The organism is Ruegeria spongiae (assembly GCF_023502395.1).
Lineage (GTDB): Bacteria > Pseudomonadota > Alphaproteobacteria > Rhodobacterales > Rhodobacteraceae > Ruegeria_C > Ruegeria_C spongiae.
The window spans coordinates 1-56593 of sequence record NZ_JAMFMB010000026.1; the positions used below are offsets into that span (position 1 = coordinate 1).

The window sequence follows — 56593 nt, forward strand, 5'->3', positions numbered from 1 at the left end:
ATACCTATGGACAGAAGCATAAGCTGCGCCTGGCCGGGCCCGAACAGATCAGATCAGATCAGATCAAGGACAAGCTGACCGATGATGTGGCGGTATTGATACTGGCCGCGGTTGATTTCTGCACCGGAGTCGCCATGACATGAAGGCGCTGACCAGAAGGGAGTGTGAGATTGGCAGCAACCACTTGAAACATCTCAAAATCCTTGAGAGCAATCATCATCGGCATCGTTGGCTGCGGCACGGGTTTCGCGGCGGGCTGCACCTATTGATATCCAAATCGGGCTCGCGGCGCCCCCGCCTTCATCTGTGTCGCTCCGCGCCAAGCTAAGGCTGCACTGCCCCGGCTTACAGCTTGCCAGCCCGCGCGACCCGGCGCAGCGCGGCAGCCATGTGTGGTCTGGTTTTCCCGAGGGCTATGCCGTCATACGGGCCTTGATCGCGCAAGGGAGCGGGACGAATACAAGGTCCGGCAGTTGGTCACCTGGTTGACCTGGCAATCCCCGCGCCAAACACGGCGGCGAGCATTTTTACCGATCGGCAATAATCATCGTAAGACCCGGCGGTCGCTTTGGCCCCTTTCAGCGACGATGTGATAAGGGCCGCCATTTCTTCGGTACTGCCCGGCAAGGTCACGGCGCCGGCCTTCACATGATGTGCCAGCCAGTCGGCATAGATTTTGCGCAGCCGCGCCTCACCGTCATGTACCAATTTCGAAGACGATGATGTCCCCGCCTCCATCAACTCCATCCCGTGGGCAGAGCTGAGCATCGGCCGCACCACGATCTCGCCCTGCGCGAGAATTGCCGCCTCCAGCACCTCGGGCACGGGGCCGTCCCGGGTCAGCGCGGCGGCCAGCGCGGCGCTGCACTTGTCATAGCAATGCCGCACAAGCGTCTGGAAAATATCGTCTTTGTTCCGATAATGCAGATACAAGGCTGCCCGCGACATGCCCGCCCCGCGCGCGATGTCATCCATCGAGGTCTTGCGAAAGCCATAGGTCGCAAAAGCGGTCCACGCCGCGTCCAGAATGGCCTTCTGCTTGGGGTCGAGATCGAGATCCTTCATGACTCCAGTCTGTGACTGTTTGTGTCGATATTGTCAATTGACAACATGACAAATTTCGCTATTTCTGTCACTATCCAGACGCTGCGGAGAGACGCGCCATGCCAACATCCCTGACGATTAACGGAACTGCCCATAATATCGACCTGCCTGACGAGGTGCCCCTGCTCTGGGTGCTGCGCGACGAGGTCGGCCTGACCGGCACAAAGTTCGGCTGCGGCGTGGCCGCGTGCGGGGCCTGCACCGTGCAAATTGATGGCGAGGCGGTCCGATCCTGTCAGGTCGCTCTGTCGGATGTCTGGGGCGAGGTCACAACGATTGAGGGGCTCGGCGCGCCCGAGGCTATGGCCAAGATCCAGCAGGCCTGGGTTGACCATCAGGTCGCGCAATGCGGCTATTGCCAGTCCGGCCAGATCATGCAGGCCGCTGCCCTGCTGGCCGAAAACCCCAGCCCATCGGATGCCGAGATTGACGAGGCGATGCAGGGCAACCTGTGCCGCTGCGGCACCTACCCCCGTATCCGCGCCGCGATCCATTCCGCCGCCGGCAAGCTGAAGGAGGCGTAAACAATGGCATCCGTTGGAAAAATCCTGCGTCGCACCTTCCTGATCGGCTCGGCCGCTGTTGTCGGCGGTGTAGCGTTTGGCGCCTACTATGTGTCCCGCCCGGCGCCCAACCCGCTGCAACCGCAAGAGGGTGAGGCCGCGCTGAACCCCTTTGTGCTGATTGATCAGCAGGGCATCACGCTGTTCGCGCCCCGCGCCGAGATGGGCCAGGGCGTCATGACCACCTGGGCCGCGCTGATCGCCGAAGAACTGGACGTGGAACTGGAGCAGGTCCGCGTCCTTCACGGGCCCGCTGCCGCCGCCTATTACAACAGCGCTTTGTTGGGAGAAGGGCTGCCCAACAAGGGGTATGACATTTCTGATTTCCAACACAATCTGGGTGAAGCGCTGGGGGTGTTCGGGAAGGTGCTGAACCTGCAGATTACCGGCGGATCGACCTCGATGCGGGATGGGTTCGAGCGGATGCGCGAAGCGGGCGCAACCGCCCGCGAGACCCTGAAGCAGGCCGCAGCGAACCGACTCAGCATCGCCCGCGATCAGCTGAGAACTGAAAACGGCGCGGTCATCGCCCCGGATGGCACCCGCATTCCCTACACGGACCTCGCCGTTGCGGCGGGCCAGATCGACCCGCCCGAGGTTGCGCTGCGTGACCCAAGCGACTGGCGCCTTCTGGGCAAGAGCCTGCCGCGCGTCGATATGGTGGGCAAAGCCACCGGCACCGCCGAGTACGGCATTGATGTGCGACCCGAAGGGTCGAAATTCGCCAGCGTCCGCACCAACCCCAAGCTGGGCGGCGAGATGAAGAGCTTTGACGCCAGTGACGCCGAATCTATGCCCGGCGTCGAGAAGATCGTTGATCTTGGCGATGGCGTCGCGGTGGTCGCCTCCAACACCTGGCTGGCCATGCAGGCCGTCGAGGCCATCAATGTAGATTGGGGCGACGCGCCCTACCCGCCAGAAACTGACGGTTTGTTCGACGCGATCGGCGCAGCATTTGAGGGCAAGGCAAACTCGACCATGCGCGACGATGGTGATGTGGGAACCATGCCCGAGGGTGCCACCGAGGTCACGGCGGAATACCGGCTGCCCTATCTGGCCCACGCGACCATGGAGCCGATGAACGCCACCGCCATTTTCACCGGCAAAACGCTGGAACTCTGGACCGGCAATCAGGCCCCCACAGTCATCCGCTCCAAGGTTGCCAAGGTGGCCAATCTCGACCCCGAGATGGTCACGGTCCATACCCCATATATGGGTGGCGGCTTTGGTCGGCGGCTGGAATATGATTATGCGGTCATCGCAACCAAAGTGGCCATGGCCCTGCCCAATGTGCCGGTGCAGGTCACATGGTCGCGTGAAGAGGACATGCGCCACGATTTCTACCGCCCCGGTGCCATGGCCCGGATGCGGGGCGCGGTCAAAGACGGCAAGGCGCTCTTGCTGGACGGCCAGATCAGCGCGCAATCCGTTCTCTATCAGGCGATGACGCGGATGGGTGCCCCGGCTGGCGGGCCCGACAAGATCCTGGTTGAGGGCGCGTTCAACCAACCCTATGCGATCCCCAACTACCGCATCCGTGGCTATATTGCCGATCTTGCGGTGCCGGTGGGCTCCTGGCGCTCGGTCGGCAACAGCTTTAACGGCTTCTTCCATGACACCTTCCTGGACGAAATGGCCCATGCCGCCGGGCGTGACCCGCTGGAGTTTCGGCTGGAACTGATGAAATCCGAACACGCGCCTTCCGCAGGGTGCCTTGAGGCGGTGCGCGAGATGTCGGGCTGGACCGGCAAGACCCCCGATGGTGTCGGTCGCGGTGTCGGATTCACTTACAGCTTCGGCACGCCGGTGGCTCAGGTGATCGAAGTGGTGGACGAGGATGGCACCATCCGCATCTCCAAGGCCTGGATCGCCTGCGATATGGGGCTGGCGCTGGATCCCGGTACGGTCGAGGCGCAGATGGTCGGCGGCATGATCTATGGCCTGTCGGCCGCCTGTTTCGGCGAGGTCACCTTCGCCGACGGCGAGGTCGAGCAATATAACTTTCCCGACTATGACGCGATCCGTATCCATAATGTGCCGGAGACCGAGGTGCGTATCCTCGAAACCAACCGCCATATGGGTGGCGCCGGTGAGCCGGGCACGCCCCCCTCCATGCCCGCGCTTGGCAACGCGCTGTTTGATCTGACCGGCCAGCGGGCGCGCAGCCTGCCGCTGTCCCACAGCTTCGATCTGCTGGTCTGAGCGTACTCTCCCGCACCGCCGGTCCCCCGGCGGTGCGGCCACATGCAAAAGCGGCATGTGCCCTTCCCCTTCCCGACCCCATTCGCTATTGCAGGCCTGACCCGTATTTGTTGACGCAGGACGCACCCCATGGCGATGGACAAGACATTCAACGCGGCCGAGGCCGAGGCCCGCATCTACGAGGCCTGGGAACAGGCTGGAGCCTTCAAGGCAGGCGCGAACAGATCGCGCGACGAAAGCTTTACCATCATGATCCCGCCGCCCAACGTGACGGGCGCGCTGCATGTGGGTCATGCCTTCAACAACACGTTGCAGGATATCCTGATCCGCTGGCACCGCATGCGCGGGTTTGACACGCTCTGGCAACCCGGTCAGGACCACGCGGGCATCGCCACGCAGATGCAGGTCGAAAAGATGCTGGCCAACACCCAGCAACCCGGACGGCGTGAACTGGGGCGCGAGAAGTTCCTGGAGAAAGTCTGGGAATGGAAAGGCGAATATGGCGGTACGATCATCGAGCAGCTCAAGCGTCTGGGATCGTCCTGCGACTGGTCGCGCAACGCCTTTACCATGGCCGGTGCGGCAGGTGATCCGCGCACGGGGCACGAAAATTCTGCGAATTTCCATGATGCGGTGATCAAGGTCTTTGTCGAGATGCACAACAAAGGCCTGATCTATCGCGGCAAGCGGCTGGTCAACTGGGACCCGCATTTCGAGACCGCGATCTCGGACCTCGAAGTCGAGAATATCGAAACGCCGGGCCATATGTGGCACTTCAAATACCCGCTGGCCGGTGGCGAGACCTATACCTATGTCGAAATGGACGAGGATGGGAACACCGTGCTCGAGGAAGAGCGCGACTATATCTCGATCGCCACCACCCGCCCCGAAACCATGCTGGGTGACGGCGCGGTGGCGGTGCACCCCTCGGATGAGCGTTACGCGCCAATCGTTGGAAAACTCTGCGAAATCCCGGTTGGCCCGAAAGAGCATCGCCGCCAGATCCCGATCATCACCGACGATTACCCCGATCCCGATTTCGGCTCGGGCGCGGTGAAGATCACCGGCGCCCATGACTTCAACGACAACATGGTGGCCAAACGCGGTGGCATCCCGATGTACCGCCTGATGGACACGCGTGGCGCAATGCGGGCGGATGGCGCGCCCTATGCCGAAGCCGCGGGCAAAGCGCAGGAGTATGCGCGTGGGCGCGACTTCACCGAGAACGAGATCGACGCGGTCAATCTGGTGCCCGACCACCTGCGCGGGCTCGACCGGTTCGAGGCGCGCGCCAAGGTCGTTGAAGAAATCACCGCCGACGGTCTGGCCGTCATGACCCGCGCCGACAACCCGGTTCTGGGCACGAAGCTGGGCGAAGAGGACGATCCGGCGGCTCTGGTGCCGCTGGTCGAGAGCAAACCGATCATGCAGCCCTTTGGCGACCGCTCGAAGGTGGTCATTGAGCCGATGTTCACCGACCAGTGGTTCGTCGACGCCGAAAAGGTCGTCACCCCGGCGCTGGACGCAGTCAAGGGCGGCACGGTCAAGATCATCCCCGAGTCGGGCGAGAAGACCTATTACCACTGGCTGGAAAACATCGAGCCCTGGTGCATCTCGCGCCAACTGTGGTGGGGGCATCAGATTCCGGTTTGGTATGGCCTTGATCTGTCGGCTGAAGACTTCAAGGGCGACGAGAATGAAGGCGCGCTTGATCTGGTCGAACTGGGTCGCCTGCTGAACGAAGGCGGGATGCTGCACCGTGGCAACGTCATGGAATGCGCCGCGAGCCTCGAGGCTGTCACCGAGAAATTCTTCGATGACAACGCCAACATTCCCAGCCCGCTGAGCCATGCCACCGTTGTAGAAGTTGCCGACAAGCATGAGGCCATCCATCAGTTTGCGGAAAGCCTCGCGCAATATGCGGTCGAGCAGGACCCGACCAAGCTGGTCTACCCGGTCTGGCGCGACCCCGACGTCCTCGACACCTGGTTCTCGTCCGGCCTCTGGCCGATCGGCACGCTGGGCTGGCCCGAGCAGTCCGAGGAGCTAAAGCGCTATTTCCCGACCGATGTGCTGATCACTGGCTTCGACATCCTGTTCTTCTGGGTCGCCCGGATGATGATGATGCAACTGGCCGTGGTCGATCAGATCCCGTTCCACACCGTCTACCTGCACCAGCTCGTCCGCGACGAGAAGGGCAAGAAGATGTCCAAGACCACCGGCAATGTCATCGACCCGCTGGAAATCGTGGACGAGTTCGGTGCCGATGCGCTGCGGTTCACCAATGCCTCGATGGCGGCGATTGGCGGCGTGCTGAAGCTGTCCCGCGAACGCATCACCGGCTATCGCAATTTCGGCACCAAGCTGTGGAATGCCGTGCGTTTTGCCGAGATGAATGAGGTCTTCACCGACGCCGTGCCGCAAGCCGCCGTCGCCGATCTGAAACCCAAAGCCGCCGTGAACCGCTGGATCATTGGCGAGACCGCCCGCGTGCGGGCTGAGGTCGACGCGGCGCTGGAAAGCTATCGTTTCAACGATGCGGCAAACGGGCTTTATGCCTTTGTCTGGGGCAAGGTCTGCGACTGGTATGTGGAACTCTCCAAGCCGCTTTTGCAGGGCGACGACGCCGATGCTCGGTCTGAGACCCGCACCACCATGCGCTGGGTGCTGGATCAGTGCATGATCCTGCTGCACCCGATCATGCCCTTCGTTACCGAGGAACTTTGGGGCCTGACAGGCGACCGCGCGAAGATGATCGTTCATGCAGACTGGCCCACTTACGGCACCGAACTGGTCGATGCTGAGGCGGATCGCGAGATGAACTGGGTGATTTCACTGATCGAAAACACCCGCTCGGCGCGCCAGCAGATGCGGGTTCCGGCGGGCCTTTATGTGCCGATGCTGGTGACCGGGATCGACGCAGATGGGCAGGCCGCCTGGGACCGCAACGAGGCGCTGATCAAGCGTCTGGCGCGGATCGACAGCCTGACCAGGGCGGGTGAGCTGCCCAAGGGCACCATCTCGATCGCTGCGCCCGGTGCAAGCTTTGGCCTGCCGCTGGCGGATATCATTGATATCGGTGCCGAAAAGGAACGGCTGGAGAAAGCCAAGGGCAAACTGGCCAAGGAGTTGGGCGGTCTGCGCGGGCGCCTGAACAACCCGAAATTCGTGGCCTCGGCCCCCGAAGAGGTTGTCGCGGAAGCCAAAGCCAATCTGGCGGCCCGCGAAGAGGAAGAGGCAAAGTTGAACGAAGCACTGGCGCGTCTGGCCGAAATCGCCTGACCTGCCCGTCTGATGCCTGCCCCCCGCCGCGCTCGCGCCCGGCGGGGGTTTGTTTTAGGATAGGGTCATGACACGGACCACCCGAAACCTCGCGGAACGCCAGATTCTCAAGGCAAAAGCCGAAGGACAGCTTGACGGGCTGCAAGGCGAAGGCCAGCCCCTGCCCGACCGCTCGGGAGAATCTCTGAGCGACCCGGCACTGGCTGTGGGTCACAGGATCATGGCGCAGGCGGGTGTATTGCCGGAAGAATTCACGCTGAAGAAAGAACTGGACGCGGCGCGAGCGGACTATGCCCGGCTTACCGATCCCGAGGCGCGCAAAACGGCGATGGCGCGGATCGCGAATCTTGAGATGCGCTACAACATGGCCCGCGACGCCCGCCGCAGTTTCATGCGCTAGCGCCCGGCAAAGGCGCGCCCGGACACCGAGATTGCGTTATTTGACGGGTCCTTGGCATTGGCGAACCCATAGCCATCGGCCTCGTGGATTGGGCCGAATTCCAGCCCTCTGTCGCGGGCTTTGGCGCAGAACGCAGCCACATCGGGCGCATCGAAGACCAGCTTTACCGTAACCTGCCCCTCGCGTGTGGCTTTGCCCGCCGGATGCAGCATCAGGTGAACGCCCGGGCCAGGTGGAACCAGCTCGACGATCCGGTCGCCCTTTTGCCGCCGGGCGCGATAGCCAAAATGCGTCTCGTAAAACGCCACCATCTCGTCCATGCGCTTTGTGTAAAGCACAAGACGGGACAGTGGCGGTTGCATGGTAGCCCTATTTGAACGCGGGCTTGCGGCCTTGCATGTTGGCGGCAACGACCTCCATCTGGTCCGGTTTGCCGATCAGCGCCAACTGCTCGGCGGTTTCGGCCAACAGCGCATCGGCACGCTCGGCCCGTTCCGACAGATCAATCAGCCGCTTGGCCGCCCGAATGGCCGAGGGCGATTTGCTGGCGATCTCTTCGGCCAGCGCACGGGCGGCGGCGAGCGGGTCGTCGTGAATTTCGGTCACCAGCCCCCACTCAGCGCCGCGCTCGGCCGAGACCGGACGGGCGGTATAGATCATCTGCCGCAGCGCATCCGACCGCATCAGATGCGGCAACAGGACCATGCCGCCCATGTCGGGAACCAGGCCCCATTTCATTTCCATGATCGCCAGCTTGGTGCCCGGCGCGGCAATGCGGATGTCGGCACCCAGCGCCAGTTGCAGGCCACCGCCAAAGACCGCGCCTTTCAGCGCGGCAATCACCGGCACCGGCACACGCCGCCAGGCCAGCGCCACCTCCTGCGGCTCGTTGGCATCGCCAAAGTCGCGGGCGTTGAGCCAGGATTCGACATTGCCTCCGCCCATTGCGGCAAAAATGGACATATCGAGCCCGGCGCAGAAATTGTCGCCCTCGCCCGAGAGCACCACGGCGCGCGCGTCCGAGGCGGCAACCTCCTGCCCGGCGGCAACAATGGCCTTGATCATCTCGCTGTCCAGCGCATTGCCCTTGTCGCCGCGGGTCAGCGTTACATGTGCCACGTGGTTTTCATATTCGATGGATACGCGTGCCATTTTGTTCCTCCGGTTCAATTTGGGATAGTTATGCGCCGCCGCGGCAATTGGGTCCATTCTAACGCTGCGGCAGGGCCGAGACAGGCATCCGCGCGAACCAGGGCGAGCTTAGTGTCATGACGTAGAACATATCGCCCACCTGCCTGGCACTTGTGGTGACCCCCAGCCGCCCTTCGGGATCCTGAAGGTTGCGCAGGATCGTACCGTCGCCGTCGAACTGGATCACCATGCCCCGGTGGATCGGCGCCGGGCGCACCCAGGGGCCAAGCCGCCAGATCACCTTGCGCAAGAATGGGTAGGGCATCAGCTTTTCCGACGGCACGCGGGGGCTGGCAAAGGCCAGCCAATAGCTGCCATCGCCCTGCGCCTTGAGATTGTCGGGATAGCCCGGCAGATTGTCCAGAAACACCTCTTGCTGCCCGGCTTTGTCCCCTTTGAGCCAAAGCCGGTGCACCCGTGCGCGCCCGGTTTCGGCGATCAGCAGGAAATCCTCGTCCGGCGACAGGGCTACGCCATTGGTATGGACAAGCCCTTCGGCGATCTTCTCGACTGTTCCATCAGGATCGCGACGGGCGACATAGCCGGTATCGGACTGCTCCCAGATCGCCATCACCGATGCGAGTTTGGTACCGCCCATCGTCTCGGGATCGAACCGGTCGGTTGAGATTGAGAAATAGACCGTCCCGTCACGCGCCACATCGAGGTTGTTGGCATAGATCACCGGCGCGCCGTCAATATCGGAGACCAGCGTTTCCAATGTGCCGGGACCGGACCAGCGGGTCAGCCCGCGAAAGCTGTCAGCGATATAAAGCGCCCCATCGGGCCCCACCTTCAGGCCCAGAGGCCGACCGCCCAGCGTGTCGACCCGTTCTGGCGCAGCACCGTCGATCCGGAACAGATCGCCTGACAGGCTGGTGGTATAGACATGGCCCTGAGGGCTGACCGCGATATCCTCGGGGCCCAGCTCTCCGTCCGGCAGCAAGACCTTTTCGGCCTTGTCCAACGCGGAGTTGAGCGCAAACTCACCGGTGAATTCGGGCGGTTCGGGCAGTTCACTGACCACCGGGTTCAGCGGGATCGGCCAGAACAGCAGATAAGCGGCGGCAATCGCAACCAGCAGCAACAACACACGCATTCCGATTTCACCTCTGGCTTTGTTCCCGTTGTTCAAGTCTTGGGGCAAGCCCCGTGCCGACGCAAGGCTTGTTCCGGCCCCGTTGATCCGCTTATCTGCCGCCATGACCTATCCGCGCTACACCCCGCTTGCTCGTTCGCTGCCCGCCACCGTCCCGTTTGTGGGCCCCGAAACGCAGGAACGCGCGCGCAGCGCAGCATTTGCGGCGCGGATCGGCGCCAATGAGAACGTGTTCGGCCCCTCGCCAAAGGCGGTTTCAGCACTTCGGGACAGCGCCGCCGCCCTGTGGATGTATGGCGACCCGGAGAATCACGACCTGCGCCACGCGCTGGCCACCCATCACGGAGTGGCCCCCGAAAACATTGCGATCGGCGAAGGCATCGACAGCCTGCTGGGGTATCTGGTGCGTCTGATGGTCGGGTCCGGTGATGCGGTGGTGACATCCGATGGGGCCTATCCCACCTTCAACTACCATGTGACGGGATTTGGGGGTGTGCTGCACAAGGTGCCCTATCGCGACGACCATGAAGACCCCGAGGCGCTGTTTCGCAAGGCTGCCGAGACCGATGCCAAACTGGTCTATCTGGCCAATCCCGACAATCCGATGGGCAGCTGGCATTCCGGCGCGCAGATCGTTGCGGCGATGGAGCATCTGCCCGAGGGCACGCTGTTGGTGCTGGACGAGGCCTATGTCGAATGCGCTCCGGAAGGCACCGCGATGCCGATTGCGGCGGATGATCCGCGGGTGATCCGCATGCGGACCTTCTCCAAGGCGCACGGGTTGGCAGGCGCGCGCGTCGGTTATGCGATCGGTGCGCCAGAGCTGATCGCGGCTTTCAACAAGGTGCGCAATCACTTTGGCATGAACCGCTCGGCCCAGATCGCGGCCCTTGCCGCGCTGGAGGATCAGGACTGGCTGGCCAATGTCACCGCGCTGATTGCGGCCGCGCGCACCCGGATCGAGGGGATTGCACGCCAGAACGGGCTGTCGCCGCTGCCCTCGGCCGCCAATTTCGTGGCCATCGATTGCGGGCGAGACGCCGATTTCGCAAAGCGTGTGCTGGACAACCTGATCACGCTTGGCATTTTCGTCCGCATGCCGTTTTCGGCACCGCAAAACCGCTGCATCCGCATCAGCTGCGGAACAGAGGCTGATCTGGACGCTTTCGCCGCCGCCCTGCCCCGGGCATTGGACCGGGCCGCCAGGGGCTGATATCGTAAGCCATCCCGCACCTATCGAAACGGACGCTCAGGACCGGCATGGACGATCACAGGATACCGCGCGCACCGGATTAAACGCTGGCCGCCCTGATCATGGCCGGGGTCAACCTGACATGGGTTTTCATCGTGATCTGGGCGCTTTACGGCTTGATTCCGGTGCTGGCTTTGGCGGCCCTGCTCAACCACGCCATTTCGCGCCTGCGGGACCGAAGCGGCACCCAGCCCGGTCGCATGTGACATTGCGGTGACGTGTTCACCCAATGCCCGGCCCTTGGTCCGAGCCGTAGCCCCAACAGCTTGCAACGCGCCCACCACCTGCTTAAATGGACGCGTCATGACCAATCATACGTCATCCCTCTTCCCCCTCCCACACAAGGCCACGTCATGAGCAAACCGATATATACTGCCCGCGAACTCCTGGCGTGGGTCTGGACGGATTATCTGCGACGGTATCGCTGGGTCCTGGTGGTGGCGTCGTTCTTCATGTTCCTCGAAGGCAGTATGGTCGGCGCGCTCAGCTACATGATGCAGCCGATGTTCGACAACGTCTTCGTTCAGGGCAACGAAGATGCGCTGGTCTGGGTCAGCGTGGTGTTCTTCATCATCTTCACCACGCGCGGGCTTGCCGGTGTCGCCCAGAAGATCCTGCTGGCGCGGGTGTCCCAGAACATGGCCGCGAACCTGCGTATCGACATGCTGGCACAGATGGTCCGACAGGACACATCCTTTCACCAGGTCCATCCCCCCGGATACCTGATCCAGCGGGTCCAAACCGATGTCGGCTCGGTCAATTCGGTCTGGCAAATGATCATCACCGGCATGGGCAAGAACCTGATTTCACTTGTCGTGTTGCTGGGTGTTGCACTGAATGTGGATGTGGTCTGGACCTTGATCATGCTGGTGGGCATTCCGCTGACATTCCTGCCGATCGGCGCAGCGCAGCGCTATGTCCGGAAACAGGCCTCAAAAGTCCGCGACCTTGGCGCATCGCTTGCCGTAAGGCTGGACGAGACTTTTCACGGGATCACTCCGGTAAAACTGAACAGCCTGGAAGAGTATCAGGTGGGCCGCTTCGCCGCCGGCAACAAGAAATTCGTACGCGCTGGCATCAAGTCGACGATGGGCACCGCCTCTATCACCGCGCTGATAGATGTCATGGCCGGTGTCGGCTTCATGGGCGTGCTGCTCTATGGCGGCGCCGAGATCATCAGCGGAGACAAGACCGTCGGCCAGTTCATGAGCTTTTTTACCGCCATCGGTCTGGCCTTCGATCCCGCGCGGCGCATCGCGGCGATGAGCGGCAAGTGGCAGGCCGCCGCTGCAGCGCTTGAACGGGTCAAGGAACTGATGGATACGCCGGTCAAGCTGCTACCACCCGCCAATCCGAAACCCGCGCCCAAGGGCCGCCCCGGTGTGGATCTGAACAACGTCTCGCTCAGCTATGGTGACGCGCAGGTCCTTCGAGACCTGTCGTTTGTGGCCGAGTCCGGCAAGACCACCGCGCTGGTGGGCGCGTCGGGTGCCGGGAAATCGACCGTCTTCAATGTGTTGACCCGGCTTGTTGATCCCTCGCAAGGCTCGGTGACCGTCGGCGGCGTGCCTGTCAACGAGTTGAGCTTCCCCGATCTGCGCGGTCTTTTTGCTGTGGTGACGCAGGATGCGCTGCTGTTCGACGAGTCGGTGCGCGAGAACATCCTGCTGGGCCGGACCGATGTGTCCGACGACGATCTGCAGGAGGTTCTGAAGGCGGCCCATGTGGCGGATTTCATTCCCAAACTGACCAACGGTCTGGATACGCAGGTTGGTCCGCGCGGCTCGGCCCTGTCGGGCGGTCAGCGTCAGCGGGTGGTGATCGCGCGCGCGCTGCTGCGCGACACCCCGATCCTGCTTCTGGACGAAGCGACCAGCGCGCTGGACGCGCAGTCGGAGAAAGTTGTGCAAGCGGCGCTGGATAGCCTGTCAGGCGGGCGGACAACCATCGTGATCGCACACCGGCTGTCCACAATTCGCAACGCCGACAAGATCGTTGTGATGGATCGCGGTCGCGTGGTCGATCACGGCAGCCATGACGAGTTGCTGGCGCGTGGTGGCATCTATGCCGATCTCTACCGGCTGCAGTTCCAGGATGGGTTGACGGTCGTGGATCAGGCGGGCGTCGCAGCGCTGACCCCGAAGGCGCCGCATCTCGATGCGCCCAAGGAAACCTGGTTCCGGCGCATGGTGAACAAACTGGCGGGCTGAGACAGGCTCTCAGCCCAGCGCGGCGGCGTCGCGGGCCAGCGCCTCGATCCCGGCCCAGTCGCCAGCCTGTACCTTGTCCTTCGGAGCCACCCAACTGCCCCCGGCGCAAACCACATTGGACAGTGACAGGTAGCTTTTGGCGTTACCCGGTGAGACACCGCCGGTGGGACAGAACGAAATTTGCGGCAACGGCGCGCCGATGGCCTTGAGCGCGGGTGCGCCGCCCGACGCCTCGGCCGGGAAGAATTTGAGCATGTCATAGCCCGCTTCAAGCAAGCGCATCGCCTCGCTGGCGGTGGCGGCACCGGGCAGTAGCGGCAGGCCTTCGGCCTCGCAGGCCGCGATCAAAGCATCGGTTGCACCGGGAGAGACCCCGAATTGCGCGCCTGCGTCCTTGGCCGCGCGCACATCTTCGGGTGTGACCAGCGTACCAGCGCCAACCACACCCCCCGCAACCTGCGACATGGCGTGGATCACGTCGAGCGCCACCGGCGTGCGCAACGTGACCTCAAGCGCGGGCAGACCGCCCGCCACCAGGGCCTGCGCCAGCGGGGCGGCGTGGGTCACATCATCGACCACCAGGACCGGAACGATGGGCGCGAGCGCGCAGATCTCGCGGGCGCGGGTGGATTTCGATGTCATCAGAACTCTCCAAACACGGTTGCGCCGGCGTCAGCCCGGCTCACATTGCGGCGGAACAGGGCGAACATCTCGCGCCCGGTGCCAAACTCATTGCCGGTCAGGTCGGCCTGTACCGGATCACGATCCAACACACCTTCGGTCAGGATCTCAAGATCGCCCGAGACCGCATCCACCCGGAGCAGATCGCCGTCCCGCAGCCGCGCAATCGGGCCACCATCCAGCGCCTCGGGGCAGACATGGATCGCGGCGGGCACCTTGCCCGAAGCCCCCGACATCCGGCCATCTGTAACCAGCGCCACCTTGTGCCCCCGTCCTTGCAAGATCGACAGCACCGGCGTCAGTGAATGTAACTCCGGCATCCCGTTGGCCTTGGGGCCCTGGAACCGCACCACAACGATCACATCATCGGTGAACTCACCGGACTTGAACGCCGCTTTCACGTCCTCCTGATCATGGAAAACACGCACGGGCGCTTCGACGATCCGGTGTTCGGGTGCAACCGCCGAAACTTTCATGACCCCGGTGCCAAGCGACCCGCTCAGCCGCGACAAACCACCAGTGTCCTGAAACGGGTCCGAAGCCGGGCGCAAAATCTTGTCGTTGAGCGAGGTGCCCGCGCCGTCCTGCCAGACCAGCGCTCCGTCGATCAGCTTAGGCTCGCGGGTGTACTCCGCCAACCCCTGGCCCGCGACCGTGGTGGTGTCGGCATGCAGGAGGCCTTCGTCCATCAAGGTGTGGATGGTGTAGCCCAGACCACCCGCCGCATGGAAATGGTTCACATCGGCCAGCCCGTTGGGATAGACCCGCGCCACCAGCGGCACGACCTGGGAAATCTCGGAGAAATCCTGCCAGTCCAGCCGGATGCCCCCCGCCCTTGCCATCGCGATCAGGTGAATGAGCAGGTTGGTGGAGCCACCTGTGGCCATCAACCCGACCATGCCGTTCACATAGGCTTTCTCGTCCAGCACTTTGCAGGCGGGCGTGTAATTGTTGCCCAGCGCGCTCAGCGACAGTGCGCGTTTCGCGCCTTCGGAGGTCAGCGCGTCGCGCAGCGGCGTGTTGGGGTTCACAAAGCTCGCGCCCGGCAGGTGCAGCCCCATGAACTCCATCAGCATCTGGTTGGTGTTGGCGGTGCCGTAGAACGTGCAGGTGCCCGGCCCATGATAAGCCGCCATTTCCGCCGCCATCAGCGCGTCGCGCCCGACCTCTCCGGTGGCGAATTTCTGGCGTATCTTGGCCTTTTCGTCATTGGGCAAGCCGCTGGTCATGGGACCAGCGGGCAGGAACACGGCAGGCAGATGGCCAAAGCTCTGCGCCGCGATCACCAGACCCGGCACGATCTTGTCGCAAACCCCCAGAAACACCGCCGCATCAAAGGTGTTGTGGCTGAGCGCCACGCCGGTCGCCATCGCAATCGCGTCGCGTGAGAACAGCGACAGTTCCATCCCCGCTTCGCCCTGCGTGACCCCGTCGCACATGGCCGGAACCCCGCCCGCGACCTGCGCAGTGCCCCCCGCATCGCGGGCAGCCGCCCGGATCAGATCGGGGAAGCGTTCAAAGGGCTGATGCGCCGAAAGCATGTCATTGTAGGTCGTTACGATGCCCAGATTGCCCGCCGAACTTGTGGCCAGCGCCTGCTGGTCCGATCCCGCCCCGGCATAGGCATGCGCCTGTCCGCTGCAACTGAGATGGGCGCGCGCCGGGCCTTTGCTGGCGGCCTGGTCCATCCGGTCCAGATACCGGCCCCGTGTGTCGGCGCTGCGCTCGATGATGCGCAGGGTCACATCCTGAATGGTGCGGTGCACGTCCATGTCACCCTCCTATATGGCGCCAGCGGCGGCCATCGCGATGCATCAGCATCAGTGCTTCTTCGGGGCCGGAACTGCCCGGATCGTAAGCTGCGGGCTGATCGCCGGTCTCTTCCCAGTTTCGGATGATCGGATCAACCCAGGCCCAGGCGGCCTCGACCTCGTCGCCGCGCATGAACAGCGTCTGATCGCCCCGGATCACGTCCATCACCAGTCGCTCATAGGCGTCCTGCTGGCGCACATCCGCGCCCAGCGCATCGGCAAAGCTCATGTCCAGTGACACCTCGGAGAGGCGCAGACCGCCCGGTCCGGGGTCCTTGATCGTGGTGCGCAGGGTGATCCCCTCATCCGGTTGCAGCCGGATCACCAGCACATTGCCGCGCAACCGGCCCACATTGGGAAAGATCGTGTGCGGCGGGTCGCGGAACACCACCGCGATCTCGGATTCCCGCGCCCGCAGCCGCTTGCCCGTACGCAGGTAGAACGGCGTGCCCGACCAGCGCCAATTGGCGACGCTGACCTTCATGGCGATGAAGCTTTCGGTGCTGCTGGAGGAGTTGCCCACATGGTCGCGGTAGCTGTCACCGCCTGTATCGGCCCGATACTGGCCGCGCGCGATATCAGCGGGTTCGACCGGATCAAGCGCCTCGATCACCTTGACCTTTTCGTCGCGCACCGCGTTCGGCGTGAATTTCGACGGTGGCTCCATCGCAGTCAGACACAGAAGCTGCACCAGATGGTTCTGCACCATGTCACGCATCGCACCGGACTGATCGTAATAGGCCCCGCGCCCGTCGATCCCGATGCTTTCGGCCACGGTGATCTGCACATGATCCACATGGGTGGCATTCCAGAGCGGTTCGAACAGCGAATTGGCAAAGCGCAGCGCCATCAGGTTCTGCACGGTTTCCTTGCCGAGATAGTGGTCGATCCGGTAAATCTGATGCTCTTCGAAACAGGCGCGCAGCCCTTCGTTCAGCGCCCGCGCCGAGGCCAGATCGCGGCCAAAGGGTTTTTCGACAACGATCCGGCTGTCGGGTGTGGCCAGACCACACTCATGCAACCGCCCGGCGATATCGGCAAACAGCGAGGGGCCGACCGACAGGTAGAACGCCCGCACCACATCGGGTCTGAGCACCTGCGCCAAATCCTGCCAGCCCTGATCAGAGGACACGTCGACCGTTACATAATCCAGACGCTCAAGAAACGCCGCCAGTGTCTTGGCGCGATTTGGGCTGTCCGGCGTGAACTCTTCAATGGCGTCTTTGGTGGATTGACGAAACGCCTCTGCATCCATCTCGGTCCGGGCCGAACCGATGATGCGGGCCTCGGGCGGCATCTGGCCGACCTCGAAGCGATGAAACAGACCCGGCAGGATCTTTCGCTTCGCCAGATCGCCGGTCGCACCGAACAGCACGAGGTCAAAGGGGTCTACGGGGATGACACGCGAGACCATGGGTTGGCTCCAGTTCTGGCCGGCAGAGGGTTTTGGCACCGCTCCGCGCAACGGCCACTGTTAGCGATAACAATTCACCGCGTTAATTGCCCATCCGGCCTCGGATTGCAAGGGTGAAGTCGCTCTGCCACCTGAATTGCCCGTGCGGGGGATTACCGGTTTTGCCGGAACCACTCCATCACCATCGGGCGCACGGTTTGTTCGCCGCGATGGCGGGCATCCAGGATCACCTTGCGCAGATCGTCGAGATTTGTCCGCAAAAGCAGGCTTTTGACCGGACCGATGGAAGCCGGGCGCATGGACAGCGTGCGCATGCCCATGGCGGCCAGACACACCGCTTCGACCGGGCGACCCGCATCCTCGCCACAGAAACTCAGTGGCGTGCCGGAGATGGCGCAACGTTCCACGATCCGCTCGATCAGGCTGAGAAAACTTGCGTTCAGCGTATCATAGCGGCGGCGCACGCGCTCGTTTTCGCGGTCGGCGGCAAAGAAGAACTGCTTCAGGTCATTGCCTCCGATGGACAGGAACCCGACCTCATCAAAGAATTTCTGCGGCGCGAAGGCTAGCGAGGGCGTTTCCAGCATCGCGCCGACCTCAAGCGTTTCCGGCAGCACATGGCCCAGCCGTTCCTCGCGGGCGATGGTCTTGTCGACCTCGGCGCGGGCCTGGTGATATTCCTCGGCCTGTGCGACGAAGGGGAACATGATGGTCAGCGGACGGCCATTGGCGGCCCGAATCAGCGCCTGCAACTGCATCCGCATGATGCCCGGCTTGTCCAGCCCGACCCGGATCGCGCGCCAGCCCAGCGCCGGGTTCGGCTCATCAGTGGGTTTCATATAGGGCAGCACCTTGTCGGACCCGATATCGAGCGTGCGGAACACCACGCGCTTGCCGCTGGCCGCATCCAGCACCCGGCTGTAAAGCGCCACCAGTTCCGACCGTTTGGGCATCTGGTTGCGCACCAGAAACTGCAATTCGGTACGGAACAGACCAACCCCTTCGGCGCCGGAACTGGGCAGCGACGGCAGGTCGGCCATCAACCCGGCATTCATCACCAGACTGATCTCTTTGCCATCTGAGGTGATCGTGGGCGTGTCACGGATCGAGGCATAGCGCTCCTGCGCTTCGGCCTGCATCGCGATCTTGTCGCGAAAGGCGGTGACCACCGTGTCGTCGGGGCGCAGATGCACGATGCCCTGATCGCCATCGACCATGATGTGATCGCCGTTCAGCGCCTCGGTCGTGACCCGCTTGGCATGAACCACCAGCGGAATGGCCAGCGCGCGCGCAACAATGGTCGCGTGGCTGCCGACCGAGCCTTCTTCCAGCACGATACCGCGCAGCGAGCGGCCGTATTCCAGCAACTCACCCGGCCCGATATTGCGCGCCACAAGGATCGGATCGGGCGGCAGATCAACGCCGGTCTCTTTGCCCTGCCCGGTCAGAATCCGCAGCAACCGGTTGCTGAGATCGTCAAGGTCGGCCAACCGTTCGCGCAGATAGGCGTCCGACACCTGCTCCATGCGCGCGCGTGCCTGCGATTGTTCCTTCTCGACGGCGGCCTCGGCGCTCAGCCCGCGCGAGATGTCCTCCTCCATCCGGCGCATCCAGCCCTTGGAATTGGCAAACATCCGGTAGGCTTCGAGAACTTGCAACTGTTCCTTGTCACCGCTCTGGGACATTTCGAGCATCTTGTTGACGCCGACGCGCAATTCCTCAACCGCGTGTTTGAGCCGGGCCTCTTCGACATGGGGGTCGTCGGCGATCGGATTGGTGATGACGACACGCGGCTCATGCAGCCAGACATGCCCTTCGGCGGTGCCTTCCTGACCGGTGCCACCGCGCAACAGAACCGATTGCTGGTGCAGGGGCGACAGGGCCGCGCCTTCGCCGACAAAGGCGCCAAGCTCGGTCATCTCTGCCAGAACCATCGCCACCACTTCCAGCGCATAGACTTCGTCGGCGGAATATTCACGCCGGTCGCGGGACTGCACGACCAGAACACCCAGCTTTTCGCCAAGCCGCTGGATCGGGATGCCGAGGAAGGAGGAAAACCGCTCTTCGCCGGTTTCCGGCATGAACCGGAACCCCTTGGCCCCGGGCGCATCGGGCGTGTTCACCACCTTGCCGTACCGGGCGACCCGGCCCACAAGCCCCTCGCCCATCCGCATCCGGGTCTGGTGCACGGCTTCTGCTTTCAAGCCTTCGGTGGCGCACAGCTCCAGCGTGTCCTCATCCCGGAAAAGGTAGATGGAACAGACCTCTGTGCCCATGCTGTTGGCGATCAGATGGGTGATCTTGTCCAGACGTTCCTGACCGGCAGAGTCGCCAGCCATCGCCTCGCGCAGACGCCCGAGGAGTTTTCTGGATCCGCTTTCCGTACTATCCGCCATGGGCCCCGTTCAATCTGATTTGACGGCGGCCCCAGGCGTGTCTGCCTCAGGCTGCCTTGTCCAAGTCAAACGCATCATGCAGCGCCTGAACGGCAAGTTCCATGTATTTCCGATCGATCAGGACCGAAATTTTGATCTCGGAGGTGGTGATGACGCGGATGTTGATTCCCTCGTCGGACAGCACCTTGAACATCTTCGCCGCAACGCCGGATTGCGAGCGCATGCCGATCCCCACGACCGAGACCTTGGCCACATCCTCGTCGGCCACCAGCTCGGCATAGTTCAGCTCACCCGCGCCCTTGATCTCAAGCAGTGCCTTTTCCGAGCGCGCCACCTGATCGGTCGGACAGGAGAAGGTCATGTCGGTGCGCCCCTCATCCGAGATGTTCTGCACGATCATGTCCACATTCACCCCCGCCTCGCTGAGCGCGGTAAAGATGATGGCGGCGATGCCGGGGCGGTCAGCGACCGACACCAGCGTCATCTTTGCTTCGTCGCGGGAATAGGCCACACCGGCCACGACATTGGATTCCATAATATCCTCCTCGGCACAGACCAGCGTGCCCGCATTATCGGATTGTTCCTCGAAACTGGACAGCACGCGCAGCTTGACGCCGAACCGCATCGCCAGCTCGACCGAGCGGGTCTGCAGCACCTTGGCGCCGAGCGAGGCCAGCTCCAGCATCTCCTCGAACGAGATTCTGTCCAGTTTGCGCGCCTTCTCGCAGATGCGCGGATCGGTGGTATAGACGCCATCCACATCCGTGTAGATGTCGCAGCGTTCGGCATCAAAGGCGGCGGCAAAGGCGACGGCGGTGGTGTCCGAGCCACCCCGGCCCAGCGTGGTGATCCGGCCCTCGGGGCTGAGCCCCTGAAAGCCCGCCACAACGGCCACTTTCATGCCTTCAGCGAATTTGGTGTTGATGTTCTCGGTCGGAATGTCCTCGATCCGCGCCTGGCTATGGGCGGAGGTGGTCAGCAGCGGCACCTGCCAGCCCTGCCAGCTGCGCGCGGGCACGTCCATTTCCTGCAGGGTCAGCGCCATCAGACCGGCAGTGATATTCTCGCCCGAGGACACGACCGCATCATACTCGCGGGCATCATAAAGCGGCGAGGTCTCATCGACCCAGCCGACCAGTTCGTTGGTCTTGCCCGACATGGCCGAGACGATGACGATCACGTCATAGCCCTTGGCCACTTCGACGCCAACGCGTTTGGCCGCGCGGCGGATACGGTCGAGATTGGCCACCGAGGTGCCACCGAATTTCATCACGAGCGTGGGCATAGGGCTTGTCGTCTCCGCGCCTTGGATTTCCGATCAGGGGGGTCTTAAGCGAGGGGGCGCACAAGGGCAAGTGCGCATCCCGGTCCGAACCGGCCATGTGACCCGGCGGGCAGGCATTGAAGCAACATCCCGCTTTACTTTGGCAAGGGCGGCTGCCACCGTCCGGGCGACCAAAACCCCGAAGGATTTCTCATGCGCGTTCTTGCTCTGGCCCTGACCCTTGCCGCCACACAGGTTGCAGCACAATCCGCCACTGTGTCCGGCACTGACGGTCAGAACGCGCTGGGGACCGTGCCCTGCGCCGCGCTCGCGGATCAGCCCATCGCAGATTGCCCCGCCGAGCTGCGCCACAAGGCGGATGGCGAGGCCACACTCGCGGTGCAACTGCCCACCGGAGAGGTGCGCCGGATCTATTTCGAGAATGGCGAGCCGACCTCGTCCAGTTCCACCTCGCCGATGAATCATGAGGTCAGCGGCACTGTCATGATGATCTTCATCGACCCCAACGAGGTGATCGAGGTCCCGGCAGAGGCCGTCAAACCTCAGTAAGCGATCGGCGCGCCGTCCCAGCTTTCGAAACAACCCGTGGTCGCGAGCGAAAGCGTGTCGAACCGGTCCACAAGGCCTGATGTGGCCTCGTCCACATGCAGGTCCGCGCCGGCTCCGCCCATATCCGTGCGCACCCAGCCGGGATGGTAGATGCCCACCGCAATGCCCTGCGGCCCGAGATCCGTCGCCAGGTTGCGCCCCAGATTGAGCACCGCCGCCTTCGAGGCACGATAGACATAGCTGCCACCCGGCGCGCGGGTGTGGGAGGCCATGATCGAGGACAGAACCGCAATCCGACCGCCTGCTGCCCGGAGATTCGGCAACAGCGTCTGAACCGTCAGGAACACGCCGGTGACATTCGCCGCGAAGGTCTGCGCCCAGAGATCGCTGTGGTACGCGTCGAACCCGCACCCTTTGTCCAGATATACCCCGGCATTGCAGATCAGCAGATCAATTTCGCGCCCGGCCAGCGCCTCAGCCATCCTTGCATGGTTTTCGGGGTTGGTGACATCCAGCAAGATGGCCTCGCTGCCATCGCGCGCGGTGCCTGTGACATCGTGCCCAGCCGCGCGGTAACGATCCGCCAGCGCACGGCCAATCCCGCGATTGGCGCCAGTGATCACAACATGCATGTCAGTTCGCTTTGCGGTTCGGCACAAATGGCAGAGGGGCGACCGGCACGCCATCCTCGACCAGCGCGCGCGCCTCGTCGAGCTTGGCTTCGCCATAGATCGCACGCGCAGGCGCGTCACCCAGATGCATCTTGCGCGCCTCGCTTGCAAATTCGCGTCCGACATAGTCGGAATTGTCCTCGACCCGCTTGCGCAGCTCGGCAAGGGCGTGTTCGGCTGCATTGCGCGGTACGTTCAGCGGCACCGCCTCACCCTGCGGCTCGGGCGGGGATTTCGGGGTGTCGACCGCATTCCGTGCCGGACGGACACGCGGCGTCATGACCGCCTTTTCAACGTGTTGGTCACCGCAGATCGCGCAAACCACCATGCCCGCCGCCCGCAGCTTGTCATAAGCGGCTGCGGACTGAAACCAGCTATCAAAGCCATGGCCATGACTGCATTTCAACGCGTATTGAATCATCTGACTTCCAAAACCCAAGTCTCCGGGCGACTCATACAAGCTCAGGGTCAAACATCAAAATAAACTTTAAGGTTGGCAACTCAAGATTGACGTTGGGCCATGCAGTTAAACTTTATGGTTGCGGCGGCGGCAGATTCAACCGCTCGGCCAGAAGCGCGACCAGCTCCTGTTGCGGCATGTCGGCATGGATGGCGAGCCTGCGCAACCCGAAATGCACATGCGCCACCTGCTGGTAATAGCGGGTGTAGACATAGTTCGTGCCCGCCCCGGCCACGGCCCCCAGCAACGGGATGGTCTGCGCCGCCAGCTTCTGCCCCAGAACCGTAGCGAGCCGCGGGGCGACCATCGCGATCAGCTTCTGCATCGCGGTGCCGGTCAGCGTCAGCCGGACCGAGAGAAAGCCCAGATCGGCCCCGTCATCAACCTCCAGCGGTCCGGCGGCGGAAAAGACCCGCACGCAGTCAAAACGCACGTTCTCGGCGGCAGGATCAAAACCTTCGGACGCCGCAACGCCCTGTATGGCGCGCAGCAGCATCGTGGTGGTCAACGGCAGTTCCACCAGAGCAGACGGCATCCCGCCCAAGCCCCCTGCCGCGCCCATGGCGGTGGTCACGGCGGTGTTCACCCAAGGCTTCTGATCCGGCACCGCCCTGCGCGAGCCTTGCGCGGCCTGCATCGCCACCTTGAGCGCCTGTTCGGTGCCCTCATAAAGCCCGGCGCGCACCGGTTCGGGCAACCGATCCAACAGTCCTTCGGCCTTGCCGCCCAACAGATTGAGCATCTGCACCCCGGCCCCACCGGCGGATTTGTACCGCGCGGCAATCCGGTCCAGTTCGGCATCCAGATCGACCGGTGCAGGGGTAATGACATCATGCATGCGAAACCCTCCTGCCGTTAAAGATCGGGGCCGCGCCCGCGGAATTCAATGCTTTACGCACCCCAGCGGGAAACCGGTCCTGAAATTCCCCTCCAGGCATCCAATACCAGATCATGGCCCAGAACACGTTCCGGATTGGTCGGAGCCGGCATCTCTACCGCCGCAAGACGGGCAAAGCCGAAGCGGCCATAATAGGGCGCGTCACCGACCAGCATCACGCGCTGCCAGCCCATGTTGCGCCCGGCCTCCAACCCCTCCTGGATCAGAAAACCGCCCAGGCCTTCGCCCTGATGGGTCGGGTGTACGGCGATGGGGCCCAGCAGCAAGGCATCTGCCGCGCCCACATGCACCGGCCAGAACCGGATCGCGCCTGCCAGCGTGCCATCACCATCGCGCGCCACATGCGACAAGCCGCGCACCGGGTCGACCCCGTCGCGCAGCCGGTAGGACGACAGCGCCTCGCGACCCGGCGCGAAACAGAGGTCGAGCAAGGCCTCGACCTCCCACCAGTCATCGGGTTGTTCCGGCCTGACTTCGATCACCTGCCCGCGCGCCTTCCCATTCAACGGTGGCCATCGCCCTATCACTTCGCTACCCCTTGGGCAAATGCTTGGAGACGCACGCAATGTTCTATCGCCCCGAGGACGGCCACGGGCTGCCGCACAACCCGTTCAACGCCATTATCACACCGCGCCCCATCGGCTGGATCTCCAGCCGGGATGCGAACGGCGTGAACAACCTCGCGCCCTATTCCTTCTTCAACGGCGTCGCGTATCAGCCGCCACAGGTGATGTTCGCCTCGACCGGTGACAAGGAAGATCAGGAACAGGGCAAGGACAGCCTGTCCAACATCCGCAAGACCAGCGTATTCTGTGTCAACATTGTCGAATACGCAGCCCGCGACGCCATGAATGCCAGTTCCGAGGCGCTGCCCCATCATGTGGACGAGTTCGACCATGCCGGCCTGACCGCGCAGGAGTGCGAAACCATCGACTGTTCTCGCATCGCAGATGCGCCCGCCGCTCTGGAATGCAAACTGACCCGGATTGTGGCTCTGCCGGGCGTATCAAACCACGTGGTCTTTGGCGAAGTGACCGGCATCCACCTGCGCGACGACTGCCTGCGCGACGGCGTTTTCGATGTCACCAGCTACCAACCGCTCGCCCGGCTGGGCTATCGCGACTATTCGGTGGTCACCGAGCTTTTCAGCCTGACAAGGCCCGACGACTGATGCCTTTTCCCGATCCGGCTCGCCGCTATCCGATCACTCTGCCTGATGGCACCGACCACAAGGGCTCGGTCTTTCTCAACCGCGTGATCGACCATCCCCGGTTCCAGGCGGGCGATTTCAGCTATGCGTCCGATTTCGATCCGCCCGAGGATTGGTGCGCGCGGCTCGCGCCCTACCTGTTCGATTTCTCCAAGGAAACCCTGCGGATCGGCAGGATCTGCCAGATCGCCCATGGGGTACGCTTCATCACCGCTTCGGCCAATCACGCGATGGATGGGCTGACCACCTTCCCCTTCCCCGCCTTCGATCTGGAAAACCGCGCCGGGTATCAGCCCGACACACGCGACACAGTGATCGGCCATGACGTCTGGATCGGCTATGGCGCCCTGATCCTGCCCGGTAGCCGGATCGGCAGCGGAACCATCATTGGCGCAGGCAGTGTCGTGCGCGGAGAAGTACCACCCTACTCACTCGTGACGGGCAACCCGGCGAACATCGTCAAATCCCGTTTTGAACCATCCCGGATTGCGGCGCTGATGGAACTGGAATGGTGGCACTGGCCTGCCGAGCAGATCGCAGTCGCCGAACCTGCTCCGCTCAAAGGCGACCTCGACCGGCTCAAGGCGATGGCACCAGAACGCTGAAGCACCCCCCTTGTTCATCTGGCCACACGTATCCCGGAGGCCGCCCCTGAAGTGCCATTGAACCAAGCGCCAATGGCGACGGCGGAGCCTCGCAACCGCGCGTCAGCGCATATAAGCGCGCCCCGCTGGATTGCGGCTCAGTGACCGCCCAGCATGCCGGTGCGCACCGAGTAATCCACAACCAGCCCGTATTCGGGATCGTCATCGCTGTCGATCATCAACTGGCCCGCCTTGGTCAGCAACTGATGGCAATCGCGGCTCAGATGGCGCAGCATCAGCGTCTTGCCCGCCGCCGCGTATTTGGCGGCCACAGCCTCGATCGCCTGCAGGGCGGATTGATCCACCACCCGGCTTTCGGCGAAATCGACGATCACGGTGTCCGGATCGCTGGAAATGTCGAATAGTTCCGCAAACCCATCTGCGGACCCGAAGAACAGCGGTCCCTGAATCTCATAAACCTTCGCGCCCTTCTCGGTGACCGACTCGCGGGTCACCGCATGAATGCGCTTGGCGTTGTTCCACGCATAGGCCAACGCCGAGACGATGACACCGACAACAACCGCAACGGCAAGGTCTTCCATCACCGTCACCACGGTCACCAGCACGATCACGAAAGCGTCCATCAAGGGCACCCTGCGCATGATCTTGAACGAGTTCCAGGCGAAGGTGCCGATCACCACCATGAACATCACGCCAACCAGAGCCGCCAACGGAATCTGCTCGATCAGAGGCGCGGCAAACAGGATGAAGATCAGCAGGAACATGGCTGCTGCAATGCCCGCCACACGGGTCCGGCCGCCGGATTTCACGTTGATCATCGACTGACCGATCATCGCGCAGCCGCCCATGCCGCCAAAGAACCCGGTCACCGTATTGGACACGCCCTGCGCGATACATTCCTGCGATGCCCCGCCACGTTTGCCGGTCATGTCACCCACAAGGTTCAGCGTCAGCAGCGATTCAATTAACCCGATCGCGGCCAGAATGACCGCATAGGGCAGGATGATCTCGAAGGTTTCCCAGTTCAGCGGCACCATCGGAATATGAAACGGCGGCAGGCTGCCCTGGATCGAGGCAAGATCGCCCACGCGCGGCACATCCAGACCCATCGCAATCACCAGAATGGCAACGATGCCGATCCCGGCCAGCGGTGCCGGCACGATGCGGGTGATGCGTGGCATCACCCAGATGATCGCCATGGTCAGCCCCACCAAGCCCAGCATCAGATAAAGCGGCATACCCGAGAGCCACTCACCGCCGCTCATGCCGTGCCCGGTGTTTTCCATCGAACCGGGCACCTTGAACTGACCCATCTGGGCCAGAAAGATCACGATCGCCAGACCGTTCACAAAGCCCAGCATCACCGGATGCGGCACCAGTCGGATGAACTTGCCCCATTGCATCACGCCCGCGATGATCTGCAGGATGCCCATCAGAACCACAGTTGCGAACAGGTATTCCACCCCGTGCTGCGCCACCAGCGCAACCATCACCACCGCCAGCGCACCCGTCGCGCCCGAGATCATGCCCGGCCGCCCGCCAATCAGCGCCGTGATCAGCCCCACCATGAAGGCCGCATAAAGCCCGACCAGAGGATGCACTCCCGCCACAAAGGCAAAAGCCACCGCTTCGGGCACCAGCGCCAGCGCGACCGTCAGACCCGAGAGCAGCTCTATCCGCAGACGCGAGGGCGTCAGTTTCTCATCCGGCATCCATCTGAGGTCGGGATAGGCGAATCGGCGTTCAAAAGCTGCCTTGAGGGCGCTCAACATGGGCTTATGTCCTGATATCGGGTCTGTTCGCGGCGATGGGGCGTCATACAGGGTTAAGCCGCCACAAGCCACGCCGTCTGCCGCATGGCTGCCATGCGTTATTCGCATAAGTGCCGCGCACGCCCTTCTCATGCCAAAGCATTTCGCTAGGGTGCACACACGGAGAAGGAGAGCCCATGCCCAAGATCCACAGCTGTCAGGATATCGAAGCGCTCGGCGGAGACGACTGGCTGACCCCGGCCGAACGCCAATTGATCGCCGCCTGCGCAGCGGGTGAAGAGTGCATCCTGGGCGATGGCACCCTGCCCCCGGAGGGTGACCCGAGCCCCGAGCGCGAACTCCGCGCCGAAGTCTTGCGTTACCTGATCCTGGGCGGCTGCGACGCCAATCCGGTGCGCGGCTGGGGCGTCATGGTCAAAGGCGCGCATGCAACGGGAGAGCTTGATTTTAGTTTTGCCCTCACCAAAGGCTTGGTCAGTCTGGTTTCGTGCCGTTTTCAGTCCTCGATCAGCGCCATACAAAGTCGGATCGAAGCGCTTCACCTTGCTGGCAGCGTCTTGCGAGGATTGAACGCACACGGAGCCAAAATAGAGGGGCACCTGTTTCTCAGGGATACTGAGATCATAGGAGAGGTCTTTCTTTCGGAAGCAAATGTGAACGGCCAATTTGACTGCGCGGGCGCGCGCTTTCATCCGAACAATGCCGTGGCGCTAAATGCACACGGATTACGCGCAGGCAGCGACGTCATTCTCCGTCATATTGTCGCTACAGGAGAGGTTTCTCTGACCGATGCTAAAATAGCCGGTCAGTTGGCTTGCCGAGGTGCTCGGTTCCAGCCTAATGACGGCAGGGCGCTCCATGCATCAGGTATTCAGGTTGGTGGCAACCTAAGCCTCCGACAGATTGTCAGCAGAGGCGAAATCACCCTGATCGGTGCGACAGTCAGCGGTCAGCTTCTCTGCAACGGCGCACAGATTGAAACCCAAGGGGATGAAGCCCTCAACGCGCAACGCCTTAGTGTCTTGGGCGGCCTCTTCTGGCGCGAGGTTAAAATCAAGAGTGGACGGCTCAGTTTTGCCTCGGCTCATATCAGCGATCTGGCTGACGACCCCGAAAGTTGGCCTGGTGGCAGGCGCCTCATACTCGCGGGCTTCACCTATGATCGAATAAGTGCCTCTTTCACAGATGCCGAACGCCGGATTGAGTGGTTGGAGAAGGGTGCCTTTTGGCGGGGCGAGTTCTTTCCTCAGCCCTTCACGCATCTCGCCAATACGCTGCGCGCCATGGGGCATGACAGCGACGCCAATATGGTGTTGTTCCGGCGCGAGCAATTGATCCGGCGGCATATTCGCCTGCTCTCGCGGGTCACTCCCAACGGGGATGTTTCGACTGGCTTTAGCAGCCTGTGGTGGGACTCCGTGAATGCTTTTCGCTGGCTCTGGGACCAGATGCTGCGCGTGGTACTGGGCTATGGGCATTATCCCTTTCGATGCTTCTTCTGGTTGTTGGGGCTGATCATTGCGGCGGCGATCATGGCGCAACTGACCTGGAGCGAAGGCTCTTTCGCGCCAAATTCGGGTCCGGTTCTGATCTCAGAGGGCTGGCAGGAGGCAGCCAGAATCCGTTGCGTTCGCGGGGACCCGGGTTATGGCACCGAGGCCTGCAACCCGGCGGCGCTCTGGTCCGCACAAAGCGCGCCGGGGCAGGATTGGGAGACGTTCCAGCCGCTGGCCTATGCCGCCGATCTGGTGATCCCGATCGTCAATTTCTCACAGACCGGTGCCTGGGCACCTTCAACCACCCGCGGTCCAATGGGGAAAGTTCTCTGGTGGGCACGCTGGTTTTGCACCGGCGCGGGCTGGCTTATCACCGCTCTGGTCGCGTCCATGCTGGCCGGCGCAATCCGGCAGGAGTGAGTTTTCCCGGTTGAATTCCGCTTCTGCCCCCGCCACGATCCGAAAAAACATCCATCGGGGACCAAGCCATGAGCAGCACAAAAATCGCCGTGATCGGCGGATCGGGCATTTATGACATCGACGGGCTGGAAGCTCCCGAATGGGTCAGTGTCGAAAGCCCCTGGGGCGCGCCCTCGGACCAGATCCTGACTGGCTCGCTGGGGGGGATCGACATGGCTTTCCTGCCGCGTCACGGGCGCGGCCATGTGCATTCGCCGACCGAGGTGCCCTATCGCGCCAATATCGACGCGCTGAAACGACTGGGGGTCACGGATGTGATTTCGGTCTCGGCCTGCGGCTCGTTCCGCGAGGAGATGGCACCGGGCGATTTCGTCATCGTGGATCAGTTCATCGACCGGACATTTGCCCGCGAGAAAAGCTTCTTCGGAACCGGCTGCGTCGCCCATGTCAGCGTCGCCCACCCCACCTGCCCGCGCTTGAGCGACGCCTGCGAGACCGCAGGCCGCGCGGCCGGTATCACTATCCATCGCAGCGGCACCTATCTGGCCATGGAAGGCCCGCAATTCTCATCCCTGGCGGAATCGAAGATGTATCGCGAACACTGGGGCTGCGACGTCATCGGCATGACCAACATGCCCGAGGCCAAACTCGCCCGCGAGGCCGAGCTCTGCTATGCCTCAATCGCCATGGTCACCGACTACGACAGTTGGCATCCCGATCACGGCGAAGTCGATGTGACCGCCATCATCGCCACCCTGACCGGCAATGCCGAGAAAGGCCGCGCTCTGGTCAAGGGCCTGCCTGCGCTGCTGGGTGCGACCCGCGCACCCTGCCCTCATGGCTGCGACCGGGCGCTGGAATACGCGATCCTGACCGCGCCCGAAAAGCGCGACCCGGCGCTTCTGGCCAAGCTGGACGCGGTGGCGGGCCGTATTCTGTGACACGGCTCGACGGGCTGGACGCCGCTCGGTATCTGGCCTTTTGCGGCATGGTTCTGGTCAATTTCCGGATCGTGGCCGAGGTCGCACCGGGGGCCGACTGGGCCTCGACGCTGATCAGCGCGCTCGAAGGGCGTGCGGCAGCGTTGTTTGTGATGCTGGCGGGGATTGGTGTGTCGCTGTCGCGGATCGGCGCGGGTCTGTTGCTGCGCCGGGCCGCGTTCCTGTTGGCACTTGGGATGGTCAACATGACCATCTTCGAGGCTGACATCCTGCATTTCTATGCGCTTTACTTCGTGGTTGGCGCAGCGTTTCTCACCGCCCCACCCCGGACACTTTGGGCAGGGGCGCTGGGTATTGTCCTTTCCGCTTTCATCGCGGTTCTGCTCTTCAACTACGACGCAGGCTGGGATTGGGAGGCGCTGACCTATTCCGATCTGTGGACACTGCCCGGCTTTCTGCGCAACGCATTGTTCAATGGCTGGCACCCGGTTCTGCCTTGGGCCGCGTTTTTGCTGATCGGCATGGCAATCGGTCGATCTGACCTGCGCCAGGTCTGCACCCAGCACCGCCTGATCTTATGGGGTCTTGCCGCCGCGCTTGTCGCGCTGGTGCCACAATATCTGACCCAAGAGCCTGAGCTTGCGGCCTATCTGGGCACTGAATCCATCCCGCCCGGCCCGTTCTATATCCTTGCCGGAAGCGGCACCGCCTGCGTCACCATCGGCCTCACCCTCAAGCTCTGGCCGCTGATCGAGCGCCTGCGGCTCGGGCGCGTCCTGACCGCGCCCGGGCGACAGGCCCTGACGCTCTATGTTGCGCATATCCTGATCGGCATGGGCACGCTCGACGCGCTTGGCCTGCTCGACGGCGCGCTCACTGCTCCGCAGATCGTCGCGATCGCGCTGGGGTTCTGCGCCCTGTGCTCGGTTTACGCCATAATGTGGCAAAAGGTCTTCCCACGTGGCCCACTGGAAGGCCTGATGCGCTGGGTCACTGAACCACGTCGCGCTGGCTGAAAACCCGTGTGTCTCGCGGGCAGGCATTACTGACCCCTCCCGTCGATCTGGCGCTGAACCTCATCCCAGAGCCCATGCGACCACAGATTGCCGTGATCCGCCCCTTCGACGATCATCAGGGAGCGGGGGTCGTTGGCGAAACCGAACAAGGCCTCGCCATGGGCCACCGGGATCACCTCATCTGCCGTGCCATGGGCGATGAAAACCGGCGCATCGACCTGTCCGATCCGGTCGCGCGATACGAACGGGTCCTTCATCAGGAACGAAACCGGCAGCCAGGGATATTGCTCGGCCGCCATGTCCACCGTCGCTGTATAAGGCGCCTCCAGCACCAGAAGGTCGATGCCCGCGCGCTGCGCCGCGACGGCGGTTGCGACACCGGTGCCAAGGCTCTGCCCGTGTACGATCACCGCTGCGTCACCGCCGGACAAACGGTCGAAATGTTCCAACCCGTCAGCGACAAACGCGACTTCCGAGGGCGCGCCACCGCTGCCCGGATACCCCCGGTAGCCCGGCGCATAGAGGCCATAGCCGCTGTCCAGGATATGACGGAACCGGTCTGCGCGGTCGCTCAGATTGCCGGAATTTCCGTGAAAGAACAGCACGGTCGGGGCGTCCTCCATGGTCGGCGGGGCGGTCCAGATGATCACCTCGGTCCCGTCAGCCATGCGGATTGTGTCCACAGATACCTCGGGCACCCCCGCCACCACAGGGGCCGCGACCTCACCCCCCGGTTTGAACACAAAAGAGCGTTGAAACAGGTACATATAGGCCATTGCTGACAGATAGGCTGCGACTGCAGCCACAAGAACACCGATCAGAATGCGTCGCGCAGCGGATCGCCCGGCCGAATTCTGCGTCGGGCGCGCATCGGGTTTGATATTCATCGTGTCGGACATCCGCTCCTCCTGCATCTCACCTGCATTCCAAATGTTTGTCCGCACCATCGCATTCAAGCCGCAAATGCTGTCGCTTGAATGAAGTCTTCTTCATTCTGGCACCTGCCCCGCCCCAACCGGACTTGCAAAGCCCGCGCGCATTGCACAGGCTGCGCCAAACCATAAGGACCCCATATATGTCTCCTGAGCTTTGGCTTGCCTTTGTCGCCGCCTCTACCGCCCTTTTGCTGATCCCCGGCCCGACCGTGTTGCTGGTGCTGAGCTATGCGCTCTCCAAGGGCCGCAGCGTCGCGGTTGCCTCGGCCTCGGGGGTGGCCCTTGGCGACCTGATCGCGATGAGTGCCTCGCTGGCCGGGCTGGGCGCGCTGGTGATGGCCTCGGCCACGCTGTTTTCGGTGCTCAAATGGGTGGGTGCGGCGTATCTGCTGTGGTTGGGGTACAAGCTGCTGCGCAGCGCCCCGTCCGAGGGGCTCTCGACTGTCAGGGCCACCGGCGATGTTACCGCGCGTGGCGTGTTCTGGCACACCGCTGCCGTGACGGCTCTGAACCCCAAATCCATCGCTTTCTTCATCGCCTTCGTGCCGCAATTCCTGCGCCCGGATCAGATGCTGCTGCCGCAATTCGCCATCCTTGTCGCAACCTTCGTCGCCCTCGGCGCGATCAACGCGCTGGCTTATGCGCTGCTGGCCGACCGGTTGCGGCGCTGGGTGGGGCGGCCTGCAGTGGTGACCGGACTGACCCGCGCGGGCGGTGTGACGCTGATGGGAATGGGTGTCGCCACAGCGCTGCTGCGACGACCTGCCTGACCCGTTAGCGGACACTTTCCCTTGCACCAATACCCTGACTGCGCCAAACCCTCAGGCGTCGCAACCACTTAGAGCACCCAATGCCCAAACACGCCACCGTCAAGGATTACATCCGCACCATCGTCAATTTCCCGCATGAAGGGATCATGTTCCGCGACGTGACCACGCTTTTTGCCGATCCGCGCGGGTTTCGCATGGCGATCGACCAGATGCTGCACCCTTATGCGGGCGAGCGGATCGACAAGGTGGTTGGGCTTGAGGCGCGCGGTTTCATTCTGGGTGGCACCATCGCGCATCAGCTCAGCGTCGGCTTTGTGCCGATCCGCAAGAAAGGCAAGCTGCCCGGTACCACCATCAGTCAGGACTACAAGCTGGAATATGGCGAGGCCATCGTCGAAATCCACGACGACGCGATTCAGGCGGGCGAAAAGATTCTGGTGGTCGACGACCTGCTGGCCACCGGCGGCACCGCAGCAGCGGGTATCAAGCTGATCGAGCGTCTGGGGGGCGAGATCATCTCGTGCGCCTTCATCATCGACCTGCCTGATCTGGGTGGCCGGAAAGTGCTGGAAAATCTCGGCATGGATGTCCATACCTTGTGCGAATTCGACGGCGAATAGCGAAAGAACAGGGCTTCATCTGACCAGCGATATCCCGAGGCCGTCGCCCGGAACGGGCGGTGGAGCAGCGCCCCTACCTGTTCTAAACCAATACAGCGCCCGGGTTCATGATCCCCAACGGGTCCAGCGCCGACTTGATCGCCCGCATGGCGCTCAGCTTGGCGGGGTCAGCATAACGTTGCAGATCGTCGGCCTTCAGCCGCCCGATCCCGTGCTCAGCGCTGATCGAGCCGTCCATTTCGTCCACCAGATCATGCACCGCGCGTTTCACCACCGGTGTCATGGTGGCAAAATCGGCGCGGTCCCGGCCCTTTGGCGGAAAGACATTATAATGCAGGTTGCCATCCCCTAAGTGCCCAAACGCGTTGATCCGGAACGGCCCGAGACCCGCCACCACCTCGCGCCCACGCATAATAAACTCGGGGATCGACGAAATCGGGATCGAGATATCATGGCTCGACACCGACCCGATCAGCCGGTTTGCCGCGGGTATCTGTTCGCGCAGCATCCACAGCTCATGACGCTGCGCCTGAGATTGTGCGATCAGCCCGTCGCGGACAACGCCGCGTTCCAGCGCGCGGGCGAAGAGGTGCTCCAATTGTTCCTGCGGGTTCAGGCCCGAGGACAGGCCGAATTCGATCAAAACCGACCATTCGGGCGTGCCGTCGAAAGGCTGGCGCACATCCGGCAGAACCTCAGTCAGAAAGCGCAGCCCCTCGCCGTTGATCAACTCAAAGGCGCTGATCCCTTCGGCCACCTGTTCGCGCGCCAGCGACAGCAACTCCAGCGCCGCAGCCGGAGAGGGCACGACCATGATCGCCGTTCCAAGCGCCGCCGGGATCGGGGCCAGTTTCAGCGAGGCAGCCGTGATGATCCCCAATGTCCCCTCGGCCCCGATCAGCAGATCGCGCAGGTCATAGCCGGTATTGTCCTTGCGCAACCGGCTCAGCCCGTTCCAGATCTCGCCATTGGGCAGCACCGCCTCAAGCCCCAGGCACAGATCGCGCGCATTGCCGTAGCGCAGCACATTCAACCCGCCCGCATTGGTCGACAGGTTGCCGCCAATCCGGGCCGAACCCTCAGCCGCCAGCGACAGCGGAAACAGCCGCCCCGCCTCTGCCGCCGCGGCCTGCAGATCGGCCAGGATCGCGCCCGCCTCGGCCACCATGACGTTTTCGGTCGGGTAAATGCCGCGCACCCGGGTCATCCGTTCCAACGAGATCAGCAGCGGCGCGGGACCGTCCGGTTTGACCTGGCCGCCCACCAGGCCGGTGCCACCGCCATAGGGCACGATGCCAACCCGCGCGTCACCAGCAGCCCGCACCAGTTGCGCGACCTGCGTGGTATCATGCGGCAGGGCCAACACACCGGCCTGCCCGTGCCATCGTCCGCGCGGCTCTTCCAGATAGCGGGGTGCCACCGGGCGCAGGACATCCTCGGGAAAGAGTTCGGCAAGCCGTGCGGCAAAGCGCGCATCTGCGGGGTTCAGATCCATGCGCCACCCTCACCCGAACCGTGCCGCAGCCGCAACCGCTATTCCTGTTCGATCAGAAATTGCGGCTCCAGCACGATAACCGTCGGTCGGTCCGGCAGGGTGGCCAGCGACACCTCGATCGAACTTTCGCCCGGCTGCTGCACGGCAAAGACATCCGATATTCCGACCAGAAAGGCGCCCAGCGAATAGCGCGAAAACCAATGCATCGGAATGATCACCGAGCTTTTTAGCCGCCGCAGCGTCTGGATCATCTCGGGCAGCGGCATGGTGGTACCACCATCCACCGCCGCCATCACCACATCCAGCCGCCCAAGTGCCGCAAATTGTTCGTCACTCGGCACGTGATGCAGATGACCCAGATGCCCGATGCACAGCCCCTCGACCTCGAACACGAAAATGGAATTGCCCTTGTCCTCGCGCCCGCCATATTGCGAACGGATATCGGTCGAGACATTGCGGATCAGCACTTCGCCCAGATCCAGGTGATGCTCGATCCCTTCGCCAAATGGCCCCCAGCCTTCCAGCACATGCGGGATCGCCGGGTCGGGAAAGGCGGTCCAATGGGTATCATGGGCGTGGTTCATGGTGACGATATCGGGGATCAGCGGGGCGGACCCGACAAAGCCGGTGAAATCGGTCACCGCATTCAGCCCGCCACGTGTCTGAATCAGAAAACTGGCATGCGCAATGTAACTGATCCGCACCGAATATTCCGGCACCGGCGCCTGCCAGTTTGCCTTATGCAGATACGAAATCCCCGGTGCCGCATCCGCAATGGCGATGCAATGGCTCGGCCGCCGCTCTTGCGCCGCCGCCGCCCCGGCCAGCATCAATAGAAAAATGAATACACGCCACATGCCCAACTGTAGCACAGGCACATTTTTTCTTCTGTTCAAAAATACCTCGGGGGAGTCGCCCGGTACGGGCGGCGGGGGCAGCGCCCCTACCCGGTTAGCGTCTTGCCGCGCCGGTCCGAGCGCAGACAGGCATAAAGCACATGGGTCCGCCAGCGCCCGTCGATCTGCAGATAAGATTGCGCGACGCCTTCATATTTGAACCCCGACCGTTCCAGCAACCCGCGAGAGGCCGCGTTTTCCGGCAGGCAGGCGGCCTCGATCCGGCTCAGATCAAGCCGCGCAAAGGCATAATGCACCACCGCGCCAATTGCTTCGCGCATATAGCCCTGCCGCGCATGAGCCGCCCCGGTCCAGTAGCCCAATGTGCCAGCCTGGGCCGGGCCACGGCGGATATTGTCCAGCGTGATCGCCCCGATCAGACAGTCATCCGAGCGGCGGAACAGAAACAGTGGCACCGCCGTGCCCGAGGCAACCGAGCGCTGCGCCCAGTAAACCCGGTTGGTGAAAGCCTTGCGGCTCAGGTGATCGGGGGCCCAGCTGGGCTCCCACGGGATCAGGAAATCGCGGCTGGACTGGCGCAGCGCCGCCCATTCGCGGAAATCGGAATGAACCGGCGGGCGCAAGCTCAGGCGCTCGGTCTCGAGTTTCAGCCTGCGTTTGCCCAGCAGCATCACGCCGCCCGCCGCTCCTGCAATTCGGCAAGGCTTGGCGCGTCGGCAACAGGTCCGTAAAGCGCCAGCGCCGCAGGCGCATCAACCGCCATCCGCGCGGCAAACGCCTTGACATCCACCGTGGTCACCGCGTCGATCTTGGCGATGGCCTCGTCCAGCGAGGGCACCTCGTCCCAGATCTGCACCAGCCGCGCCAGACGCTCGGCCCGGTTCGAGGGACTTTCCAGCCCCATCAGCATCCCGGCCTTCATCTGCGCCCGCGCCCGCGCGACCTCTGCCTGACTCATGTCGTCGGCGGCGCGTTTCATTTCATCAATGGTGATCGCCGCCAGTTCAGCGACCTGCCCGGCCGAGGTGCCGGCATAGATCGTGGTGGTGCCGGTATCTGCGTAGGCGCCAGCCTGAGCGAAGATCGTGTAACAGAGGCCGCGCACCTCGCGGACCTCCTGAAACAGCCGCGAGGACATACCGCCACCCAGCGCGCTGGAATAGATCTGCGCGGTATAGATCTCGTCATCGCGATATCCCGGCCCTTCGAGCGCCAGCGCGAAATGAGCCTGTTCCAACTCCTTGTCGCGCCGCGCCTCGCCGCCAATGAAACGGGCAGGTTCGGCGATCAGGCCCTTGCGGGGCTGCAGGTGCCCGAACATCTGCTCGGCCGCCTTGACCAGCGCGTCGTGATCGACGGCCCCGGCGGCAGACAGGATCATCTCTTCCGGGCCGTAATGCTCGGCGACAAAAGCCGACAGATCATCGCGGGAAAAGCTGCTGACCCGTTCGGTGGGGCCAAGGATGGTCCGACCCAGAGGCTGGTCGCGATAGCTTTCTTCCTGCAGCCAGTCAAAGATCACGTCGTCAGGCGTGTCATGGGCCTGACCAATCTCTTGTAGGATCACGCCACGCTCGACCTCAATCTCGCGAGGGTCAAAGATCGGGTTCATCACGATGTCGCCGATCACATCCATCGCCAGCGCCACGTCCTCTTTCAGGACGCGGGCGTAATAGGCGGTCACCTCGCGCGAGGTATAGGCATTGATATAGCCGCCCACATCCTCGATCGCCTCGGCGATCTGCAAGGCGCTGCGGCGCGCGGTGCCCTTGAACGCCATATGTTCAAGGAAATGCGCAATGCCGTTCTGTTCGATCCGCTCATGCCGCCCACCGGCGGTCACCCAGATGCCAATGGCCGCCGATTGCAGCCCCGGCATGTGTTCACTGACAATGCGAAATCCGTTGGCCAGTTGATCCTGTTGTACCGTCACGCAGGTATATGCCCTTTGATATGCTCTTGGATGGTGCCCAGATCATTGGCGATGCGGGTCACCCGTTCCGACCTCTCATACAGGTCCGACATGCGCGGGGGAAGAGGCGGAAACACGCCGCTGGCCTTCTCGACCGCTGCGGGGAATTTCGCGGGGTGGGCGGTGGCCAGCGTGATCATCGGCACGTCACTTTTGCGCTGATCTTCCGCGACCTTAGCGCCGATGGCGGAATGCGGGCAAAGCAGCTCACCGCTCGACGCCAATGTCGATTTTATTGCCGCCATCGTCTCGTCTTCCGAAACCCGGCCCGAATCAAAGCTCTCATGCAGCGCTTGCAGCGCGCCCTGGCTCACGTCGAAGCCGCCCGCTTTAAGCTCGTCCATCAAGGCAGCGATGGCGCGGCTGTCCTGATCATAAGCGTAGTAGAGCGCGCGTTCGAAGTTCGAACTGACCTGAATGTCCATCGACGGGCTGATCGAGGGGATGGTGTCGCCCTTGTGATACCCCTGCCCCGACAGGCAGCGGTGCAGGATGTCGTTCTGATTGGTCGCCACCACCAGCCGGTCGATGGGCAGCCCCATGCGCTTGGCCAGATAGCCCGCGAAGATATCGCCGAAATTGCCGGTCGGCACGGTAAAGCTGACCTTGCGATGCGGTGCGCCGAGGCTGACGGCGGCAGAGAAGTAATAGACGATCTGCGCCAGCACCCGGGCGAAGTTGATCGAGTTCACACCAGCCAGCCTGACGCCATCGCGGAAGTCGAAATCGTTGAACATGTCCTTGAGCGCGGCCTGGCAATCATCGAAATCACCATCCACGGCCAGCGCATGCACATTGCTGTCGGCGGGCGTGGTCATCTGGCGGCGCTGCACCTCGGACACGCGGCCATGGGGGTAGAGGATGAACACATCCACCGCGTCCAGCCCCCGGAACGCCTCGATCGCGGCAGAGCCGGTATCACCAGACGTCGCCCCCACGATGGTCACCCGCTCGCCGCGCTTCTTCAGCGCCACCTGGAACAGCTGGCCGATCAGCTGCATGGCGAAGTCCTTGAAGGCCAGCGTCGGGCCGTGGAACAGCTCCAGCAGGAAGTGGTTCTCGTTAAGCTGTTTCAGCGGCGCGCGGGCGTCATGGTCGAACCCCGCATAAGCGCGGGAGATGATGTCGCGAAACTCCTGCTCGGAGAACGACCCGCTCACATAGGGCCACATCACGCGAAAGGCGATTTCCTCGTAAGACTGCCCCGCCAGCGCGGCGATCTCGTCGTGGCTCAACTGCGGGATCTCGGCTGGCAAATAGAGGCCACCATCACGCGCAAGCCCGGTCAGCATCGCCTCCTCAAAACTCAGTTCGGGCGCCTGCCCGCGGGTCGAGATGTATTTCATGCGGTCTCGCTTTCAGGTCGGGCGCGGGTGCGCCACAGGAAGAACCCCGTCATCCCGGCCCAGACGGCGGCAAGGCCAAACCAGGTGACGGCGTATTGCAGATGGTCGTTCGGGATACCGGCGCTGGCCACAGGCAGTGGCGTGATGCCCGGATCGGTCACGTTGCGCGCGATCAACAGCACCGGCTCGGTGCCGAGCGCCTCGGCCAATGCGGGCACATCGCGGGCGAACCAGATGTTTTCCTTCAAGTCCGGCTCGGGCGTGTAGCTGTCGATCTCCTGCGGCCAATGCAGATTGCCGGAGAGCTCCATTGGACCAAGCGCGCGCGATGTTGTGTGGTCTTCGATGCCAACAAAGCCCCGGTCCACCAGAATCCGGCGCCCCTCGGTCTCAAACGGGGCGATGATGCGATAGCCCGGACCGACCTGCTTGACCGAGACCAGCACCGGCACCTCGCCCGCCAGCATCTCACCGCTCAGAGCGACCGGCAGGTAGCGGTCATCCTCGGGATCGGGGCGAAGCGGCAGGGCGACGGGCGCGGCGCTGATGCGCGCGTCGATATCGGCCAGAATACGCTCTTTCCAACTCAGCCGCTGCGTCTGCCAGGTGCCAAGCGCAACCAGCGTACCGAACCCGGCCAGTCCAAATAGCAACAGAAAAAGAATGCGGTGCATCATTCGGTCCGAGGTCCTAAGGCGCGGTAATGCGCCAATTGGCCTTGTTTCCTGCGCCTTGAGGCAATTTGCAATACGCAATTCGCATGTGGGTGGCAGGACCGGGCGTCGGGCCGCAAAAAAGCCGCTCGAAAGCGGCTTGCAGGCAATTTGGTGCCCGTCGGGACAAGGCGCTTGAACGCCTTGCCCGTTATCTCTTGCACGTTAGTAGAGCGGTGCCTGTCCCCAGATATAGACGGCAACGAACAGGAACAGCCAGACAACGTCCACGAAGTGCCAGTACCAGGCCGCCGCCTCGAAGCCCACATGCTTTTCGGGGGTGAAATCACCCCGCAGGGCGCGGATCAGACAGACCGTCAGGAAGATCGTGCCGATGACCACGTGGAACCCGTGGAACCCGGTCGCCATGAAGAAGTTCGAATAGAACTGATCGCCACCAAAGGTCCAGTCTTCGTGCAGCAGCAGCTCGGCATATTCAAACGCCTGCAGCGCGGTAAAGGCGATGCCCAGAACGATGCCGATGGCCAGCCCCTGCACCAGCGCCTTGCGGTCGCCCTCATGCACCAGCGCGTGGTGCGCCCAGGTCACGGCACAGCCCGACAGCAGCAGAACCAGTGTGTTGATCAGCGGCAGGTGGAACGGGTCCACTGCGTGGATCGCAGGGGCGGTATATTCAGACCCGATATAGTCCTGCATCGGGTAGATACGGTGTTTGAAGAAGGACCAGAACCAGGCGAAGAAGAACATCACCTCGGACATGATGAACAGGATGAAGCCATAGCGCAGACCGATCCGCACGACGGGCGTGTGATCGCCAACGTGGCTTTCGACCACCACTTCGGACCACCAGGCAAACATGGTGTAGAGAACGCCGACCAGGCCCCCCCAGAACATCCAAGCGGTGATCCCGTGCATCCACAGAACCGCGCCAAACAGCATGACAAAGCCGCTGAGCGCACCGATCAGCGGCCAGATCGAGGGGGTCAGAATGTGATAGTCGTGGTTCTTAGCATGTGCCATGAGTGTCCCTCACCTTGCGGCCTTAATTCGGAGTGGTTTGCGCCTGCGTATCAAGGGCGGCGTAGCCCTCGGGCAGATCTATTTCGTAGAACGTATACGACAGCGTGATCGTATGTACATATTTGCCGTCCCGGTCCGCGACGATCTCGGGATCGACAAAGAAGGTGACCGGCATCTGCACCCGTTCGCCGGGCTGCAGCACCTGCTCTTCAAAGCAGAAACAGTCGATCTTGTCGAAGAAACCGCCCGCCGTGTAGGGCGTCACATTATAGGACGCCTGCCCAGCAATGGGTCGATCCGTTGGATTGTAGGCCTCGTAAAAGGCCAGCCCGGTTTCGCCGATGCGCAGTTCCATCTCGCGCTCGACCGGGGTGAACTCCCACGGCATGTCGCGTTCTTTCGAGGCGTCGAAGCGCACCTTGATGGTCTGGTCGAGAACGGTATCCGCCCCTGCGGCGGAAACCCCGGTGACCCCGCCAAAGCCGGTGACCCGGCAGAACCAGTCGTAGAACGGCACCGAGGCCCAGGCGAGGCTGCCCATCAGCACCACAACGCCCACGGTCTGCATCACTGTCTTCTGGGGACCGCTCAGCGCCATCAGTTGGATACCTCGTCGCGCGGTGGCTCAAAATCGCCGCGGGTCACCTTGACCACGGTCAGACCGAACACGATCACGATAAAGGCCGCCAGCGTCAGGGCCACGCCCAGGTTGCGGCCATGGCGACGCTTGTGCAGTTCATGGGGCTGGCGCAGGCTCATGACCAGCCTCCCAGACCGTAAGGTTTGAGCAGCGCCTCAGCAAGGATCGCGCCGAAATGCAGGAAGAGGTAGAGCAGCGACAGTTTGAAGAATCCGCGCTCGACCTTGAAATTATCCGCCTCGGACATGACTTCATCCCGGCGCCAGATGCGCCAGGCGCCGCGCAGGAACAGAGCGTTCAGCACCAGCGCCACCGCCAGATAGATCGGGCCGCCGATGCCCGAAAAGGACGTGCCCACCGCCAGCAGCGCCAGCAGGATCGTATAGACCAGAATATGCACCCGTGTGGCGCGGCGGCCATGGGTCACGGTCAGCATCGGCACGCCCGCATCGTCGTAATCGCTGCGCATGAACAGCGCCAGCGCCCAGAAATGCGGTGGTGTCCACATGAAGGTCAGCGCGAACATCAGCCACGGTTCCACCGACATCGACCCGGTTGCAGCGATCCAGCCGATCACCGGCGGGAAGGCCCCTGCCGCGCCACCGATCACAATGTTCTGCGGCGTCGAACGCTTGAGCCACATGGTGTAGACCACGGCGTAGAAGAAGATGGTGAAAGCCAGAAACGCGCCAGCAAAGACATTGGTCGCTAGACCCAGCATGATCACGCTGAGCCCCGACAGCGCCAGACCCAGCGCCATGGCCTCGCCCGGTTCGATCTTGCCAGCGGGGATCGGGCGGCCCTTGGTCCGCTTCATCACCCGGTCGATATCGGCGTCCCACCACATGTTCAGCGCGCCGGAGGCCCCGCCACCGATGGCAATGAACAGGATTGCGCAAAAGCCGATGAACGGATGCACAGGGACCGGCGCGGCCAGCAGGCCAACCAGCGCCGTGAACACCACAAGCGACATCACGCGGGGCTTCAGCAGGGCGAAGTAATCGCCGAAGCTGGCCTCGTCCTCGCGGCCCGCGCTCTGGGCTGTGCTGGCGTTGATGCTCGCGTCGCTCATCTTGGTCCTTTTGGGTCAAAAGGTGCGTGAAATCACGCACCCTGCATCGTTTCAGTGCGGTGGGCCGCTGTTACTGCGCGGCCACCTGATAGCTTTGCGGCAGACCGGCATATTCGTCGATCGCACCCTTGAGCCATGCGTCATAGACCTCCTGGCTGACGACCTTGACGGTGATCGGCATATAGGCGTGGTCCTTGCCGCACAGTTCGGAACACTGGCCGAAATAGATGCCTTCCTTGTCGGCCTTGAACCACAGTTCCGCCAGACGGCCCGGCACCGCGTCCTGCTTCACGCCGAAGGCGGGAATGGTCCAGGAGTGGATCACGTCCGCCCCGGTGACCTGCATCACCACGATCTTGCCTACCGGAACGACCACGGCCGTGTCGGTGGCCAGCAGGTATTCATCCTGGCTGTAACCGGCCTCTTCCAGCCCCTCGCGGTCCAGCATGAAACTTTCGAACTCGAACTCGTGATCGACATATTCGTAGCCCCAGTACCACTGGTAGCCGGTGACCTTGATGGTCAGGTCCGCCTCGGGGATTTCCTGCTGCTTGAACAGAACCGGCAGCGAATAGGCCCCGATCAACACCAGGATCAGGATCGGCCCGATAGTCCAGGCGATCTCGACCGGGGTATAATGCGAAAACTTCGCCGGGGTCGGGTTCACGCGGCTGTTATAGCGAAAAATCGCATACAGCAGCAAACCGGCGACAAACACGCAGATGACCGTGATGATCACCAGGATCAGGCCATCCAGCCATTGCAAGTCGCGGGCCAGTTCGGTCGCGGCGGGCTGAAAGCCAACTGCACCGTCAACGGGCTTGCCGATTATCTCAAGCTCCTGCGCCATGGCGGGTAGGCTCGTAAGGGTGGCGAGAAGCCCCGAAAGCGTCAAAACGTTCTTCATTTTCTGTCCTGATCGGTTGATCTTTGCGTCCCTGTCCGGCCGAGATGAATCAATTCAGATTCCGACCGTTGTCATTGGCTGCGGTAAAAACCATATTCCGGGAGGCAGATAAAGCAAAATGCTTGCGTCAAACAGACGCTATTTTTGATCTGGATCAAATAAAGAGGCCAAACGCATGTCAGAGACCCCGTTCCGCCCCTTCGAGACCGCACTTCCGCAGGATGAGGCGCTGGATGTACTGCGGCACGCGACCGGGGGTGCCGATGATGGCGAGCTGTTTGTCGAACGCCGCCGGTCCGAGTCGCTGACGTTTGACGACGGGCGGCTGCGCAGCGCGTCCTATGACGCGGCCGAGGGGTTCGGACTGCGCGCGGTTCGAGGCGAGGTGGCCGGGTATGCCCATTCCACCGATGTCTCGATCCCGGCGCTGCGGCGGGCGGCGGAGACCGCGCGTCTGGCCGTGGGAGATGGCGGCGGCACGTTGGCCGATGGCCCCGCCCCTACCAACACAAGGCTTTACACCGATCACGACCCGATCACCTCGGCCGAGTTTCCGGTCAAGATCGACACACTTCGCGAAATCGACGCCTTTACTCGCGACCTTGACGCAAGGGTGGTACAGGTGACCGCCTCAATCGCCGCCTCGCTGCAAGAGGTCGAAATCCTGCGCCCCGACGGCGCGGTGGTGCGCGACACGCGCCCGATGACCCGGCTGAACATCTCGGTCATTGTCGAACAGGACGGACGCCGCGAAAGCGGCTCTGCCGGTGGCGGTGGTCGTGTGGGGCTCGATGGGCTGATCGACCCGGTGGACTGGCAGGCCAAGGCGCGCGAGGCCTTGAGAATCGCCAAGGTGAACCTTGAGGCGGTGCCTGCCCCTGCCGGCGTGATGGAGGTGGCGCTGGGACCGGGATGGCCCGGCATCCTGCTGCACGAGGCGATCGGCCACGGGCTGGAGGGCGATTTCAACCGCAAGGGAAGTTCCGCCTTTGCCGGGCTGATGGGCCAGCAGGTGGCCGCCAAAGGTGTGACCGTTCTGGATGATGGCACGATCCCGGACCGGCGCGGCTCGATCTCGGTGGACGACGAGGGCACGCCTTCGGGCCGGACCACGCTGATCGAGGACGGGATTTTGGTGGGATATATGCAGGACCGGCAGAACGCGCGACTGATGGGCGTGGACCCAACCGGCAACGGGCGGCGTCAGAGTTTTGCCCACAAACCGATGCCGCGTATGACCAACACGGTGATGTTGGGCGGCGATGCAAAGCCCGAGGATCTGGTGGCCGAGATCAAGGATGGCATCTGGGCGGTGGGTTTTGGCGGCGGTCAGGTGGACATCACCAACGGCAAGTTCGTGTTCTCCTGCACCGAGGCCTACCGGGTCGAGAACGGCAAGATCGGCGCGCCGGTCAAGGGCGCGACGTTGATTGGCGATGGCCCCTCGGCGCTGCGGCAGGTGCGCGGGTTGGGCAATGACATGGCGCTTGATCCCGGCATGGGCACCTGTGGCAAGGATGGTCAATGGGTGCCCGTGGGCGTGGGCCAGCCGACCGTGCTGATGGACGGTCTGACCGTTGGCGGATCGGCGGCCTGAGCGGGAAATTCGACAATCTTCGGCAAATTTGCACCGATTCATAGGATGTTAACCTCGTGAGTCGTACACCGGTTCTGCACAGAAGCGGAGCCACGGATGACCGAAGATCACATTTCTTCCTATCACCCCCCACTCCCACCCACCACGGAAGAGGATCGTTTTGCGTGGCTCCGTCTTCTGCGCTCGAGACGGGTTGGTCCGGCGACCTTTCGTCGGCTCATGTCGGAACACGGCACGGCGCAGAATGCGCTGACGGCGCTGCCTGAAGTGGCGCGCAAAGCCGGGGTCGAGGATTACGAAACATGCCCGCCCGGCGTGGTCGAGGCAGAGTTCAAGGCCGCAAAAGCCGCCCGCGCGCGGCTTTTGTGCCTGGGCGATCCGGACTACCCGCGTCAGTTGATCGACCTCAATGATGCCCCCCCGATTCTCTGGGCGTTGGGCGACGTGTCGCTGCTGCACCGTCCGATCATCGCGCTGGTGGGCGCGCGCAACAGTTCTTCTCTTGGGACGCGGATGGCGCGGGCGCTGGCCCATGATCTGGGCGCGAAAGGCTTTGTGGTTGTCTCGGGACTGGCCCGCGGCATCGACGCCGCCGCCCATACCGCCGCGCTCGAGACCGGAACCATTGCCGTCATGGCAGGCGGGGTCGATGTGATCTACCCGGCCGAAAACACCCATCTTGCAGAGAATATCGCCGCGCAAGGCCTGCGGATTTCCGAGCAACCTGCCCGCCTGTCGCCACAAGCGCGGCATTTCCCGCGTCGCAACCGGATCATCTCGGGCCTGGCGCAGGCCGTTGTCGTGGTCGAGGCCGCCGCCAAGTCCGGCAGCCTGATCACCGCGCGCGATGCGTTGGATCAGGGCCGCGAGGTGCTGGCGGTGCCCGGCCATCCGTTCGACGCGCGCGCGGCGGGCTGCAACCATCTGATCCGCGATGGCGCGCAACTGGTGCGCAACGCCGAGGACGTGATCGCGGCACTGCCCACCGAAGAGCCTGCCGCGCCGCAGCCCGACCTGAACGATCTGATGCAGGACCTGCCGCAAACGCCACAAACACGCAGCCTGGGCGACACTGCGCAACTGCATGGCCAGATCCTGAACCGCCTTGGCCCCTCGCCGATTGCCGAAGACCAGCTGATCCGCGATATCGGCGCCGCGCCCGGGGATGTCGGTCCTGCCATTGTCGATCTGGAACTGGACGGCAAGATTCAACGGCAGGCAGGTGGGCTGCTGGCACTGGCAAATTGATCGCCGGTTCGCACCCGCAACAGCATCGCAGACCGGAATTCCCAGTTTCTGACGCCCCCATTTCGACAGCCTTCCGCCTCGGCCCGTCGCAGAAAATCGCGACCTTTCGTCGGGGCGGTTTCAGATGGATTGACAATTCCCTCTTGCACCCCACATCTTGCCCGGCCATAGAACGCGCCGTGTTCGTTGCATGAGGTTTCCATATAAATGCCTGTAGTTGTTGTAGAATCCCCGGCCAAAGCAAAAACGATCAATAAGTATCTTGGCTCTGACTACACGGTTTTGGCCTCTTACGGCCATGTGCGTGACCTGCCGCCCAAGGATGGATCGGTCGATACCGAGCATGATTTCGACATGAAATGGGAGGTCGGAACCGACAGCCGCAAACATGTCAAAGCCATCGCCGACGCCCTGAAGGACGACAACGAGTTGATCCTCGCCACCGACCCCGACCGCGAGGGCGAGGCGATCAGCTGGCACCTGCAGGAGGCGCTGACCAAACGCCGCTCGATCAAGAAGGACACGCCGGTCAGCCGGGTGGTGTTCAACGCGATCACCAAATCCGCTGTCACCGAGGCGATGCAGAACCCGCGCCAGGTCGACATGCCGCTGGTCGAGGCCTATCTGGCCCGCCGCGCGCTGGACTATCTGGTGGGCTTCAACCTCAGCCCGGTTCTGTGGCGCAAGCTGCCAGGCGCAAAATCGGCAGGCCGCGTGCAATCGGTCTGCCTGCGTCTGATCGTCGAACGCGAAATGGAAATCGAAGCCTTCAAGCCAGTGGAGTACTGGTCGGTCAAGGCGATCTTCGAGACCCCGCGCGGCCAGACCTATGAGGCGCGGCTGACGACGCTGGCGGGCAAGAAGCTCGACAAGCACGATCTCGGCAACGCCACCCAGGCGGAACTGGCTGTGCAGGCGATCACCAGCCGCGCGCTGAGCGTGACGTCCGTAGAGGCAAAGCCCGCCGCACGCAACCCTTCCGCCCCCTTCATGACCTCGACCCTGCAGCAGGAAGCCAGCCGGAAATTCGGCATGGGCGCCCGCCAGACCATGAGCACCGCACAGCGGCTCTATGAGGCCGGTCACATTACCTATATGCGGACCGACGGGATCGACATGGCCCCCGAGGCCGTGACGGCGGCGCGCGACGCGATCAAGGACCGGTTCGGTGCTGAATACGTGCCCGACAGCCCGCGCATGTACAAAAACAAGGCCAAGAACGCACAGGAAGCGCATGAATGTATCCGCCCCACGGACATGACGCGTGATGCCGAGGCGTTGAAGCTGAAGGAACCGGATCAGCGCAAGCTCTATGACCTGATCTGGAAACGCACACTGGCCTGCCAGATGGCAGCGGCCCGGCTGGAACGCACCACGGTCGACATCACCAGCGAGGATGCTCAGGTCGGCCTGCGCGCCACCGGTCAGGTGGTGCTGTTTGACGGGTTCATGCGCGTCTATGAAGAAGGCCGCGACGATGCCGACGGCGATGACGACAAGCGCCTGCCGCAGATCATGCAAGGCGAGCCTGCCCTCTTTGCCAAGACCTCACTGGTCGATCAATTCACCAAGGCCACCGGTGATACGCCGGTGACCGAAGGCGCGAAAGTGGCGAAAGAGGCGGTGCTGGCCGAAAACGAGGCGGTGCTGGCGTTGCAACACCACACCCAGCCCCCGCCGCGCTATACCGAGGCGACGCTGGTCAAGCGGATGGAGGAACTGGGGATCGGGCGGCCCTCGACCTATGCCTCGATCGTGACCACGATTCAGGACCGCGAATATGTGCGCAAGGACAAGAACCGGCTGATCCCCGAGGAAAAAGGCCGGATCGTCACCATCTTCCTGCTGAATTTCTTCCGCCAATACGTCGGATACGAGTTCACCGCCAATCTGGAAGAGCAGCTTGATAACGTCAGCGCTGGCGAAGGGGACTACAAGGAACTGTTGGGCCGGTTCTGGCGCGATTTCTCTGCGGCGATCTCGGAAACCTCGGATCTGCGCATCACCGAAGTGCTCGACAAGCTGGACGCAGCGCTGGCCCCGCAGCTTTATCCGCCGCGCGAGGATGGCTCGGACCCGAGGGTCTGCCCCAAATGCGGTGCGGGTCAGTTGCACCTGAAAACCTCGCGCACCGGCGGGTTCGTGGGCTGCGGCAACTACCCCGAGTGTCGCTATACCCGCCCAATCAGCGGCGATGCCGATGACACCGGTGACCGGGTTCTGGGCGAGGATGCGGGCGACGAGATCAGTCTGAAAAAGGGCCGGTTCGGACCCTATGTGCAACGTGGCGAGCCCACCGAAGAGAACAAGAAACCACCGCGCGCCAGCCTGCCCAAGGGCTGGTCTCCGGATGATCTGGACCTTGAAAAAGCGCTGATGCTGCTCTCCTTGCCCCGCGAGGTCGGCGCGCACCCCGAGGATGGCGAGATGATCGAGGCCGGGATTGGGCGCTATGGTCCCTTCGTCAAGCATGGTCGCCTTTATGCCAACCTAAAGGAAGCTGATGAGGTCTTTACCATTGGCATGAACCGCGCGGTCGAGGTGCTGGCGCAAAAAGCCGCCTCGCGCGGGGGACGTGGCGCGGCGGTCAAGCCTCTGAAAGAGTTGGGCGAGCATCCTGAAAGCGGCGGCGCAGTGAATGTCATGGAAGGCCGGTACGGGCCTTACGTCAAATGGGAAAAGGTGAATGCAACCCTGCCCAAGGGCACCGAGCCTGCAGACGTAACCATGGAGATGGCGGTCGAGTTGATCGCCGAGAAAGCCGCCAAGAAAGGCGGACGCAAGAAAGCTGCGCCAAAAAAGAAATCAACTGCCAAGAAACCCGCCGCCAAAAGCGCATGATCCCATGCCGCCCGTCTGAGAGGGTCTCCTTCTCGGGCGGGCGCGGCGACCCTTATGCCGGTTCCGGTCCCCAACCGTAGAAATACCCGCCCCGTCAAGTTTCGTTGACTTCGATGTGACGCGGCGGCAATACCTGTCGCGTCATCAGGATTTTGCGGAGATTTCCATGAAAAAACTCTATCCCGACGCCGATGCCGCGTTGGACGGCGTGCTGGAGGACGGCATGCTGATCGCGGCGGGCGGCTTTGGCCTGTGCGGCATTCCCGAGCTACTGCTTGAGGCGATCAAACGCTCGGGCGTCAAGGACCTGACTTTTGCCAGCAACAACGCTGGCGTCGATGATTTCGGTATCGGCATCCTGTTGCAGACCCGGCAGGTCAAGAAGATGATCAGCTCTTATGTGGGCGAAAACGCTGAATTCATGCGCCAATATCTGAGTGGCGAGCTGGAACTGGAGTTCAACCCGCAAGGAACCCTGGCAGAACGGATGCGCGCCGGTGGTGCCGGTATCCCCGGTTTCTACACCAAGACCGGCGTCGGCACGGTGATCGCCGATGGCAAGGAACACAAGGATTTCCCGACTGGTCCCGATGGCCAGCCCGAGATCTACATCATGGAGGAAGGCATCTTTGCCGATCTCTCCATCGTGAAGGCCTGGAAGGCGGATGAGACCGGCAATCTGGTCTTTCGCAAGACCGCGCGCAACTTCAACCAGCCCGCCGCCACCTGTGGCCGGATCTGCGTGGCCGAAGTCGAAGAGATCGTGCCGACTGGCTCACTGGACCCGGATTCGATCCACCTGCCCGGCATCTATGTGCATCGCCTGATCACCGGCAGCCACGAAAAGCGCATCGAACAGCGCACCACCCGCAAGAAGGAGACCACCTGATGCCCTGGGACCGGAACCAAATGGCCGCCCGCGCGGCGCAGGAATTGCAGGATGGTTGGTATGTGAACCTCGGGATCGGCATCCCGACTCTGGTGTCGAACTACATCCCGGACGATGTGCATGTGACGCTGCAATCGGAAAACGGCATGCTGGGCATGGGCCCTTTTCCTTACGAGGGCGAGGAAGACCCCGACCTGATCAATGCCGGCAAGCAGACGATCACTGAATTGCCGCAGACCTCCTATTTCGACAGTGCGCAGAGTTTTGCGATGATCCGCGGCGGCAAGATCGCCATGGCGATCCTTGGCGCGATGGAAGTGGACGAAAAGGGCGATCTGGCCAACTGGATGATCCCCGGCAAGCTGGTCAAGGGCATGGGCGGCGCCATGGATCTGGTGGCGGGTGTCGGCCGTGTGGTGGTTGTGATGGACCACACCAACAAGCACGGCGACAGCAAGGTGCTCAGGGAATGCACCTTGCCCCTGACCGGTAAGGGCGTCGTGGATCGCATCATCACCAATCTGGGCGTGCTGGATGTGGTCGAAGGCGGATTGAAGATCGTGGAGCTTGCCGATGGCGTCAGCGATGACGAGATGCGCGCCGCGACGCAGGCAACGCTGGTCGACTGACCGACTTTCCGATCTGTTCCCGGCCCCTGCCAACCGGCGGGGGCCATTTTGTTACGGGTCGCTCAATTCATGACCGTGAAGACGCAGCCATCCGTTATCAGCTCGGGCGGCGTGGCGCAGAGGCCCCGCGCGGTCTGAAACGCGGCCAGCACCTTTGGCACATAATCGCGGGTTTCGGCAAAGGGCGGCACCCCCTTGTGAGTCCGCACCGATCCTTCACCGGCATTATACCCCGCCAGCACCAGAATCGGATCGTTGTCGAACTCGTTCATCAGCCAGTCCAGATATTTGACGCCCCCGGCGATGTTTTCCTGCGGTGACAGGCTGTCCTCGACCCCGAAACGCTCTGCCGTGGCGGGCATCAGCTGCATCAGCCCCTGCGCCCCTGCCCCGCTGACCGCATCGACTTTGCCAGAGGATTCCACCGCGATCACCGCCAGGACCAGCGCGGGCGAGACATTGGTGCCGACGGTGGATTGCAGGATCGGTATGCCGCGCTCTTTCGCGATATCCTGCATCGATTGCAGGCGCGGTGCGGCGACGCCGCCGTTGCTGACCGCCTGCATCGCTGCGGTCAGACGGCCGGGCCGCGCATCCTCCAGCGCGGGCGAGATCTTGTCCCAGAACCACGCATAGCTGCTTTTGGGGCGATCCGGCGCGGCCTCGGGTGTTGTCGCTGGTTCGGGCGGCGCAACAACATCCACAATCGGCTCCCGATACCCGGTCGATGGCGCATAGGGCGCGGTGGCATGTTCTTCGGGCGATATCTGCACATTTATGCGCGAACCGGTCCCGGGGGATGGCGGTGTGATACGTTTGAAAGGCGTCTCGGCCAACACGGTGCCCGACCCGCTCAGCCCCCATACCAGACCTGCCGCAACGGCCAGACCCGCCTGCGTCAAGGAATTATTGAGAAACATCTGCTCTTCTCATCATTATTTTGAGTCTTTCTCCCCCGAAACAGGGCCTTGAGACCAGAAAAACCGTGTGAATTGAGGCATTTTCGCCCAATTTGCCGCCATTTTGCATCGCCAGCCGAGCCACACGGCACGTGAGAGAAGTTTGTTTTCCTTTAAATTCATGTGGTTACCTGAATAGTGAGTAAAAAGTTAAACTTGGGCCGGAAAATCCGCGTTTTGGCCCAATTCCTGCCACGCAGAACAGGCAAAACTCTATGCATACCACGACGGACACGGGCCACGAGAGAGAGACGGTTCAGACGGACGGCGAGGTTAACGAAACACACCGTGATCCTTAGGAGGGACATACCATGATCAAATTCTTCAAAAACTTCCGCAAAGACGAAGACGGCGCCGTAACTGTTGACTGGGTCGTTCTGACCGCAGCCGTTGTTGCACTGGGCGGTGTTGCCTATCAGGGCATCGCCGATGGCGCGTCGGGCTTGGCAGGGCAGGTCGACACTGCAATGTCGAACAAAACCGTTACGCTGGGCACCCAAGGTGGCCTCGGCACCGGCAGTTAATCCGACGTAATCCGAATTTAGGGGCCATGTCTTGCGAAAGGCGTGGCCCTTTTTTTTAGGGAGGCGCTGTCGAAAGATGCCAAAATCTATCAGACACTTCCTGAGATCGGAACTCGGTGCTGTAACGGTCGATTGGGTTGTACTTACTGCCGTTGTCGTTGGAATGGGCGGGGCTACAGTGCTCGCGCTCGGGGGAACAGAGGGTGACGGTTTCGCTGACAATATAGGCAGACAGATCGGGGAGGCCGAGGTTCACTTTGTATTACCACTGGACTAACAGTGTGATCTTTAACACGTGGATTGCGAAAGCCTGGATCAAAATCTCCTCATACCCCGTGCTTTGTCCCTTATTTCGACACATTTCATGGGTATGAGCAAAGATGGTTCAGTGCGTGCCAGACCATTGGTATGCTCTGAACCGCAGCAGATATGAGGTGCGGGAATGCGAGCTGTGTTTGGTCTGGTTCTGGTCGTTGGGATGGCACTGGCAGGTGGCGCTGTTATGATGGCGCGCGGCTATATCGAAGAACACCGCCTGCAGCTTGAGCAGGAAAGACAAGCGCGTGCGCAGATTGTACCCACGCAGGAGGTCTTGGTTGCGGGCACGCAACTGCGATACGGCTTCCAACTCAAACCCGAACATGTTCGGATTGTCAGATGGCCGGTGGATGCGATTCCGGAAGGCACTTTCACAAATGCTGAAGATCTGTTCGCCACAGAGATGAAAGACAACCGCTTTGTTATCCGCACGATGGAAAAGGACGAGGCGATTATGGCCGTCAAGGTCACCGAGATCGGAGAAGATGCCGGCTTGACCTCGCGCCTTGAGCGCGGAATGAGGGCCTATGCGGTCAAGGTGGACGTGGCCAGCGGCGTTTCGGGCTTTCTGCGCCCAGGTGACCGGGTCGATGTCTACTGGACTGGCGGTACAGGTGGCGCCATAGAAGGCGAGAGCGGTGAGGTGACCCGCCTGATCCAGACCAATATTCAATTGATCGCCATCGACCAAAGCGCCGGGAAAGAACGCAATGGCGCAGCGATCGCACGTACGGTGACCGTCGCAGCCAGACCCGAGCAGATCGCCATCCTAGCACAGGGGCAGAACACCGGCAAACTCACGCTTGCCCTGGTCGGCGCGACTGATGACACCGTGGCCTCTACCGTTGAGGTCAACAAACGTGCCCTGCTGGGATTGGGGGATCGCGAAACGGCCCCTGAAGTGCAGCAGAAAAAGGTCTGCACGATCCGCAACCGACGCGGTGCCGAAGTGATCGAAATCCCGATCCCCTGCACAAACTGACGTCTTTTCAACCTGTTAATTTGGCGATTCGAGCAAGGAGCTTGGATCGCCTTTTTGCATTGTTGCCCGTTATCCACATAAAAGCCCGCGCTCAAACCATTGATTCTTGCATAAAAACCGCTTCTGACGCAGAGTGGGCGCGATAATGGGCGAAAAGACCCGAAAACGAGGCGTGATCGGAAAGGCAGGTCACATGAAAATCGACAGATGGATGAGGGCAGCCCTGCTGGGGCTGACTGTCATGTGCAATCCCGCTGTGGTCCAGGCACAGTCCGATCCGCTACGGGTCGTGAAAAGGGACATGGCCACGACGCTTGACGTGCCGATGAACAGGGCGGTTGTGGTCGAAAGCGACGAACCCTTCGCTGAACTCAGCATCGCCAATGCAGGTATTGCCGATATCTCGTCGCTGTCCGACCGAAGCATCTATGTTCTTGGTCGGTCTCCCGGCGTCACCACGATGACGCTGCTGGATGCAACAGGTCGGCTGATCACCAATGTGAACGTGCGCGTCGCACCCGACGTGACCGAGTTCAAGGAGCGCCTGCGCCAGATTCTGCCCGGCGAAGCCATCGAGGTGCGCACGGCCAATGACGGCATCGTGCTTTCGGGCAATGTGTCCAGCAGCGCGCGCCTGCAACGGGCTCTGGAACTGGCCGAACGTTATGCGCCCGAACGCGTTTCGAACCTGATGAGCGTGGCGGGTGTGCAGCAGGTCATGCTCAAAGTGCGGTTTGCGGAGATGCAGCGTTCGGTAACCAAGTCGCTCAGCGCCTCGCTGGGCTTTTCGGGCGGCAATGCTACCGGCGGCATCAACACGCTCAATAATTCGCTCGACCTTACCCGGGCATTGAATGGTACTATCCCGGCCGCCAACGAAAACACCGGCGCGTTGCTGTTCGGTTTCAGCGCCGGGGCCACACAGATTCGCCTGCTACTGGAAGCGCTGGAACAAAAAGGCGTGGTGCGCACCCTGGCGGAACCGAATCTCTCTGCCCTCTCGGGGCAAGAGGCGACCTTCTTGGCGGGCGGCGAATACCCGATCCCCGTCGCCCAGCGCGACGGTCTGTTTTCGGTGGAGTTCAAGCCCTTTGGCGTCCAGTTGAGCTTTATTCCCCGCGTTGTGGATGGCGACCTGATCAATCTTGAGATGGTGGCCGCGGTTTCCGCGCTCGATCCGACCAATTCAGTGGTGATCAACGGGGCGACCGTTAACGGGTTCTCGCGCCGGGAAACCTCCACAACCGTTGAGCTTTTTGACGGTGAAAGCTTTGCAATCGCCGGGCTGATTCAAGACGATTTCCTGGATAACAACTCGCAGCTTCCCTGGTTGGGCGACCTGCCGGTGCTGGGAACACTGTTCCGCAGCGCGAACTACCAGCGCAGCCAGACCGAGCTTGTGATCATCGTGACCGCGCATCTGGTCTCGCCAACACGAGGCGAGGCGCTGGCCCTGCCGACCGACCGGGTGAAACCGCCCAGCGAATCCGAGCTGTTTCTGTTCGGCAAGACCGCATCTACCGTGCGCGCCGGCGGCGGTGCTGCATCCGAGGTCGCAAAACAGGATTTCAGTGGTTCTTACGGCTATGTGCTTGAATGATCGGGAGGATGAAACCGATGCATAAGATGATCTCGATCCTTGGCCTCTCCGTCGCGGTCGCCGGATGTGCCTATGATGCGGGCTACGAGGTGGATTCAGGCACATTCGGAAACGCCACACTCAACAATGCCCAGATCCAGACCGGTGCCAAAAGCTATGTCCAGGTATTGGGGGAGCGCTTTGCCCGCGAAGTCCCTGATCAAGTGAACTTTGCGTTCAATAGTTCGCAGCTCGACCCGACTGCGCAGCAGATCCTGCGGCAGCAGGCGGACTGGATCAAACAATTTCCCGAGGTACGTTTCAAGGTGTTCGGTCATACCGACAAGGTTGGGTCGCCAGCCTATAACCAGCGCCTCGGATTGCGCCGCGCACAGGCCGTTGTGACCTACCTGACCAGACAAGGCATCAGTCGCAACCGCCTAGAAGCTGTGTCGTCGCTTGGCGAACGCGAGCCGCTGATCAACACCCCAGACCGGGACCGTCGCAACCGGCGCACCGTCACTGAGGTGACCGGCTTTATCAAACGCAACCAGACCCTGGATGGTAAGTACGCCCAGGTGATCTATCGCGAATATATCAAGAGCGCCGAACCGCCTACGACGCTTAGCGCAGACGACTCATCAGCCTTTGAAAACTGAGCACAATAGCGACGAATTGGGCGGGATCGTCGCCCAATTCCCTACAATTGGTTCTTTTCGGCCCAAATCTCGCCCAACTTCGCGACGACACTGCTTCCAATAGGTGATTTGCGGCCTTTTTCAGGGTCGCGGGTGGGAAACGCAAGCCGGATGCAGCGCAACGCTGTTCGACTTTCCTGCCGTATTTGAATGAGGATGAAGGTAATGAGCAGTGGAATGCCGCAATCTGAGACCGCTCCGATCCTGGCCTGCACGGTCAGCCGGGACGTCCAGAATTTCGACCTGCTGATCGAAGACATGGAAGCGGCGATGGGCGAAAGCTGGGGCGATCTGGGCTTTGCCGAGGCGCTGGCATTTTTCGGACAGCCTGAAGCGGAAACACTGGAATTCATTGCGCTGGCGCTGGATGGCGACGACGAGGATAATCTGGTTCTGATGGGCGAGATCATCAGCCAGGCCAAAACACGCGACATTGGCGTCATCCTGATTGCCGAGGACGTAACGCCAGCCTCTCTGCACCAGCTTCTGCGCAAGGGCGCGGATGAATTTGTCCCCTACCCGCTTCCCGAGCAGGAACTGCAACTGGCCATCGACCGGCTACGCAGCAAAGAAGACGCGCAGGCAACGCAGGCTCAGGCCAGCAGCGCGCCGCTGAATGCCGGCACCTCCAAAGAGGGCGCTGTGATCGTTGTTCATGGCCTTGCGGGCGGCGTTGGCTCAACCACCATGGCGGTGAACCTGGCATGGGAACTGGCCAATGTGTCGGGCAACGATTCTCCATCAGTCTGCCTGCTGGATCTTGACCTGCAGCATGGTTCGGTTTCGACCTATCTCGATCTGCCGCGACGAGAAGCGGTGTTCGAGATGCTGACCGACACCGAGAATATGGATGATGAGATATTCGGTCAGGCGCTGGTCAGCTATGAAGACAAGCTTCAGGTTTTGACCGCCCCCTCCGATATGGTGCCACTCGACCTCGTGACGCCACAGGACATTGAGCGGGTGATCGAGCTGGCGCGCGCCCATTTCGATTTCGTTATCATCGACATGCCAAAAACCCTGGTGCAATGGTCAGAGACGGTTCTGCAGGCCGCGCATGTCTATTTCGCGATGATCGAGTTGGATATGCGGTCCG

At 62.3% G+C, this 56593-nt stretch carries 53 protein-coding genes (1 of these 53 cut by a window edge); 26 read left to right on the forward strand and 27 right to left on the reverse strand.

Annotation, left to right across the window (positions count from 1 at the left end):
* Window positions 1-306 precede the first annotated feature (306 nt).
* The gene (locus tag M3P21_RS22775; protein WP_373320068.1) at window positions 307-489 is read left to right on the forward strand and encodes a kynureninase/PvdN C-terminal domain-containing protein; all 183 of its coding nucleotides are present in this window, start codon (window positions 307-309) and stop codon (window positions 487-489) included.
* Here the strand turns inward: M3P21_RS22775 and M3P21_RS17305 are convergent.
* On the reverse strand, window positions 478-1065 hold the full coding sequence (locus M3P21_RS17305) for a TetR/AcrR family transcriptional regulator (RefSeq protein ID WP_249711932.1): 588 nt from the start codon (window positions 1063-1065) through the stop codon (window positions 478-480). The genes M3P21_RS22775 and M3P21_RS17305 overlap by 12 nt on opposite strands.
* Before the next feature lie 98 nt (window positions 1066-1163).
* On the opposite strand from M3P21_RS17305, the gene M3P21_RS17310 reads away from it, so the two are divergent.
* From M3P21_RS17310 to M3P21_RS17325, 4 genes are all read left to right on the forward strand, one after another.
* On the forward strand, window positions 1164-1628 hold the full coding sequence (locus M3P21_RS17310) for a (2Fe-2S)-binding protein (protein ID WP_249711934.1): 465 nt from the start codon (window positions 1164-1166) through the stop codon (window positions 1626-1628).
* Window positions 1629-1631: 3 nt separating this feature from the next.
* A complete protein-coding gene (locus M3P21_RS17315; RefSeq protein ID WP_249711936.1) occupies window positions 1632-3869 on the forward strand; it encodes a xanthine dehydrogenase family protein molybdopterin-binding subunit in 2238 nt (745 codons plus the stop codon).
* 129 nt (window positions 3870-3998) lie between these two features.
* On the forward strand, window positions 3999-7151 hold the full coding sequence (locus M3P21_RS17320) for a valine--tRNA ligase (RefSeq protein ID WP_249711938.1): 3153 nt from the start codon (window positions 3999-4001) through the stop codon (window positions 7149-7151).
* Window positions 7152-7218: 67 nt separating this feature from the next.
* The gene (locus tag M3P21_RS17325) at window positions 7219-7551 is read left to right on the forward strand and encodes a DnaJ family domain-containing protein (RefSeq protein ID WP_249711940.1); all 333 of its coding nucleotides are present in this window, start codon (window positions 7219-7221) and stop codon (window positions 7549-7551) included.
* Here the strand turns inward: M3P21_RS17325 and M3P21_RS17330 are convergent.
* Genes M3P21_RS17330 through M3P21_RS17340 form a run of 3 tightly spaced genes read right to left on the reverse strand, consistent with a single transcriptional unit; the run spans window position 7548 to window position 9838 of the window.
* Complete coding sequence (locus M3P21_RS17330; protein WP_249711943.1) at window positions 7548-7913, reverse strand: VOC family protein; 366 nt, start codon at window positions 7911-7913, stop codon at window positions 7548-7550. The genes M3P21_RS17325 and M3P21_RS17330 overlap by 4 nt on opposite strands.
* A 7-nt stretch (window positions 7914-7920) precedes the next feature.
* Window positions 7921-8703, reverse strand: a complete 783-nt coding sequence (locus M3P21_RS17335; RefSeq protein ID WP_249711945.1) for a crotonase/enoyl-CoA hydratase family protein — start codon at window positions 8701-8703, stop codon at window positions 7921-7923.
* A 58-nt stretch (window positions 8704-8761) separates the two neighbouring features.
* Window positions 8762-9838 carry an SMP-30/gluconolactonase/LRE family protein gene (locus tag M3P21_RS17340; protein WP_249711947.1) on the reverse strand — a complete coding sequence of 359 codons (1077 nt, stop codon included), beginning with the start codon at window positions 9836-9838 and terminating at the stop codon, window positions 8762-8764.
* A gap of 103 nt (window positions 9839-9941) precedes the next feature.
* Between M3P21_RS17340 and M3P21_RS17345 the strand changes: the two genes are divergently transcribed.
* From M3P21_RS17345 to M3P21_RS17355, 3 genes are all read left to right on the forward strand, one after another.
* A complete protein-coding gene (locus M3P21_RS17345; RefSeq protein ID WP_249712055.1) occupies window positions 9942-11051 on the forward strand; it encodes a pyridoxal phosphate-dependent aminotransferase in 1110 nt (369 codons plus the stop codon).
* Between the two features lie 101 nt (window positions 11052-11152).
* The gene (locus M3P21_RS17350; RefSeq protein WP_249711949.1) at window positions 11153-11296 is read left to right on the forward strand and encodes a hypothetical protein; all 144 of its coding nucleotides are present in this window, start codon (window positions 11153-11155) and stop codon (window positions 11294-11296) included.
* Window positions 11297-11443: 147 nt separating this feature from the next.
* Window positions 11444-13300: an ABC transporter ATP-binding protein gene (locus M3P21_RS17355; RefSeq protein WP_249711951.1), complete on the forward strand. Its 1857-nt coding sequence runs from the start codon at window positions 11444-11446 to the stop codon at window positions 13298-13300.
* Window positions 13301-13309: 9 nt separating this feature from the next.
* Here the strand turns inward: M3P21_RS17355 and M3P21_RS17360 are convergent, their stop codons facing one another.
* From M3P21_RS17360 to M3P21_RS17380, 5 genes are all read right to left on the reverse strand, one after another.
* Window positions 13310-13942 (reverse strand): bifunctional 4-hydroxy-2-oxoglutarate aldolase/2-dehydro-3-deoxy-phosphogluconate aldolase, encoded by a 633-nt coding sequence (locus tag M3P21_RS17360; protein WP_249711953.1) that lies wholly within the window; start codon window positions 13940-13942, stop codon window positions 13310-13312.
* Window positions 13942-15753: a phosphogluconate dehydratase gene (gene edd / locus M3P21_RS17365; RefSeq protein WP_249711955.1), complete on the reverse strand. Its 1812-nt coding sequence runs from the start codon at window positions 15751-15753 to the stop codon at window positions 13942-13944. The genes M3P21_RS17360 and edd overlap by 1 nt, the downstream gene beginning before the upstream one ends.
* A 1-nt stretch (window position 15754) precedes the next feature.
* Window positions 15755-17206 (reverse strand): glucose-6-phosphate dehydrogenase, encoded by a 1452-nt coding sequence (gene zwf, locus M3P21_RS17370; RefSeq protein ID WP_249711957.1) that lies wholly within the window; start codon window positions 17204-17206, stop codon window positions 15755-15757.
* Between the two features lie 152 nt (window positions 17207-17358).
* Complete coding sequence (gene ptsP / locus M3P21_RS17375; protein ID WP_249711959.1) at window positions 17359-19602, reverse strand: phosphoenolpyruvate--protein phosphotransferase; 2244 nt, start codon at window positions 19600-19602, stop codon at window positions 17359-17361.
* A 46-nt stretch (window positions 19603-19648) separates the two neighbouring features.
* Window positions 19649-20887, reverse strand: a complete 1239-nt coding sequence (locus M3P21_RS17380; protein ID WP_249711961.1) for an aspartate kinase — start codon at window positions 20885-20887, stop codon at window positions 19649-19651.
* Between the two features lie 192 nt (window positions 20888-21079).
* On the opposite strand from M3P21_RS17380, the gene M3P21_RS17385 reads away from it, so the two are divergent.
* Window positions 21080-21436, forward strand: a complete 357-nt coding sequence (locus M3P21_RS17385; RefSeq protein ID WP_249711963.1) for a hypothetical protein — start codon at window positions 21080-21082, stop codon at window positions 21434-21436.
* Here M3P21_RS17385 and M3P21_RS17390 read toward each other — a convergent pair.
* The 4 genes from M3P21_RS17390 to M3P21_RS17405 form a co-directional block, all read right to left on the reverse strand.
* Window positions 21430-22068 (reverse strand): SDR family NAD(P)-dependent oxidoreductase, encoded by a 639-nt coding sequence (locus M3P21_RS17390; RefSeq protein WP_249711964.1) that lies wholly within the window; start codon window positions 22066-22068, stop codon window positions 21430-21432. The two genes, M3P21_RS17385 and M3P21_RS17390, sit on opposite strands and share 7 nt — an antisense overlap.
* Before the next feature lies 1 nt (window position 22069).
* Window positions 22070-22528: a DUF1178 family protein gene (locus M3P21_RS17395; protein ID WP_249711966.1), complete on the reverse strand. Its 459-nt coding sequence runs from the start codon at window positions 22526-22528 to the stop codon at window positions 22070-22072.
* A gap of 112 nt (window positions 22529-22640) precedes the next feature.
* Entirely contained in the window at window positions 22641-23405 is a 765-nt protein-coding gene (locus M3P21_RS17400; protein WP_249711968.1) for an EcsC family protein, read from the reverse strand.
* 53 nt (window positions 23406-23458) lie between these two features.
* Entirely contained in the window at window positions 23459-23947 is a 489-nt protein-coding gene (locus M3P21_RS17405) for a GNAT family N-acetyltransferase (RefSeq protein WP_249711970.1), read from the reverse strand.
* A gap of 83 nt (window positions 23948-24030) precedes the next feature.
* Between M3P21_RS17405 and M3P21_RS17410 the strand changes: the two genes are divergently transcribed.
* Both M3P21_RS17410 and M3P21_RS17415 read left to right on the forward strand, forming a co-directional pair.
* Window positions 24031-24636, forward strand: coding sequence for a flavin reductase family protein (locus M3P21_RS17410; RefSeq protein WP_249711973.1), 606 nt, complete (start codon window positions 24031-24033; stop codon window positions 24634-24636).
* Complete coding sequence (locus tag M3P21_RS17415) at window positions 24636-25280, forward strand: CatB-related O-acetyltransferase (protein ID WP_249711975.1); 645 nt, start codon at window positions 24636-24638, stop codon at window positions 25278-25280. The genes M3P21_RS17410 and M3P21_RS17415 overlap by 1 nt, the downstream gene beginning before the upstream one ends.
* A 137-nt stretch (window positions 25281-25417) precedes the next feature.
* Here the strand turns inward: M3P21_RS17415 and M3P21_RS17420 are convergent, their stop codons facing one another.
* The gene (locus tag M3P21_RS17420; protein WP_249711977.1) at window positions 25418-27052 is read right to left on the reverse strand and encodes a SulP family inorganic anion transporter; all 1635 of its coding nucleotides are present in this window, start codon (window positions 27050-27052) and stop codon (window positions 25418-25420) included.
* Window positions 27053-27228: 176 nt separating this feature from the next.
* On the opposite strand from M3P21_RS17420, the gene M3P21_RS17425 reads away from it, so the two are divergent.
* The 3 genes from M3P21_RS17425 (at window position 27229) to M3P21_RS17435 (ending at window position 30925) form a co-directional block, all read left to right on the forward strand.
* Window positions 27229-28968 (forward strand): hypothetical protein, encoded by a 1740-nt coding sequence (locus tag M3P21_RS17425; protein WP_249711979.1) that lies wholly within the window; start codon window positions 27229-27231, stop codon window positions 28966-28968.
* 68 nt (window positions 28969-29036) lie between these two features.
* On the forward strand, window positions 29037-29909 hold the full coding sequence (locus M3P21_RS17430) for an S-methyl-5'-thioadenosine phosphorylase (RefSeq protein WP_249711981.1): 873 nt from the start codon (window positions 29037-29039) through the stop codon (window positions 29907-29909).
* Window positions 29906-30925, forward strand: coding sequence for a DUF418 domain-containing protein (locus M3P21_RS17435; RefSeq protein WP_249711983.1), 1020 nt, complete (start codon window positions 29906-29908; stop codon window positions 30923-30925). Before M3P21_RS17430 ends, M3P21_RS17435 begins: the two co-directional genes overlap by 4 nt.
* Before the next feature lie 26 nt (window positions 30926-30951).
* Here M3P21_RS17435 and M3P21_RS17440 read toward each other — a convergent pair whose 3' ends face one another.
* On the reverse strand, window positions 30952-31824 hold the full coding sequence (locus M3P21_RS17440) for an alpha/beta hydrolase (protein WP_249711985.1): 873 nt from the start codon (window positions 31822-31824) through the stop codon (window positions 30952-30954).
* 176 nt (window positions 31825-32000) lie between these two features.
* Here M3P21_RS17440 and M3P21_RS17445 point away from each other — a divergent pair, with 176 nt between their 5' ends.
* Entirely contained in the window at window positions 32001-32630 is a 630-nt protein-coding gene (locus M3P21_RS17445; protein ID WP_249711987.1) for a LysE family translocator, read from the forward strand.
* A gap of 80 nt (window positions 32631-32710) precedes the next feature.
* The gene (locus tag M3P21_RS17450; RefSeq protein ID WP_249711989.1) at window positions 32711-33250 is read left to right on the forward strand and encodes an adenine phosphoribosyltransferase; all 540 of its coding nucleotides are present in this window, start codon (window positions 32711-32713) and stop codon (window positions 33248-33250) included.
* Between the two features lie 82 nt (window positions 33251-33332).
* On the opposite strand, the gene M3P21_RS17455 is transcribed toward M3P21_RS17450, so the two are convergent.
* From M3P21_RS17455 to coxB, 11 genes are all read right to left on the reverse strand, one after another.
* Window positions 33333-34745 carry an FAD-binding oxidoreductase gene (locus M3P21_RS17455; protein ID WP_249711991.1) on the reverse strand — a complete coding sequence of 471 codons (1413 nt, stop codon included), beginning with the start codon at window positions 34743-34745 and terminating at the stop codon, window positions 33333-33335.
* A gap of 38 nt (window positions 34746-34783) precedes the next feature.
* Complete coding sequence (locus M3P21_RS17460; RefSeq protein ID WP_249711993.1) at window positions 34784-35602, reverse strand: MBL fold metallo-hydrolase; 819 nt, start codon at window positions 35600-35602, stop codon at window positions 34784-34786.
* A gap of 86 nt (window positions 35603-35688) precedes the next feature.
* Complete coding sequence (locus tag M3P21_RS17465; RefSeq protein WP_249712057.1) at window positions 35689-36273, reverse strand: GNAT family N-acetyltransferase; 585 nt, start codon at window positions 36271-36273, stop codon at window positions 35689-35691.
* Window positions 36273-37535, reverse strand: a complete 1263-nt coding sequence (locus M3P21_RS17470; RefSeq protein WP_249711995.1) for a M16 family metallopeptidase — start codon at window positions 37533-37535, stop codon at window positions 36273-36275. Before M3P21_RS17470 ends, M3P21_RS17465 begins: the two co-directional genes overlap by 1 nt.
* Window positions 37532-38920, reverse strand: coding sequence for a threonine synthase (gene thrC, locus M3P21_RS17475; RefSeq protein ID WP_249711997.1), 1389 nt, complete (start codon window positions 38918-38920; stop codon window positions 37532-37534). The genes M3P21_RS17470 and thrC overlap by 4 nt, the downstream gene beginning before the upstream one ends.
* Window positions 38917-39594, reverse strand: coding sequence for an SURF1 family protein (locus tag M3P21_RS17480; protein ID WP_249711999.1), 678 nt, complete (start codon window positions 39592-39594; stop codon window positions 38917-38919). Before M3P21_RS17480 ends, thrC begins: the two co-directional genes overlap by 4 nt.
* Before the next feature lie 204 nt (window positions 39595-39798).
* Window positions 39799-40614, reverse strand: a complete 816-nt coding sequence (locus M3P21_RS17485) for a cytochrome c oxidase subunit 3 (protein ID WP_249712001.1) — start codon at window positions 40612-40614, stop codon at window positions 39799-39801.
* A 22-nt stretch (window positions 40615-40636) separates the two neighbouring features.
* Complete coding sequence (locus M3P21_RS17490; RefSeq protein ID WP_249712003.1) at window positions 40637-41212, reverse strand: cytochrome c oxidase assembly protein; 576 nt, start codon at window positions 41210-41212, stop codon at window positions 40637-40639.
* Window positions 41212-41373, reverse strand: a complete 162-nt coding sequence (locus M3P21_RS17495; protein WP_249712006.1) for a cytochrome c oxidase system small membrane protein — start codon at window positions 41371-41373, stop codon at window positions 41212-41214. Before M3P21_RS17495 ends, M3P21_RS17490 begins: the two co-directional genes overlap by 1 nt.
* Window positions 41370-42326, reverse strand: a complete 957-nt coding sequence (gene cyoE / locus M3P21_RS17500) for a heme o synthase (RefSeq protein WP_249712007.1) — start codon at window positions 42324-42326, stop codon at window positions 41370-41372. The genes M3P21_RS17495 and cyoE overlap by 4 nt, the downstream gene beginning before the upstream one ends.
* Before the next feature lie 70 nt (window positions 42327-42396).
* Window positions 42397-43233 carry a cytochrome c oxidase subunit II gene (gene coxB, locus M3P21_RS17505; protein ID WP_249712008.1) on the reverse strand — a complete coding sequence of 279 codons (837 nt, stop codon included), beginning with the start codon at window positions 43231-43233 and terminating at the stop codon, window positions 42397-42399.
* 175 nt (window positions 43234-43408) lie between these two features.
* Between coxB and tldD the strand changes: the two genes are divergently transcribed.
* The 5 genes from tldD (at window position 43409) to M3P21_RS17530 (ending at window position 50437) form a co-directional block, all read left to right on the forward strand.
* Complete coding sequence (gene tldD, locus M3P21_RS17510; RefSeq protein ID WP_249712010.1) at window positions 43409-44830, forward strand: metalloprotease TldD; 1422 nt, start codon at window positions 43409-43411, stop codon at window positions 44828-44830.
* Window positions 44831-44926: 96 nt separating this feature from the next.
* The gene (gene dprA, locus M3P21_RS17515; RefSeq protein WP_249712013.1) at window positions 44927-46078 is read left to right on the forward strand and encodes a DNA-processing protein DprA; all 1152 of its coding nucleotides are present in this window, start codon (window positions 44927-44929) and stop codon (window positions 46076-46078) included.
* Window positions 46079-46285: 207 nt separating this feature from the next.
* Window positions 46286-48919, forward strand: coding sequence for a type I DNA topoisomerase (gene topA, locus M3P21_RS17520; RefSeq protein ID WP_249712016.1), 2634 nt, complete (start codon window positions 46286-46288; stop codon window positions 48917-48919).
* Window positions 48920-49085: 166 nt separating this feature from the next.
* Window positions 49086-49808 (forward strand): CoA transferase subunit A, encoded by a 723-nt coding sequence (locus M3P21_RS17525; protein ID WP_249712018.1) that lies wholly within the window; start codon window positions 49086-49088, stop codon window positions 49806-49808.
* Window positions 49808-50437 carry a CoA transferase subunit B gene (locus tag M3P21_RS17530; protein WP_249712021.1) on the forward strand — a complete coding sequence of 210 codons (630 nt, stop codon included), beginning with the start codon at window positions 49808-49810 and terminating at the stop codon, window positions 50435-50437. Before M3P21_RS17525 ends, M3P21_RS17530 begins: the two co-directional genes overlap by 1 nt.
* Window positions 50438-50499: 62 nt before the next feature.
* Here the strand turns inward: M3P21_RS17530 and M3P21_RS17535 are convergent, their stop codons facing one another.
* A complete protein-coding gene (locus M3P21_RS17535) occupies window positions 50500-51357 on the reverse strand; it encodes a lytic transglycosylase domain-containing protein (RefSeq protein WP_249712023.1) in 858 nt (285 codons plus the stop codon).
* Between the two features lie 350 nt (window positions 51358-51707).
* On the opposite strand from M3P21_RS17535, the gene M3P21_RS17540 reads away from it, so the two are divergent.
* The 5 genes from M3P21_RS17540 to M3P21_RS17560 form a co-directional block, all read left to right on the forward strand.
* Window positions 51708-51920 (forward strand): Flp family type IVb pilin, encoded by a 213-nt coding sequence (locus tag M3P21_RS17540; protein ID WP_249712025.1) that lies wholly within the window; start codon window positions 51708-51710, stop codon window positions 51918-51920.
* A gap of 442 nt (window positions 51921-52362) precedes the next feature.
* Window positions 52363-53220 (forward strand): Flp pilus assembly protein CpaB, encoded by an 858-nt coding sequence (gene cpaB, locus M3P21_RS17545; protein ID WP_249712028.1) that lies wholly within the window; start codon window positions 52363-52365, stop codon window positions 53218-53220.
* A 193-nt stretch (window positions 53221-53413) separates the two neighbouring features.
* Window positions 53414-54820 (forward strand): type II and III secretion system protein family protein, encoded by a 1407-nt coding sequence (locus M3P21_RS17550; RefSeq protein WP_249712029.1) that lies wholly within the window; start codon window positions 53414-53416, stop codon window positions 54818-54820.
* Between the two features lie 17 nt (window positions 54821-54837).
* Entirely contained in the window at window positions 54838-55458 is a 621-nt protein-coding gene (locus tag M3P21_RS17555; RefSeq protein WP_249712031.1) for an OmpA family protein, read from the forward strand.
* A gap of 204 nt (window positions 55459-55662) precedes the next feature.
* On the forward strand, window positions 55663-56593 hold the 5' portion of the coding sequence (locus tag M3P21_RS17560) for a CpaE/TadZ family protein (protein WP_249712033.1). The gene runs 311 nt beyond the window's last position; the window shows 931 of its 1242 coding nt (coding positions 1-931); it begins with the start codon at window positions 55663-55665; the stop codon falls past the right edge of the window.

Bases quoted from the DNA above. Each gene is read 5' to 3' on its own strand.
- M3P21_RS17305 (WP_249711932.1), bottom strand. From the start codon at position 1,065: ATGAAGGATCTCGATCTCGACCCCAAGCAGAAGGCCATTCTGGACGCG.
- M3P21_RS17310 (WP_249711934.1), top strand. From the start codon at position 1,164: ATGCCAACATCCCTGACGATTAACGGAACTGCCCATAATATCGACCTG.
- M3P21_RS17315 (WP_249711936.1), top strand. From the start codon at position 1,632: ATGGCATCCGTTGGAAAAATCCTGCGTCGCACCTTCCTGATCGGCTCG.
- M3P21_RS17320 (WP_249711938.1), top strand. From the start codon at position 3,999: ATGGCGATGGACAAGACATTCAACGCGGCCGAGGCCGAGGCCCGCATC.
- M3P21_RS17325 (WP_249711940.1), top strand. From the start codon at position 7,219: ATGACACGGACCACCCGAAACCTCGCGGAACGCCAGATTCTCAAGGCA.
- M3P21_RS17330 (WP_249711943.1), bottom strand. From the start codon at position 7,913: ATGCAACCGCCACTGTCCCGTCTTGTGCTTTACACAAAGCGCATGGAC.
- M3P21_RS17335 (WP_249711945.1), bottom strand. From the start codon at position 8,703: ATGGCACGCGTATCCATCGAATATGAAAACCACGTGGCACATGTAACG.
- M3P21_RS17340 (WP_249711947.1), bottom strand. From the start codon at position 9,838: ATGCGTGTGTTGTTGCTGCTGGTTGCGATTGCCGCCGCTTATCTGCTG.
- M3P21_RS17345 (WP_249712055.1), top strand. From the start codon at position 9,942: ATGACCTATCCGCGCTACACCCCGCTTGCTCGTTCGCTGCCCGCCACC.
- M3P21_RS17350 (WP_249711949.1), top strand. From the start codon at position 11,153: ATGGCCGGGGTCAACCTGACATGGGTTTTCATCGTGATCTGGGCGCTT.
- M3P21_RS17355 (WP_249711951.1), top strand. From the start codon at position 11,444: ATGAGCAAACCGATATATACTGCCCGCGAACTCCTGGCGTGGGTCTGG.
- M3P21_RS17360 (WP_249711953.1), bottom strand. From the start codon at position 13,942: ATGACATCGAAATCCACCCGCGCCCGCGAGATCTGCGCGCTCGCGCCC.
- edd (WP_249711955.1), bottom strand. From the start codon at position 15,753: ATGGACGTGCACCGCACCATTCAGGATGTGACCCTGCGCATCATCGAG.
- zwf (WP_249711957.1), bottom strand. From the start codon at position 17,206: ATGGTCTCGCGTGTCATCCCCGTAGACCCCTTTGACCTCGTGCTGTTC.
- ptsP (WP_249711959.1), bottom strand. From the start codon at position 19,602: ATGGCGGATAGTACGGAAAGCGGATCCAGAAAACTCCTCGGGCGTCTG.
- M3P21_RS17380 (WP_249711961.1), bottom strand. From the start codon at position 20,887: ATGCCCACGCTCGTGATGAAATTCGGTGGCACCTCGGTGGCCAATCTC.
- M3P21_RS17385 (WP_249711963.1), top strand. From the start codon at position 21,080: ATGCGCGTTCTTGCTCTGGCCCTGACCCTTGCCGCCACACAGGTTGCA.
- M3P21_RS17390 (WP_249711964.1), bottom strand. From the start codon at position 22,068: ATGCATGTTGTGATCACTGGCGCCAATCGCGGGATTGGCCGTGCGCTG.
- M3P21_RS17395 (WP_249711966.1), bottom strand. From the start codon at position 22,528: ATGATTCAATACGCGTTGAAATGCAGTCATGGCCATGGCTTTGATAGC.
- M3P21_RS17400 (WP_249711968.1), bottom strand. From the start codon at position 23,405: ATGCATGATGTCATTACCCCTGCACCGGTCGATCTGGATGCCGAACTG.
- M3P21_RS17410 (WP_249711973.1), top strand. From the start codon at position 24,031: ATGTTCTATCGCCCCGAGGACGGCCACGGGCTGCCGCACAACCCGTTC.
- M3P21_RS17415 (WP_249711975.1), top strand. From the start codon at position 24,636: ATGCCTTTTCCCGATCCGGCTCGCCGCTATCCGATCACTCTGCCTGAT.
- M3P21_RS17420 (WP_249711977.1), bottom strand. From the start codon at position 27,052: ATGTTGAGCGCCCTCAAGGCAGCTTTTGAACGCCGATTCGCCTATCCC.
- M3P21_RS17425 (WP_249711979.1), top strand. From the start codon at position 27,229: ATGCCCAAGATCCACAGCTGTCAGGATATCGAAGCGCTCGGCGGAGAC.
- M3P21_RS17430 (WP_249711981.1), top strand. From the start codon at position 29,037: ATGAGCAGCACAAAAATCGCCGTGATCGGCGGATCGGGCATTTATGAC.
- M3P21_RS17440 (WP_249711985.1), bottom strand. From the start codon at position 31,824: ATGTCCGACACGATGAATATCAAACCCGATGCGCGCCCGACGCAGAAT.
- M3P21_RS17445 (WP_249711987.1), top strand. From the start codon at position 32,001: ATGTCTCCTGAGCTTTGGCTTGCCTTTGTCGCCGCCTCTACCGCCCTT.
- M3P21_RS17450 (WP_249711989.1), top strand. From the start codon at position 32,711: ATGCCCAAACACGCCACCGTCAAGGATTACATCCGCACCATCGTCAAT.
- M3P21_RS17455 (WP_249711991.1), bottom strand. From the start codon at position 34,745: ATGGATCTGAACCCCGCAGATGCGCGCTTTGCCGCACGGCTTGCCGAA.
- M3P21_RS17460 (WP_249711993.1), bottom strand. From the start codon at position 35,602: ATGTGGCGTGTATTCATTTTTCTATTGATGCTGGCCGGGGCGGCGGCG.
- M3P21_RS17465 (WP_249712057.1), bottom strand. From the start codon at position 36,273: ATGCTGCTGGGCAAACGCAGGCTGAAACTCGAGACCGAGCGCCTGAGC.
- thrC (WP_249711997.1), bottom strand. From the start codon at position 38,920: ATGAAATACATCTCGACCCGCGGGCAGGCGCCCGAACTGAGTTTTGAG.
- M3P21_RS17480 (WP_249711999.1), bottom strand. From the start codon at position 39,594: ATGCACCGCATTCTTTTTCTGTTGCTATTTGGACTGGCCGGGTTCGGT.
- M3P21_RS17485 (WP_249712001.1), bottom strand. From the start codon at position 40,614: ATGGCACATGCTAAGAACCACGACTATCACATTCTGACCCCCTCGATC.
- M3P21_RS17490 (WP_249712003.1), bottom strand. From the start codon at position 41,212: ATGGCGCTGAGCGGTCCCCAGAAGACAGTGATGCAGACCGTGGGCGTT.
- M3P21_RS17495 (WP_249712006.1), bottom strand. From the start codon at position 41,373: ATGAGCCTGCGCCAGCCCCATGAACTGCACAAGCGTCGCCATGGCCGC.
- cyoE (WP_249712007.1), bottom strand. From the start codon at position 42,326: ATGAGCGACGCGAGCATCAACGCCAGCACAGCCCAGAGCGCGGGCCGC.
- coxB (WP_249712008.1), bottom strand. From the start codon at position 43,233: ATGAAGAACGTTTTGACGCTTTCGGGGCTTCTCGCCACCCTTACGAGC.
- tldD (WP_249712010.1), top strand. From the start codon at position 43,409: ATGTCAGAGACCCCGTTCCGCCCCTTCGAGACCGCACTTCCGCAGGAT.
- dprA (WP_249712013.1), top strand. From the start codon at position 44,927: ATGACCGAAGATCACATTTCTTCCTATCACCCCCCACTCCCACCCACC.
- topA (WP_249712016.1), top strand. From the start codon at position 46,286: ATGCCTGTAGTTGTTGTAGAATCCCCGGCCAAAGCAAAAACGATCAAT.
- M3P21_RS17525 (WP_249712018.1), top strand. From the start codon at position 49,086: ATGAAAAAACTCTATCCCGACGCCGATGCCGCGTTGGACGGCGTGCTG.
- M3P21_RS17530 (WP_249712021.1), top strand. From the start codon at position 49,808: ATGCCCTGGGACCGGAACCAAATGGCCGCCCGCGCGGCGCAGGAATTG.
- M3P21_RS17535 (WP_249712023.1), bottom strand. From the start codon at position 51,357: ATGTTTCTCAATAATTCCTTGACGCAGGCGGGTCTGGCCGTTGCGGCA.
- M3P21_RS17540 (WP_249712025.1), top strand. From the start codon at position 51,708: ATGATCAAATTCTTCAAAAACTTCCGCAAAGACGAAGACGGCGCCGTA.
- cpaB (WP_249712028.1), top strand. From the start codon at position 52,363: ATGCGAGCTGTGTTTGGTCTGGTTCTGGTCGTTGGGATGGCACTGGCA.
- M3P21_RS17550 (WP_249712029.1), top strand. From the start codon at position 53,414: ATGAAAATCGACAGATGGATGAGGGCAGCCCTGCTGGGGCTGACTGTC.
- M3P21_RS17555 (WP_249712031.1), top strand. From the start codon at position 54,838: ATGCATAAGATGATCTCGATCCTTGGCCTCTCCGTCGCGGTCGCCGGA.